The organism is Candidatus Gorgyraea atricola (assembly GCA_030765235.1).
In the GTDB taxonomy this organism is placed as follows: Bacteria; Omnitrophota; Gorgyraeia; order Gorgyraeales; family Gorgyraeaceae; genus Gorgyraea; species Gorgyraea atricola.
Genome location: JAVCCW010000029.1, coordinates 229,894 through 287,564 on the forward strand (window position 1 = coordinate 229,894; position 57,671 = coordinate 287,564).

A 57,671-nucleotide genomic window follows, 5' to 3' on the forward strand; every position below is an offset into this window, starting at 1 on the left:
TATAGATGACAATAAAAGAATAGAATATCCACCTGGGATGGTTTTGAACGGAGCTGTTTACGCAAAAGACATGGGTTTTATAGAATCAGATGGTATAACTTATTTACTTGGTCCGGAATTCATGCCTATGCGGCAGGAATTTGTTAATATAGATAAAAAGAGCACAAAAGAAAACATCGAAAATATCCTTATTTCTTTTGGAGGCACTGATTTTAAAAATATGACATCTAAAGTAAAAGATTTTACATCAAAGATATTTCCTGATGCAACTATAAATACAATAGAAGGAGATAAGAAAATCGACTATGTTTTAAGACTGATGCAGGAGGCTGATATTGCTATTTCTGCGGGAGGTCAGACCCTTTATGAACTTGCAAGAGTAGGGACTCCTGCTCTTGGTGTGTGTGTTGCAGATAATCAGCTTAATAATTTAAAAGGGTGGGAAAAGATAGGTTTTTTAAAATTTTGCGGCTGGTATAACTTCGAGAATCTGTTTAAAAATATAGAAGATGCTTTATTGCATGTCACGAGTAAAGTAGTAAGGAAAGAAATGAAAAAATCAGGGCAGTCCCTTATTGACGGCAGAGGCGCAAAAAGGGTTGCTGAAAAAATAATAGGAGCATTAAATTGAAGACTATTAGAATAGGAAATAGAACCATAGGAGAAGGCCATCCTTGTTTTATTATTGCTGAGGCAGGAAGCAATCATGATAGAGAACTGGAGCAGGCATTTAAGCTCATAGATATCGCAAAGGATGCCGGAGCTGATGCCGTTAAATTCCAGACTTACAGCGCCGAGACTCTTTATTCCAAGAAGACCCCAAAGCCGGAATATTTAAGGAATAAAAATCTAAGCAGCAGAGATGAAACCTTATGGGATGTGATAAAAAAAATAGAAATGCCCAGGGAATGGCATATCAAACTTAAACAGTATTGTTTAAAAAGAGACATTATTTTTATGTCAACGCCTTTTGACTTGAAAGCCGTGGATGAGCTTGAGGCCGTGGATATTTTAGCGTATAAAATAGCTTCTTTTGAGATAACCCACTTGCCTTTGCTCGAGAAAGTTGGAAAAACAGGAAAACCGGTCATCTTGTCAACGGGGATGGCCGATATATCTGATATTAAAGATGCTTTAGATATTATTTATAAGACCGGGAATAAACAAGTAGCATTATTACATTGTGCAATAAATTATCCTCCAAGATATGAAGATCTGCACCTGAGGGCCATGGATACTATGAAAGAGATTTTTAAAGTGCCTGTAGGATTCTCAGATCATACTTTAGGTATAACTTCTGACATAGCCGCTGTTGCCAGAGGCGCGTGTATCATAGAGAAGCATTTTACCCTGGACAGAAAACTTCAAGGGCCTGACCATCCGTTTGCTTTGGAACCGCAGGAACTGAAAGATATGGTAGGGGCTATAAGGGATACTGAAAAATTTCTCGGTTCTCCTGAAAAGAAAAAGACTGAATCAGAAGAGGAATTATATCGGATAGGGAGGCGAAGCCTTGTGGCGGCCTGTAATATCCCTAAAGGTGTAAAAATAACCCGTGAGATGCTTGAAGTTAAAAGGCCTGGTTACGGCATAGCGGTAAAATCAATGAATGAATTGATAGGACGGGTTGCCGCGAAAAACATAGAAGAAGACGATATTCTGCAATGGGAGATGTTTTCTTAAATGACGGATTTAGTGCTTAGAAAAATAGAACAGTCTGACAGGGAAGATCTTTTTTCGTGGAGAAATGATAAAACCACAAGAGGGATGAGTTTTAATAAAAATTACATAAGCATCGAAAAACACAATATATGGTTCGAAAGGGTAATTGCAGATTCTAACAGGGTATTTTATATAGGAGAGATCAAGCCGCATCGAAAAATAGGTGTCATTCGTTTTGATAAGACCAAAGAGGGTTGTTATGAGATAAGTATAAATCTGGCATTGCAGTACCGCGGACAAGGATTAGGGAAGGTGTTTATAAGAGAAGCATGCATCAAGCTCATAAACGAAAAGACCGTGAAAGAGATCGCTGCTTCAGTAAAGACAGAAAATACTTCTTCTGTGAAATCTTTTAATAATGCAGGTTTTACTAAGATAGAAGAAAAAAATGGTGTGACAAAGATGCATTTTTCAGGAGAAACAGCATGATAGGAGTAATAGACTACGGCATGGGGAATATTCAGTCGGTTATAAATGCCTTTGCTGAAAAGGCAATCGGAAAGATTAGTTATGGCTTGACTATCGCAGAAAGAAAAAGTCGTATTTTTAGACGTTCTTTGTTCGCTGTCAAGGATATCAAAAGAGGAGAAACTTTTTGTTATGATAATATAAGATCTATCAGGCCTGGCCTCGGCCTTAAACCGAAATATTTAGAATATTTTTTAGACAAATGTGCAAAAAGAGATATAAAAAGAGGGACACCTTTAAACTGGAATCTTCTGAGGAGAAAATGAAATATAAACAATTAAAAACAATTGCATTCTTTTTGAAAAATTATAAAAGCTATATTTTTGGCATTTTAATATGCTCCGCATTATACGCTATTTTTGAAGGTTTAAATATAGCAGTTTTATTTCCTATTATAAATTCTGTAATAAAAGACGGTATGGCCACAGGAGAAGGGTCTAAGATCATACAGTTTCTTAATTTACTAATATCTGTCGTACCTGCCAAAGATACATTTATATCAGCTTGTATTATTGTGGTAGCCATCGTAATTTTAAAAAATATATTCAGGTATTTATATATGGGGTTAAACGCCTTTGCAAGTTATAAAATTTGGGATGATGTTCAAAAGAGATTATTTTATAATTATATAAACGCTGATTACAGGTATTTTTTAGGGCATAAGCAGGGCGAGATTGTGTATAGGGTTTTTAGCGCTCCTTCGGAATTGGGCAGCGTTTTAAAGCTTATACCACAGTTAGCCACTGAGATATTAAAGATTTTTTTCATAATTATGATATTATTTTCTATGTCATTTCCAGTAAGCTGCGCTGTAGTTATTATCGGAGGAATTTTTTACTTTTTTACTAGGAATATTTCCAGAAAGATTTCATATTCTATAGGCATAGGACGCGTAAAGGCAACAGAAGAACAGAGTATTTTGTTAAACGAGATGATAAACGGCATAAAGCAGATAAAGCTATTTTTAGGCGAAAGAAGATGGATATCCGGATTTCATGGGGCGATGAATAAGTATTTTAAATTAGCGAAAAAGGATACTCTATGGATTAACATGCCTGTAAGCGCGTTAGAGATATTCGCAATCAGCGCATTAGGCATATCTTTAATAATCGTAAAGGAATTTTCTCCTCAGAGTTTGGTTTCGAATTTGCCTCTTCTTGGCGTTTTTGCCTATGCATTCCAAAGAGTTATGCCATCCTTGAGTCTTATAACAAGTATGAAAATGCAGATCATGGGCAGTCTCGCTGTATTTGAAACACTTTATTCAGTAAGCAACGAGAAGATGACATATTTAGAAGATGGCACAAGATGCATGAGTTCATTTAATGAGAAAATAGAATTTCGTAGTGTTTCTTTTTCATATCCGGACCGGTCAGAAGTATTAAAAGATATTTCTGTGTCTTTTGACAAGAATAGATGCATAGCCATAGTCGGCCAGTCTGGTTCCGGCAAAACGACCATAGTGAATTTACTTGCGAGGCTGTTTGACCCTACAAAAGGGGCTATTTTAGTCGATGGTGTTGACCTCAGAGAATATAAAAAGACTACCTGGCTAAGCAGGATTGGTTTTGTAAGCCAGGATACATTTATATTTCATGCGTCCGTTAAAGAAAATATAATATTTGGATTTGAAGGAGCAAAAGAAGAAGATGTTATAAAGTCTGCAATGATATCAAATGCGCATGATTTTATTATGAAGCTTCCTGATGGATATGATACAGTTGTCGGAGAGAAAGGCATGAAGTTATCAGGAGGAGAACAGCAGCGCCTTTCTATAGCAAGGGCTATATTGCGGAATCCTCAGATCTTGATATTTGATGAAGCCACCAGCGCTCTGGACAATATGTCACAATCGTTGATACAGGGTTCTATAAATAAGATAGTGAAGGATCATACGGTTATTTTAATAGCTCATAGGTTAAGTACCATTGTTAATGCCGATAAAATAGTTGTTTTGGATAATGGGATAGTCAAGGAAGAAGGAAATCATTCTGAATTGATAAACAAAAGAGGGTATTATTCAAAATTATATAAAAGAGAAGACGATTGTATTCCTGCAACATAACTCAGAAGGGGTACTTATTATGAAAAATCTGAAAGAAAGATTAAGGAACGGCGAAATGGTTATCGGGACATGGAACGGCATACCGTCGGCTTCGGTCGTAAATGCAATAGCTTCAAGCGGAGTAGATTTTATAGTCATTGATTCTGAACATGGCCCGGTCAGCGTAGAAAAGGCCGAAGACCTTGTAAGGGCATGTGAAGCATGCGGAGTGGATTCGATTATTCGGGTTTCCTCGAATAGCGCCGATCTTATTTTAAGAGCGCTTGATATAGGGACTAAAGGAGTTCAGGTCCCCCATGTTTCTACTAAAGAAGAAGCAGAGCATGTTGTCAGATGTTCGAAATATTATCCCGAAGGAGAAAGAGGGTATTCCCCTTTTACAAAAGCAGGTAATTATGGGATCAAATCTTCGGGTCATGCAAAAAGATCTAACGAAAACACCACGGTAGTTCTTAATATAGAAGGTTCCGAAGGATTGAAAAACATTAAGGATATAGCTAGTGTTCGTGGAATAGATGTAATATTTATAGGACCATACGATCTTTCGCAGTCGTTAGGAAAACCTGGAGAGGTAAATGATCCAGAAGTTATTAAGGGTATCCGTGAAAGCGTTAAAATAACTAAAAATAAAGGCGTTGCCTGCGGTTCATTTGCTTGTGACATGAAATACATGGAATTGCTGATCGATTGCGGAGTGCAATATGTGACATATATGGTAGATTCTGCTTTGATTGCTGCTACTTATAAAGATATAGTAAACGTATTCAATGCAAAAAAAGAAATAGAGGGGTAAATGAGCGATATTAAAACTCATGCTTTTGAGATATTGGATTGTACCATAAGAGACGGTGGCTATTTAAACAACTGGGATTTTGACAGAAAAGTGGTTAAAGAGCTTTGCCGCAATCTTTCCAGGACAGGTGTGGATATTATTGAAATCGGATTCAGAAATAAGCCAAAGGCCGGTACGGGATTATGGTATTCTGTCCCTGAGGATGTTATCAATGATTTGTTCAAGGATGTTTCAGGAATAAAAGTATCATTGATGGTTGATTGCGACAAATGCGACTTATCTCTTATTCCGCAGTCAAAGCATAGTTTTGTAAATATGTACAGGGTGGCATGTCATAAGGATAAGATATTAGAGGCAATCGATATTTGCCGGAAGATCAAAAAAAGAGGATATGAAGTTTCTATTCAGCTAATGGGGATTGTGGGTTATACGGAGGAAGATTTTTCTTTTATAAAGAAGCCTATTTCAGAATCATCAATTGACTATCTTTATTTTGCCGATAGCTATGGTTCGCTTTTTCCGCGTGATATAGAAAGATATATAGAAAAGTTGAAACCTCTGAATAAAAAAATAGGTTTTCATGCGCACAATAGTCTCCAGCTTGCTTTTGCCAATACACTGGAGGCGCTTAATTGCGGAGTGGATATAGTAGATGGTACTGTATGCGGTATGGGAAGGGGATCAGGTAACCTCCCTATGGAAGTGTTGATAATATACCTTGAGAAAACATTAAGCCGTAAAAAGTACAATTCAATGCCTGTATTGGATCTTATAGACCGTTATTTTATTGATCTAAAAAACAAGTTGAAATGGGGTTACAGCCTTCCTTACATGTTATCCGGTATATTCGAGGTCCATCCGAGCTATGCCAAGCAATTGATAGATTATCATGAATACAATGTAGACGATATGGTAAAAGTCTTTGAGGTCGTAAAAGGACTTGCGCCAGTGGGATTTAAAAAAGACATAATGGATAAAATTATATCAAGCGGTTTTGTAAGCTCTTTTGGTAAATCGGAAAATCCAGACCATGATACAGAAGATAATCTACGAATACAGCCACCTCTTTATAGAAACAGGCATGAGGGAAAGGATTTTTTGATACTTGCTAATGGTCCCAGCCTTAAAGAGCATAAAAAAGAAATAGATGAATTTATAGAAAAATATAATCCTGTAGTTATGGGTGCTAATTATTTAGGTGGATTGTTTAAGCCGCATTATCATGCATTTAGCAATAAGAAACGATTTATCAATTATGTTGAACATGTTGATGTGGATTCAAAGCTTCTGATATCCGGCAGTTTCGAGGATGATTTTATAAAAGACTATACGAATATGGAATATGAAAGTATCGCGCATTTTAGTGGCACCTCGGATAATTTCAGGATAGAAGATGGCGTAATCAATTCAAATTGCAGGACCGTGTCGATATTGTTGACGGCAGTCGCTATTGTTATGGGCGCAAAAAGAATATTCATAGCAGGAATGGATGGATATAAGAGTAAAGAACATTTTCTTTCAAAAAATGTACATTTTTATAAAGAATCCGAGGAAGCTGATAATTTTAAACTATTGATCGAAAAGCACAATTGGAATGAAAAACTACTTAGCCAGATCAATTCGTTTTTAATTGAAAACAACAAAGAAGGGCTTCATATTATAACCCCTTCAAGTCATAGTTATTTTTACAGCAGTATATATAATTGGATAAAACAATATGACAAGGTTTGAAATAGCACAAGAGCTGTTAAACAAAAAGAAATTCTTTAAGCTTGTTTGCGGCGCAGGTAACGAAGACGCAAAGGAAGTCAGGAAGATTGTTTTTGTCTATGCGCTTGCAGGCGCCAAATGCATGGATGTCTCTGCCAATGTGGATGTTGTTAAACATGCAGCCATAGGTATTCAGGATGCATTTGATTATGCAGGCAAGATAGGAAGGCAGTTATTGATACGTCCTTTTATCAATGTGAGCATAGGAATGAGGGGAGACCCGCATATTAGGAAAGCGATGATTACAGATAAGTGCGTTAAATGCAGAGTATGTATTGCAGAGTGCCCTACAAATGCCATAGATGATGACTTTAAGATCATAGAGGCCAGGTGCATAGGATGCGGAAGTTGCGAGTCAGCGTGTAGCTATAACGCTATAAAATTCTACCATAAGAATAAGGACTTAAAAGCTATTCTGGAGGAATGCAGGGAATGCGGGGTTGAGCAGATGGAGTTGCACGCTGCAGTGCCTGATACAAGGTCTATATTCGACGAATGGAAAATGATAAACAATATAATAAAAGATAATTATGTAAGCATGTGCTTGGACCGCCTGCATTTATCCGATTCTGCGTTGAAACGCAGGATAAAAAATGCAAAGTCTATATCAGGCAACAGGCTTATAGTGCAGGCAGACGGCGTGCCCATGAGTGGAAGCAAGGATGATTTCAATACCACTCTGCAGGCGGTTGCCATTGCGGATATAATCATGAAACAAAGGTTAGATGTAAAGGTTTTACTGTCAGGCGGTACAAATAGTTTGACTACAAAATTAGCGGATATGAGCGGCGTTGCATATAATGGTGTCTCTGTCGGAACGTTTGCCAGAAATGTTATAAAGGAATTGATCGGGGAAGAAGATTTTATGAAAAAGGACGATAAAGTGAGAGAGGCGGTTAATACCGCGCATACATTAGTAAGGAGTAATATCGGAGAGGTAGTCTGGTAATGGTGAATATTGCGTTTGGCAATAAGGTAATCAATGATATTGAGTTATTTGTATTCGATAAGGATGGCACACTCATTGATTTATATAATTACTGGTATTACATGATTGAGATGCGGGCAAAAGATTTGTGTTCTTTTTACAAGTTGGATGAGGAGCCGCATAAGAATAGTCTGATGTCTGAGATGGGGATTAATTTGGAAAAGAGAAGGCTGAAACCAGAAGGTCCTGTGGGCATTTTACCCAGGGCGATTGTGCAAAAGGCTGCAGAGGATTATCTCGTTAAGCTTGACTACCAGGATGTCTCCAGGGTTTGCTTTGATATATTTAAGAAAGTCGATGATAAGTCTTTATTCTTATTGGACAAACTTATAGTCCCTATCAAAGGTGCTATGGAACTTTTAAAGAATATAAAAGAGAAAAAGACTATGGTCGCCATAGCGACAACTGATAAAACAGAGAGAGCTGAACTTGCTGTAAAATTTTTAAATATAGGAAACTTAGTGGATATTGTCGTGGGCGAAGATAAGGTGAAAAATTCAAAACCAGCACCAGATATGTTGATGTATATACTGAAGAAACTTGATGTATCTCCGCGCAATTCTATCATGGTAGGAGATGCGAACACTGATGTCCTGATGGGCAAAAACGCAAACCTAAAGGCCTCAATAGGCGTCTGCACTGGGCTGACAAATAAGGATAAATTGCTAGAAATAACCCCTTATGTAGTTGATGATGTATCGAAGATAAAAATATATGACAGCTAATAAAGAGATAATACTTGTTAATTTACCTCCGGCTAGGAATTATAAGTATGAGAATTCCGGTTCTCTGTATCCTGCTACCGGGATAATGGTAATAGGTGCGATATTAAAGAAAAGAAAGTTTTCAGTAAAGATCGTTGACGGCGCCTTGATTCAGGAATATGAAAAAAGGGTTTTGGAGAGCATATCCGAGAGGACTATGTTCGTGGGGTTTTCAGCCATGACTTCCCAGATAGTCATGGGATATGAGCTGGCAAAGAAGATAAAAGAGAAATGGCCTCGTTTATATATAGTATTTGGCGGTGTGCACTCAACCCTGTATCCTGAACAAACGGTCTCTAATCCGTATATTGATATTGCCGTGATCAACGAAGGGTCTAGAACTGTTTTAGAGATCATAGAGCATATTGAAGGACATGTCCAATTGGAGGCAATAAAAGGCATATCGTTTTGTGATTCAGAGGGCAATGTTAAGATTAATATACCCAGGGATTTGGATGATATATCAGAGATTCCCCATTTTGATTTTGAACTCTTGGATTTGCCGAGATATCTTAATGCCAGAAGCGTATATGAAAGAGAATTAAACCTTGATGGCAGTAAGAATATACGACTAATGCCTATTCTTACTGGCTTAGGCTGTTGTTTTAGGTGCGCCTTTTGCATAAACGTGATTTTAAAAAGGCATTACAGAGCGCGTTCTGCCGCATCCATTGTCGAAGAGATCAAAAGATTGCAGTCCAGATATGGCGCAAATGCCTTTTTATTCCTGGACGAAGATTTTTGTATTAACAAAAAAAGACTGGCAGACTTCATTAAACTGGCAAAGGACGAGAATATCAAGTTTTTGGCAAGGATATGGGCCAGGGTCTCTTATTTCAGGCAGGATTCTTTCAAGAATATTTTGCCGGATATGGAAAAGATCGGTATAAAATCTATTGCAATGGGGGCAGAAAGCGGATCACAGAAGATGCTGGATTATTTACATAAGGATATAAAATGCGAAGACATAAAGAACGCTGCTGTGGAGCTTTCCAAATTCAATATAACCCCGAGATTTTCCTTTATGACAGGGATGGACGGAGAAAATAAAGATGATACCATCTCCACGTACAGGCTTTGCGGAGAACTATTAAAGATCAATCCCATCACTGACATTGCAGGCCCTTTCACTTTCCGTTATTATCCAGGTTCTCCCATATTTAACCAGGGTATGAAGAGGTTTAATATAAGCTTAAGTAAATCTATAGAAGACTGGAAGGATTCCTTGAATGATGACGGATCTTTGATTGTTGACACCACCCGGCTTATCTGGCCCGGGTTTTCCAAATACAGCGAATCAATGAATAGTTATATCAATATTTATTTGCATAAGTTGAATAGGCTGTCATTGCGTAATAGATTTTTGGTCAAGATTATCAGAAAACTAGTCTTGTGGCGATTGATGCACGGAGAACACTGTTATGCTATAGATTATTACACCCTTCGTTTATTGGCAAAACTTGAAACTTTTTTACTAAAACTGTATCGTAGTATTTATAAATGAGAACAATAGGAATTATACCTTCGCGATTGCAGTCATCACGTCTTCCTGACAAAGCCCTTATTGACATAGAAGGCTTGCCTATGATAGTCCATGTGTTTAAGAGGGCGCAGTTGGCTTCTTCCTTAAACGAGGTATTTGTGGCTACTGATAACAAGGAGATTCATGATATTGTGCTTAAATACGGTGGCAAGGCAATAATGACTTCATCCAAGCACGAGACCGGAACGGATCGTATAGCTGAGGCAGTTAGTGATATGGACGTAGATATAGTGGTCAATATCCAGGGAGATGAAGCGCTTTTAAATCCCGAGCATGTGGATAGCGCCGTAAGGCCTCTTAGAGAAGATAAGGATGTGCAGATTTCTGTACTTGTCGCGCCTTATTCAATAAAGAATTCAAAATCAGACATAAAGGCTATCCTTGATCTGAATTGCAATATTTTATACTGCTCAAGAGCGGACTTACCGAGTGACGCGCGCACAGAAATAAAAACAATGTGGAAGATGTGTTTTATAGTGCCTTTTCGCAAGAATTTTCTGCTAAAGATTGCTTCCTGGGACCAGACACCTTTGGAAAAGATTGAGTTTAATGAATACCTTAGGATATTAGAACATGGGTATAACATAAAGGCAGTGCCTGTTGAAAATGCGCATATAAGCGTTGATACTCCGCAGGACCTTATAAAGGTCAGGAAATTAATGAAATCTGACAAGATAAAAGAAAAGTACTTCTAATTAATGAAAAGACTTTTATTGTTAAAAAATCCGGATGATGTATCAAGCAAACTTAATATAAATATGTTTGATTATGTTTTGATAGATCTGGATAATTTTAATTTAAAAAATATTTTAGACAAAGATGATATTGAAAAAGAATATAAGAATTTTATAGCGTCTATGAGCAGTAATATCTCATCAGATTATTGGTGGGCAAGTAATTTATCCGAGAAAAATTCTTTTACTTCTAAATTATTTGTCAGGTTATATAAATTAGCGTGCCTCGATGCAAAAATAAAAAAATATAGAAATAAAGATATTGCGGTCGTGTGTTCAGATTTAGCATTGTCTAAGCAGATAATTTTTAACTACAAGAAGAATTTTGTAGTATCAAATCTCTGCTTTAGTCCTCTGGAAGCTAATATTAAAGCCTTGTTGTGTAAATTAATTGGAATTTTAGCTCAAATTAAAAAGGCTTGTTACGAATATAAGAATTTATTATTTACAAGGTGTATTTTATTTACAAGAAGAACAGCTATTCTCAAGAAAGATGATTATGTAGTCCTCAGAACATGGTGCGATAACCGGAGTTACAAGTCGGGTTCGTACTTCGACCCTTATTTTAAAAATCTCCTATCTTTTTTTTCGGGCCAAAAAAGAAACATATTGATATTTGCCGGTATATTGTCTGATTATAGGGATATGATAAAAAAATTCAAAGAAGACACAGAGAATATCATTATCCCGTTTAATTTTTACCTCAAAGGCCTTGATATATTTAAATGTGTTTTTAACGTGTATTTTAAGAGACCTTCAATAAAGGGTAATATTTTTTTCTGTGATTGCAATGTAAAATTTCTTGTTTTCGAGGAGTTGTTACAGGATATGAACGGGACACGTTTTTTCGATGCTCTTTTACAGTATTATTCGTGCACTAGCTTGACGCGATCTATAAGAATAGAAAGATTTATATATACATTTGAAAATTATGCATGGGAAAAAATGAGCATTTTAGGATTACGCTATGGTGATCCAAATATCAAAGTATTAGGATTTCAGCATGCTTTTGTTTCAAAAAACAGTTTTAAATATTTTCCGGGTTTCATTGAAAGAGATAGAATGCCCCTTCCTAACAAGATTATTACAATGGGAAGGCGGACTTTAGACATAATGAACCGATTAGGTTGTTATCCCGATAATATTTTTTCGGTAGGATGTGCGTTACGTCAAAATTACTTGTCTCCATCAAAGCTTTTGCCTCGCAGGACAACCAGAGATATTTTTGTAGCTTTGACTATTACGGTAGAAGATGCCGTTAAAGTATTGCGCTTTCTTTTTGATTCCGGGTTAGGAAAATATCCGGAAAAATTATACATTAGATTTCATCCTGCGACATGCGTAAATGAAGTTATGAAAGATTTGGGATTTAAGATGCCGTCCAATTTTATTATTTCAAACAATCTTTCCGTAACTGAGGAAATAGAACGGTGTGGAGTTATTCTATATACTTGGACTACTGTATGTCTTGAGGCTTTAAAGATGGGGTGTCCTGCAATATATTTGGACGTTAATTATCCTTTGGAGGTAGATCCTCTTTTTGAATGCAACAGCAAGATCAAGGATTCTTGCAGCAATCCGGCTGAACTTAGAACAAGGATAAATAAAATCTTGAATATAGACGATAATTTGTTTTACGAGGAGCTTAGAAAAACACAGGATTATCTGAAAGATTATTTTGTACCTGTAAGCGAGGATAATATGAAGATTTTTTCCGAGGTTTTATAAAAATGACACCAAAAATAACGATATTAATGGCTGTTTATAACGGTGAGGTTTATTTAAGGCAGTGCATAGACAGTGTCTTAAGCCAGACCTGTAAGGATTTTGAATTTCTTATAGTGGATGACGGTTCTACGGATAGCACTCGGGATATAATAAGGTCTTACAGTGACGACAGGATACGTTTGATAGAGAATGAAAGAAATCTAAGCCAGGTAACATCTCTTAATATAGGATTGGATCACGCGTCAGGCGAATATATTGCCCGTATAGACGCTGACGATATAATGCTCCCTGATAGGATAGAGAAGCAATATGATTTTTTGAGCAAAAGGCCTGAAGTTGTGCTTTCGGGGAGCTGGGCAGAGGCAATGGACAGCGAAGGGAAGCATATTGGCATTACAAAATTGCCTGTAAGGAATGAAGAAATAATAGCTACTATTCTGTTTGGAGAATTTATTCTTGTGCATAGCTCTATAATGTTCAGAAAAAAACCTGTTATGGATATAGGCAAATATAATGAAGCTTTTTCTTTTACAGAGGATTATAAGCTGGCTATAGATTTACTGCTGAAGAGACATAAAATCGTTAGCATACCAGATGTGCTTATAAAATACAGGTTGCATGATGATCGTATTAGTGTAAGGGACGCAAAGCCGCAAATACAAAGATATATTATTGCCTTGAAACAATTCATAAGACATCTTGTCCCTGATTTTTCAGAGTTGGATAGCGAGCTATTGTTCAATTTTTTGTTTAACGCAGGCTCAATGAATAAAAGCTATTGGGAGAATGGAGTAACAAAATGTGATATAAGCAGGATTATTATGCTATCGGATTTATTACTAAAAAACACCTCGAATTATTTTAGTCTAAATAAGAATAAAAATTACTTCATGAAAAGACTTTTTTTTAATAAGGTTTTGAATTTTGCATATCAGAACCGTGATATAAAAAGTAAATTAGCTAAACTTTTATACGCAGAATGCCTTAAAAATTGTTTTTTTATTTTAAATAAACCAAAGTTATATCTATACCCTTTCGCGACTTTTTTTTCTCACATTAAAACAAAATTATGAGAGCAATGTTTATTCTCGCAACCTATGAAATAGGAGGAGTATCTACAGTAGCAAGAAACATACTAGGAATACTGGAAAAGAACGGAATTGAAACAGTATTCCTCGTAGAGAAATTATCAGATAAAAGATGCCTTCTCAGTGACCGTGTAAAGGTGATAGATCTGGACATTATCCCGCAGAAAGGGTTTTTTGCTAAAATTTTTAATATTATGCGGCATCTTCGCCTAATGCGCAAGTATATAACTACTGAAAAACCAGATGTAATTTTAAGTTTCACATCCCTGGTGAATTGTTATGCGGTGCTATCCCTGTTATTTATTCACGGCAGGAAACCCAAACTCATAATAACTGAACATAGTGAGCAATTGTTTATGTTGAAATGGGCATACAGGATGATGGTATTTTTGTTATATCCAAGAGCTGATTATATTGTAACTGTTTGCAAGAGTATATCAGAACAGATAAAGAGATTATTTCCTGTGAATCACGAGAAAGTCAAAGTTATATATAATCCTGTAGATATTGCCAAAATAAAACAACTGAGCGCAAAAGGCAGTATATCCGGCGGCCTCAGTAAAACCTTACCTTGCGTAGGGACAGTTTCAAGATTGTCTCCTGAGAAAGGGGTTCATTTTCTTATGCAGGGCTTTAAGACACTTTTAGAAAGGGTAGACGCAAGGTTGATTATAGTTGGCGACGGTGTAGAGAGATCGAACTTGGAGAGAATGGCTGAGGATTTAGATGTGAGAAAAAAGGTGATTTTCACTGGTTGGGTAGATAATCCATTTAAGTATTTGTTAAGAATGGATATATTTGTTCTTCCTTCTCTTTGGGAGGGGTTTCCAAATGCAGCATTGGAGGCAATGGCTTGTGGTGTTCCTGTTGTTGCCTCAGATTCGACAGGTGGCATAAGAGAAGCAATCGAAGATAATATCAATGGTTTATTAATAAAGCCCGGGGTACCTTCAGCCATCTCAGGGGCTGTTTATGATTTATTATCGAACAAAGAAAAAAGAGAAAATCTTGTCCAAGAAGCATATGGAAGTATAAAACAATTTGACGTTGATAGAATAGAGAAACAATACATGGATTTAATATTTAATTGATAGCCCTATGAAAAATATTCTATTTCTACATCATGGTCTTGGACTTGGTGGCGCTGAAAGAATGAGATTTATTCTGCTGCGTAATATCGATAAGAAGAGATATAATATAAAAGTTTGCTGCATAGGAGAAAAAGGAGCATTGGGCAGGGAAATAGAAAAACTCGGCTATCAAGTGGATGAATTAAAACAAGATCCGAATTCTATCAGCTTGCTCATAACATATAAGTTAGTTAAGTATATCAGAAGAGAGAGGCCTGATATACTGCACACCTCTTTGTTCAACTCTAATTTTCATGGCAGGATCGCCGGATTATTTTGCCGTATACCGCACATAATAACCGAAGAACACGGGGAGCACAGGCAATACAAAGGACTGAAATTTCTTCCTTATGTGCTTGCGGATTTTTTCCTTTCAAGGCTGAATGATTTTATCGTTTGTTGTTCGGAAAAACTGAAAGAGGATATTATAAAAAAGGAAAAACTGCCTCGCAGTAAGACCGTAAGCCTAGAAAACTGCCTGGATGTGGATATATACAGGATAAAGACGCATAAAAAAGAAATCATGGAAAGGTATAATATATCAGATGAGTTATTGTTTATTATGGTGGCGAATTTAAAGGCGGATAAAGGCCATGACTATTTAATAGAGATCTTTAGGGAGATTAAAGATGCAGGGTATCGTTTTAAATGTTTTTTTGCAGGCGATGGCCCCTTAAGGGAAGCGTTGTGTAAAAGATGTGTTGATCTTGGCTTATCAGATGAGATTATATTTCTCGGCAATGTCGACAACATAACAGATTATCTAAACGCATCGGATGTTTTCGTATTGCCTTCCCTTTCAGAAGGTCTTTCGATTGCGTTGATGGAGGCAATGTTAATGGGTCTTGCTTCTATTGTAACAGATGTCGGTTCAAACCCTGACTTGATAAAGACAAGTTTTAATGGAGTAGTAGTTTTGCCCGGAGACAATGAAGGATTGAAAAGCGCTATAATTTTTTATTTAAAAAATAAGGACTTGATCGAGGAATTCGGAAAGAGGTCCAAGGCTATTATAGAATCAAAATATTCCTCTGTGGATAAGTATGCCGATAAATATTATGAGCTCTGGGATAAATGTGTTAATAATAAGGGATAAAACCTTATGAGAGACATGCTTTTTTCTATTATACACGATTTAGGCGCGTCAAGGATCCTAAGAAGATTCAGGGTGAGGAATAGAGAGATTAGCGTATTGATGTTTCATAGAATCAGCGACGAATATGACCCATTATGGCCTTCAGTACCAATAAAAACTTTTAGGTTTTTAATGAAAGAATTATCCTCAAAGGCTCATGTGGTGCCATTAGAAAATTTCAGAGAAATTGATTACTATCCTGATAGGCCTTTAGTTGCGTTGAGTTTCGATGACGGCTATAGAGATTTTTGGGAAAACGCCCTTCCGGCATTAACTGATTTTAGATTGCCGGCACATCATAATATTTGCCCCGATCTTATCGATAGAGGGACCCCTCCATGGACTCAGATATTAAATAGTTTTCTGCAATCCAGCGGGGGCAAATCGATCGAATTACCCAATGGCAAGACGTACAAAACAAGAAATAAGTTTAAAGAGTTAGATTTTATAAATATATGCAACGAATTGAACACTATAGACGATGAGTCAAGGAATGACTGGATAAACTCATTACTAAATAAAATCCCAGAATCTAAAATTACGAAGTTAATGGATTGGTCTCAGATCAGGGAATGCGCCAGACTGGGTATTCACATTGGTTCTCATGGGATGGGGCACCTCAATATGTCTAGAATCAAAAACAAAGATATTTTATTAGCAGCAACAAGAGACAGCAAAAGAAAGATTTATAAAGAGGTAGGCATTGACCCTGTAATTTTTGCGTTTCCCGGAGGCTTATATGATTCGTTAAGCATGGAAGCCGTTAAAAAAAGTGGCTATAAGATTGCTTTATTATGCGATGACAAGGTTGCGATATTAGCGGATAGTAAAAATAAAGAAGATTTTTATGTATTTCCACGGATAAATATTTGCAGGGTCAACTGGAAAGAGGAGAATCTGCGTCTGTTGGGTTTCCATCAGAAGATAAAAAGCTGGGTCAAAAAGACCCATTATGTATTACAACAGTCTTAAAAAGAGCGATTATTTTTCACCAGAAATTAAAAAACCTGTCGCGAAAAAGCTACATTTTGATAATTTGCCATACTCAAACCTTTTTGCCCAAAAATTGGTAAATATTCTTAATATTCTCGTAACAGGATAAGCAAAGACATTTACATTATAATTGACAGATACCAGGCTCTTAAAACCGGCATTAACATATAACCTCTTGGCACTTTTGAGATCCCATAGTCTTCTTGGTGGTTGATGCAGAGATTTTCCAAAAATTCTTCTTGCTAAATACCTGAATAACATAAGGGATTGTACGGATATATAGTCTAATGATTGAAAATTCGGAAAGGAAAAGATTAGGCGGCCGCCGATAGGTAGTTTATTGTATAGCCTTTGAATTAATTCTTCTGGGTTATCAAAATATTCAATAAATCCTAATCCTATCATGATGTCCAGATTATCGGGTAATCGCATCTTTCTTATATCACCAAAAATAAGGCTTACCTCATCTTTATTAATATAATTTGGATAAATTCTTTTAATCTCATCCAACATTTTTCTTGAGGCATCCAGGCCTATGTATTGACCTCCGGCATCTATCACAAGAGGCATAAGGATCCCGGTTCCACAGCCTAGGTCAAGAACCTTTTTATTCTGAAAGGAGCATGCTAGAGTTATCGTTTTTTGGAGCCTGACAATAAACGAATAAGCGAGTGGATTTTTGGAGTTATACAGAGAGTTCCATCGCCCAGCTTTAGCCGAATCTTCAAAATAGGTCAATATTGCATTGTAGTCCATAAATTATAAGTTCATTTATTGACTTTATTTGTAACTTTTGATACCATAAAGTATTAGAGTAACACCTAATAGATATCTAACATTATACCAAATTAAGAACGGTTTACAATACAATTACTCCAATATTATTTTGTTATATACGTGCTATATAGAAGCCGTAGTTGAGTAGGAAATCATGATGGACTTTAAGATAAACGCGATAATAATAGAAAAGAGAAGTTTTATTATTTTGACAATTGTAGGATCCCTGTTTTTAAATTTTATACCTCTGCCTGCATTAAGTCCTATTTTAATAGTATTATTTGGCTTATTGCTGGGAATTTTTATTATAGCTATATTTGCACATGAGGATTTCAATTTTTTATTCAATCTTTTTGCGATAGGGTTTATTCTGAGGTTATTTTTGTCATTTTTATTCTACATGATGTCCTTTGTCTTTAAGGGAGATTATAGCCCGGGTTTTCTTTTTGCCAATGACGGATGGTCTTACAGTCGTCAGGGATGGCAGATCTGCAGATTTGCGGAAAGAGGGATCAGGGTAACGATGGATCAGTTTATGACCGATCCCAACATGAAAATAGGGCATGGTACCAGCGGAAATATAGTGCCCTATGATTATTTTACGAGCCATGTTTATTTATTTACAGGCCATAGTCCGCTCTCCATGTTTTTTATAAGCAGTCTGGCGGGTTCGATAGTCGCTTTATTTGTTTATCTCCTGGCAAGGCATCTGTTCGGCAAAAATGTCGCCAGGATAAGCTCTATCTTCGCGTTTTTCTGGCCTTCATTTATAATGTGGTCTACTCAAAATCTCAAGGAGCCTGTAATAGCCATGTTCCTCTGCATTTTTCTATGGGCAATTTTTTATATGCGCAGGTATTACTGCCCGGGTTTTTTGTTACTCGCTGTTTTATCTGTATGGATTTTGTTTAAAATAGGGTTACCCTATCTTGTCGTAGCCCTTGGTATGGTTTTTTTAACATTTTTATTTTTGGCGATATGGCATCTAATTAAAAATAAGTTTATTACCACATTAATAATAGGCTTATCTATCTTTGCTGTTTTCTTTGTTCTTAGAAATGATATTCTCTCATGGGTGTCTAAAATAAACTTTTACAGCATAGGAGGCTATGACTCAATATTTGATTTCTTTAATTATCACAGGAGCGTTAGGGCGTACGGCAACCTGCAATTTTTTAGAAATGCTGATATTTCGAGTTTTGGAAGGATGTTAGTTTTTTCCCCTTTAGGATTACTCTATGTCTTTTTTTCTCCTTTTCCGTGGCAGCTGGGCAATATTATGCAGGTAATGGCAGTGCCTGAAACAATAATATTTTATATAATGGTCCCGTTTACGTTAAAAGGCATAGTCTTTGCTTATAAAAAAAGATTCACGCAAAGCGCGGTATTGTTGTTTATTATAATAGGGATGGTTTCTGTTTTAGCTTTGACAGAGGGTAACAGCGGTACCTTACTCAGGCATCGTTCCATAGTTTTTTACCTACTTTTTATATTTACCGGCATAGGCCTTTCTTTAAAAAAATGGAAAATAAGACTTTATACATAAGTTATATGGGGTTAACAGAACCTCTTTTGCATTCGCAAGTGCTGAATTATCTTAAGATTTTAAGACAAAGCGGCATATCTGTTTGTATTCTTTCATATGAAAAGAGGCGTCTTTTCAAGAAGCATAATGTTGAAATAATCAAAGAAGACCTGAATAAGGCAGGGATCAAGTGGATATCTTTAGGTTATCATAAACGATTTCAGTTTTTAGCAAAACCGTATGACATAATAAGAGGCATGTTCGTGGCTCTTTATATCAGCATTGCAGGGCGTGTGGATGTCATACATGCAAGGGGTACATTTTGCGCTTTAATAGGTATTTTGCCATGCCTTATTTTGAAAAAGAAAATGGTATTTGATATGCGTGGCCTTATGGCGGAAGAATACGTAGACGCGGGATTGTGGAAGAAAAATTCGATGGCTTACAAAATCGTGGATAGATTAGAGCAGTATTTTATCAGAAGGGCTGATGAGGTCATCGTACTGACAGGCAATGCCAGGGAGTTGATATTGAGTAAAGGCAGGACAAAGAATATCACTCTTATACCGGCGTGTACAGACTTAAACAGGTTCAGATTAAAGGATGTCGACAATGGATTTAAATCAGGATATTCGCTGGATAAAAAATTTATATTAATATACACAGGTTCTCTTGGCACGTGGTATATGCTGTCCGAGATGCTGGATTTTTATAAAGAGCTGTTACGTGTTGACAATAGCTCGGCATTTTTCATCTTATCTCAGACGAGTAAGGCATGGATAGAGCAGTATATCCCGGATAACATAAAGAAAAACGTGATCGTGGACTCTTCAAGCCCGGAAAATGTGGTGGATTTTTTGAATCTCGCTGATGTCGGAATCTTTTTTATAAAGAGCTGTTTTTCAAAGAGAGCTTCCTGTCCTACGAAATTCGGGGAATATCTGGCCTGCGGCCTGCCTGTCGTTATCAATAAAGGGATAGGGGATACTGAGGAAATCGTAAGAAAGAACAGAGTAGGTGTCGTGGTGGAGGATTTCAGTGCGCAGGAATACAGGAAAAAGATAGAAGAGTTGAAAGAGCTGCTAAAAGAAGGGGATGCCTTAAGAAGACGATGCCGTGACGTTGCTGAGAGACATTTTTCCCTTGCGCAGGGCGGAAAAAAATATGTAGAGGTCTACAAGAGGTTGAAGGCTAAGGCTTAAAAAAAGAAACCACAGAGGACACAGAGAAATAATATAATTTTACTCTGTGTTCTCCAAAAAATCTTTGAAACATAGCTATTGACTTATTTTAAAGCTATGGATAAAAAGGCAGGGCTTATGGTTAACTTTAATGTTTTAAGGCTAAAAGAAGGCATAAAAAGACTAATCTTATGAGAGCACAGAGTATTTTATTATAAAAAATCTCTGTGTTCTCTGTGGTATCTTTTAAACTTGAAAAAGGGAGACTATGATGAGGTTAAATGCGTTACTTACCGGAGCAAATGGGATGCTGGCAGATGCGCTCTGGCCTCTTTTAGAGAAGAATGGATATATGGTGCATCCATGTGACCTTGCAGGCAATGACAAGATCTTTAAGGCGGATATCAGGAATTTAAACGAGGTTATGGGTTTTGCCAAGGCAAGGAGGCCTGATATTGTTTTTCATCTGGCAGCTGAGACTGATGTGGATAAGTGCCAGTTAAATAGACAGCATGCATTTGAAACAAACGCAAAGGGCACTGAAAATATGGCAGCTATTTGCAGGGAACTTGATATCCCACTCGTCTATGTAAGCACAGGAGCGGTATTTGACGGGGAAAAGACGACAGGATACACAGAGGAAGATACTACTAATCCTGCCAATATATACGGAGAAAGCAAATTAAGAGGAGAAGATGTCGTGCGTTCAATGCTGACCAAATACTACATTATCAGGGCCAGCTGGATGGTAGGGGGGCAGAATAAGGATAAAAAATTCGTTTGGAAGATAACCCAGCTTTTAAGGACAAAGAAGGAAATACCCGTTGTTACGGATAAATACGGAAGCCCTACTTTCACTGGAGATTTTGCAGGAGGAATTGTAGATATTGTATCCAGAGGAGAATATGGTTTATATCATTGCGTCAGTAAGGGCATATGCTCGAGATTCGATATGGCTGAAAAGATAGCGGAGTACTTGGATAAAAAAGATGTGATTTTGAGGCCTATAACCTCGGATGCATTTCCTTTGCCAGCGCCGAGAGGAAAATCAGAGGCATTGCTTAACGCTAAGCTATCAGCGATGAATATGGACAGGTCACGGCCATGGCAGGAGGCCTTGAAGGAATATATAGACGAAATCAAATGAAGATATTATTTATTGAACCATATCCAACTGAAGGTCCCAGCAGCCGCTACAGGGTGGAGCAATACCTGCCTTATTTTAAGAAAGAAGGCATTGAGTGCATTCTCAGGCCGTTTGTTTCCACTGAGTTCTACAGGATACTTTATAAAAAAGGATTTTATTTGAGAAAGACATTGTTTTTCATGCAGGGTACGCTTAAAAGATTTTTTGATATACTTACCGCAGTAAAATGCGACATTATTTTTATACACCTCGAGGCGTTTCCGTTCGGCCCTCCTGTATTTGAATGGATCCTGTCAAAGATGGGGAAACGGGTCATATATGATCTTGATGATGCGATCTATATGGGTATCCCCAGCTCAGCTAATAGATTTTTAAGGCGCTTAAAATGTCCGTCAAAGATCAGTACGATATTAAGGATGAGCAGTTTCGTAATAACATGCAATGACTATCTCGCGGATTACGCTAAGAAATATAATAAAAATGTAATAACTATTCACACATCCGTAGATACTGAAGAGTTTAAGCCTGGCGCTAAAGAAAAGGGGCGAGATATGACGATCGGGTGGATAGGCAGTCATAGTACTGCGCGTTATCTTGAAGGACTGAAGAGGATTTTTTTAAATCTTGGCAGCAAATATAAATTTAATCTGAAGATCATAGGCGCGGGAGATCACGATGTAAAAATAGACGGAGTAAACGTAATGAATATAGAATGGAATTTAAAAGACGACATAAAACAATTCCAGTCCCTGGATATAGGCGTATATCCTTTACCTGAAGATGAATGGATACAGGGTAAAACAGGTTTTAAGGCGATCCAGTACATGAGCGTGGGCGTTCCCTGTGTTGCGTCTGATGTAGGCGCAAACAGAAGTATAGTAAAGGATGGAATAAATGGTTATCTGGCAAAGACAGAGGATGAATGGATAGAAAAATTATCAATGTTGGTCGATAGCCCGGAATTGAGGCAGAGAATAGGATCAGCTGGCAGAATAACAGCAGAAAAAGAGTTTTCAGTAAAGGCAAACGCGCCCAGATATCTTGAAATAATAAAGAGGATAAGTCCATGAGTGCACCGAAGCTCAGCGTTATTATGAGCGCATATAACAGCGAAAGATATCTTGATGAGAGCATAAAGTCTATTCTTGGGCAGAGTTTTAAAGATTTCGAGTTTCTGATCATAGATGATGGCTCTATAGACAGGACTTCTGAAATATTGAACGATTATCAGAAAACAGACAACAGAATACGCGTTATAAAAAACAAAGTAAATATCGGCCTTTCGAAATCCCTTAATATTGGCATAAGAGAGGCTCAGGGGGAATATATTGCGCGTCAGGATGCAGACGATACATCTATGCCTGATAGATTGAGCAAGCAGATAGAGTTCATGCAAGACAGTGAGGAGATAGCTATTTCCGGAACATTTTATAGGATGATCGACGAAAGAGACAGGCTTTTGTATAGATTTATAATGCCTGCGGAAGACAGTGAGATAAAAAAGTGGCTGAGAGAAGTTAATTGTTTTTGCCATGGTTCTGTAATGTTCAGGAAGAAGGACATTAAAGAGGTTGGTTTATATCCCGAGCAGTATGAATGTTCGCAGGATTATGCATTATGGCTGACGATGAGCAAGAATTATAAATTAGCAAATATCCCTGAATTTTTATATACGTTGAGATTGCACGGAAGCGCAAGGAGCGTAAAAGATAAGGCAAAACAATGGGATTGCCTGTTTAGAATAAAAAGAAGTAAGGGCATTGTCGCAGACACTTGTTCATTCTCAGATAGATTTATTGCAGACGAATTTTTTAGATATAGCAATTTTTTTAACAGGATGGGAATGAAAAAGCTGGCAGTCGGTCATTTTATAAAAGGGGTATTTTACAGGACTTTTGTTTCGCCAATGGGCGTTAGAAAGAATAAAACTTTAGGCATTTGCATGCTTACAGGGGTTTTTTATCCTGAGATAAGCGGCGGTGGGCTACAGAGCCGTACTTTGGTAAATGCTTTAAAATATGATAGCAACTTAAGATTTTTTGTTTTGACTACCACAAGGGATCCTTTATTGCAGGATAAAAATTCTGATCTATACATAAAAAGGATATATGTAGGAGACATGAGTTTTACAGCCAAATTTATAGCGATCCTACAATTCGTTCGCGCATTTTTGAGCATAAGAAATAAAATAGATATTGTCCATCTGCACGGCTTTTCCAATAAGACATTGCTTATGATATTATTGGCAAAGATATTCAGAAAAAAGATCGTGCAAAAGATCACTTCTTTAGGGGATGACGACCCTGTTTCAATAGGTAATAGAAGGTTTGGCAGGTTAAAAAGATTCTTTTTTTCTGCGGCAGATTTTTATATTAGCGTGAATCCGGCAATGTCTCAGGGGCTTTTAGATGCGGATATCTCACAGGATAGGATGGCGACTATTCCCAACGGAGTTGATATTGAAAGATTTTGCCCTTCTAAAAGTCATGACGAGAAGAATGCATTAAGAAAGAGTTTAAAATTGCCGAAAGAGGCGTTTATTATATTATTTGTCGGATTTTTTTCTAAAGATAAAGGCGTGGATGTTCTTTTCGAGGCATATAAGGATATAATCGCTGATTTTAAGGATAAAGATATAAGGTTATTATTTATTGGATCGACTGATACCAGCTATTTTGAGATAAAACAGGAAATAATAGAACGCATAAAGAAAGAGATAAGAGTTGGCAAGATGGAGGAAAAGGTCTTATTTGTAGAGAAGACACTGGATATAGAAAAATATTACAAGGCCTCTGATGTATTCGTATTGCCTTCCTTCAGAGAAGGATTGCCAAATTCCCTTATGGAGGCAATGGCTTCTGGATTGCCATGTGTTTCATCTCGTTTAAGAGTAATAGAGGATTATCTGATTACACACGACTCAGACGGCCTGCTTTTTGAGCCAGGGGATGTTAATGGATTGTATTTAGCATTAACTCGGCTGTTAGGGGAACCAGGTCTAGCCAAAGAAATGGGCATTAAAGCCAGAAAAAGGACCATAGATTATTTTTCTATAGAACGATTGGCTAAAAAATATAGAGATGCTTATCTGTTCCTGGTGCAGGAATGAGAGTTCTGAACCCAAAAATTGAATCTATATCGCGCCATACTTTTATTAACAATCTAGATAAAGGGTCTGTTGTCGTGGATCTGGGCGCAAGCAGGGGAAATTTTTCAAAAGAGATAGCAGAAAAATACTGTTATTCAATGCTTGTTTTGGTTGAAGGAAATCCGGAATTAAGCGTAGGACTAAAAGCCTTTTTCAAAGACAATGATGCGATAAAGGTGGTGAACGCAGTTATTGGAGGTGAAACAAGGGATAGTATCAAATTCTATTTAAGCGAATCACCAAGCTCAAGTTCATTATTCAGGCCATTTAGCGAATTAAACAAGGTTAAGAGCGAAATAAATGCAAAGATGCTTACACTGAATGACATATTTTCTATATGTGGTATTAGAAAAATAGATCTATTGAAGATGGATATAGAGGGCGCGGAATGGGATGTGCTCGAGAGATTTTCAGAAGAAGATTTTAATAAGATAGAACAGATATCAGTAGAGTTTCATGATTTTATAGAACCTGGATTGAAGGCAAGAACCAAACATTGTATTAAAAAAAATAAAAAACTAGGTTATTGTTTTGTTAATATGGGGGTTAACTACAGAGATGGAATAACATATAAGGACTGTCTGTTCTATAAGAAGAAACACAGAAACACAGTTTTTATATATAGATTAAAATGCATGGCAGGAGGTTTGGTGCGGATTTTTTTAAAAATACCAAAAAAGATATTAGGTGTAATGAACTTCAAAAGACATAAAGGATAACATCAAAAATGAGATTTATAACTACTGTATACGGGGTTTATTATCTTCCGTTTGTTTGTGTTCTTCTTCAGAGCATAGAACAATATCATCCTTTTGAAAAAGTATCTATATTTTATGACGATCTGCCGGACCATGAGGCCTTGATTTTAAGGGACAGGTTTCCGGTCTATGAGTTTATTCAAAACCCGAAGACCATAGAGGAGGATCATATCCTTCAGAAGATACCTCTGCGGCTTCGCCATTGGTTTAAGGCGTGCGAGTTGTATCCTGAGGAATCTCTTTTTTTTCTTGATTGCGATGCAGCGCTTTGTAAGAACATGGCTAATTTCATAAATGACAGCTATGATGTCATGTATACATGGAAACCGGAACAAACTCCGCTTAACGCAGGAATGGTAGCCATTAATAATAATAAATCAGGCCGCGTTTTTATGAAGAATTGGCTGGCCCTTACGGAAGAGATTGTCCACGATGAAGAAAAACTTCGATTTGCACATAAGATGAACGGCGGCGGGAGTCAGCATACTATGGCAATATTGCTTGATTCATCAGATTACGACGCTTCTTTTGAGAGGACTATAGACGGAGAAACAGTCAGATTTAAGGGGATGGCTTGTAAATATCTGAACGAAACTAATAGCTGCCCTATTACCGCAGATACGCATGTGATCCATTATAAAACAGGATGGCATCCTATTATCTTAGAAGGGAAGCCGTTTACAAAGAACAGGCCGAAAGATCTGGGTAAAGAGATGTGGGACTATTGGCATAAGTTATACCGGGAATTTTCTTTGACCTCAATAGAATCATTTATTGCCGCGTCTCTTAAAAGGCACGGAGGTAGATTCGAAAACGGTTTATATGACGCAGTATATGGGGTATTAGAGGATTTTCAGGCAGACATGCTTATATATGCCGGAGAAATTAAAAAAGAGCATAAGGAATATTTGGCGCAATGCCTTGAAAGTAAAACAAGAAAAGTGGAGTTCACCAAAAGCAATGCCGGCAGTATCAGAGGTATTTTGAAAAGATATAAGCCAAAAAGGGCTATTATATTTTTTGGAGGCGTAAAAAAAGAAAAGGCAGTAAGGTTGTTCAAGGATATCATAGTTGATTTTCAGGAGATCATAGCAGGTTTCTTTTGCGCGTCTGATGCTGAAAGATTAGAAAATAATTTTGACAGAACTTTCTTTGTAAAAGGCTCCGGAAATCTGGCTGTTGTCTTGCCTGCATATAAGGAACGAAGACCGGGCAGGATAAAGAGTTTTTTTAATAACCTTAAAATAATAAGGAAACGTTAAAATGTGCGGCATCTTTGGTTTTACAGGCCCTTCTTCAGTCCGCGATCTGGCTAAATATGCCTTGACGCAAAGGCATAGAGGGCCGGACGCGTTCGGAGAATATCTTAATGAGAGGCTCGGAGTCTATCTGGCGCATAATAGATTGGCCATCATAGATCTTTCTGAAAAAGGAAAACAGCCTATGTCAAACGAAAACGGTTCTATATGGCTGACTTTTAACGGCGAGATCTATAACTTTGAGGAACTTAGAAAGGATCTGATCGGCTATGGGCATAGGTTCAAGTCCAGGACTGATTCTGAAGTCATACTTCACGCATACGAGCAGTGGGGAACAGAATGCCTGAAGCGCCTGAATGGCATGTTTGCTTTCGCTATCTGGGATGAAAACAGACAGAATTTTTTCATTGCCCGAGATAGGCTTGGAATAAAGCCTCTTTATTACCTGCATCAGGCTGGCAATTTTGTTTTTGCTTCCGAACCCAAGGCCATAATAGAGCTCCCTTTTTATAAAAAAGACATATCTTACCCGGCGCTTTTTTCCTATCTTATATACCGTTATATACCGGGCGAATGCTCAATATGGAAAAATATCTTAAGACTGGAACCAGGGCATTATCTGATATATGATAAGGCTGGTAATCTGCTGACCAAGAGACGTTATTGGCAAATACCGTTGGAACAGAAACGCTGGAAGGAAGATGATGCTGTAGAATGCCTGGACTCCCTTATAAAATCTTCTGTATCTTATAATTTGATAAGTGATGTGCCTATAGGGATATTGCTGAGCGGCGGGATTGATTCTACGGCAATAACCTCATATGCCTCCTCCTTAGCACCGCATATAAATACATTCAGCATTGGTTTTCATGATTTTCAAAGATCCGAATTGAAAGACGCGGCTGTCGTAGCCAGGCATTTTAAAACAACCCATAGCGAAGACAGGGTAAGCCCTGGGAACATACAGCGATTAAAGGATATTTTTAATTACTTTGATGAGCCGCTTGGGGACAGTTCCATCATCCCTACTTTCCTCGTCAGTAAGATCGCTAAAAAACATACAACAGTAGTCTTGTCCGGCGATGGCGGAGATGAGCTTTTCGGCGGCTATAAATGGTATGAGAGGCATAGAAGATTAATGCAATGGAAGCCGCTTGCCTGTCTTTTCCATCCCGTGTTGAAACTATTAAAGGGAAGGGGCAGTATACTAGGCCATACAAGAGATGCATTTGGGCTATATCGCCAGATGACATCGCCCAGGTTTACTGTCAGGGAATTAAAAAGGCTCTTTCCTGCAGTAAAAAACGAAGACTTCCCTGAATCAGAAAATTATATTTACCGCAGACACTACAAAAAGGACCTTCCTGTGTATAAACGCTGGCAATATATAGACGCTATGACCTTTTTGGCAGACGATATACTGACAAAGGTCGACCGGGCTTCTATGGCCAATTCTCTGGAAGTAAGGCCGCCCCTTCTGGATTATCGTATTGTTGAGTTTGCGTTTTCGTTGCAGGATGACCTATGCATAAGAGACAAGGCAAGCAAATACATACTGAAAAAACTCATAAAGGACAAAGTCCCAAAAGATATTTTAAATAAACCAAAGCAGGGATTTAGCTGTCCGATACATCAATACTGGTCGGTAGACGATATGCTGGAAGGTATAAATAAAGGACGTTTATTGAGCTCTGGAACTATTGATAAGGCAGCGTGGGCAAAAATCCAGTCAGGGGATGTTAGGCATGATCACCTTGACGCAAAGATCTGGCAGATCGCTGTATTGGAAGAGTGGTTTTCCAGGTGGTATTGCCAGGATAAAAAATAATGACACTATTAAAGAAAAGTTTCCAGGGGGCTGCATATCAATACGTGGGTTTGGCATCTACTGCCATTTTGGGTTTTTTTACCTCCGTATACCTGATTAGAAAACTGACCATAGAAGAATATGGTATCTATAATTTTCTATGGTCGGTTGTAATCGTCGCGAACCTTATTACCGCGTTCGGCATGCCTCAGGCAATCCAGAGATATCTCCCGGAATACAGACAAAAAAATGATATCTATACGCAGAAAAACATAATCATAAAGTCTATGCTGCTCAGGTTCCTGGCTGATGTTTTGTTCGCGCTTATTTTTCTGGTGAGCATAGATAAGCTGCTGCTTGTATTTAATATCCCGCAGGGCTGGAAACTTTGCGTCTTTGCCTCGCTCCTTATCACGTTTTTCAATGTTGAATCAAAGCTGCTCGGAGACGGCGCCTTGTCTGCTATGCTGGAAAACAGATATTTAAATATAATCAACATAATCTGCAAGGCGCTTCAATTGGGTTTATTTATTTTATCCATAGCCTTAGGGTATGGCCTGTATGGCATAATATTGGCATGGCTGGTTATAGAGGTGGCGTTATTCCTGTCGTATTTTTATAAGGTTTATAGGAATATTTTATGTCGTCCTGTCCTGGTATCCAAGGATAATAAGAATCTTCCATTAAAGAGATTTATGAGCTTCGGCGGCTATGTATACCTGGCAAATATAGCCTTTTTTTTTACAGACCGCTCAGCTGATATATTTCTATTGTCTTATTTTATCGGACCTGAAGCAGTAGGGTTGTATTCATTTGCATTCGGTATACCTCTTACTATCATGCGACTGTCTCCGGCAAGCGCGCTGAGGTCTTTATTGACCCCTGTCGTAGTGAGCCGATATACTGCCACGAAAAGCAGCAAGGACCTAGTGTATTTCTTTTCGTTCATCAGCCGTTTGACTTTTTTTATAATGGTGCCTTTGTTTATATCTTTTATGATACTTTCGGACGGAATAATAAAATATGTATTTAATGTAAGTTACCTGGGAAATAAAGATCTGTTTATACTATCTTTATTCTTTGTGACAATACTTCAATTTCTGTATTCCTACAGCTCGATCATATATACGCTTGAGAAAAAACGGCTGTTTTTAATATCAATTCTTTTTGGGGCTTTAAATTTAATAGGCGATATAATCCTTATTCCCATATATGGGGCAAAGGGAGCGGTATTGGCTACCGGGGTCTCTGGCGTACTCTTAATAGTAGTGTTCCACATGGTCATAAAAAGAAGCCTGAGTATCAGTTACCCCTGGCGTTCGTTTGCTAGTTTCAGTTTGAATACCCTGGCGATGTGCGTTGTACTGTTCGCGTTAAAAGGGCTGCCCAACGGCGTTTTTTCTCTTGTTTGTGTTTTTTTAACTGGATTAGCAGTATACATCACAGCCTCTTATTTTAATAAAGGATTTGAGAAAAAAGACAGGGAATTGATAAATAAGGGCATAGGGAGAGAGATATGGGTATTCTAAATAAGGTACTGTCAAGTAGGACTATTTCAAGGAAAATGGTTTTATTTTTATTAAGGACGCATCATAAGATATACGCGATGCTGGGAAGATGCGCTGCTTTTAGCGAGGGAGGACTACATCCAAAACATAGATTAATGGATTACCATAAATTTTTTGTAGACAATATTAAAGAAGGCGACAGAGTTTTAGACGTGGGCTGTGGGAATGGTGCATTGAGTTTTGATCTAGCCGGGAAGGCAGCATTTGTGACAGCCATAGATATAAACAGGGAAAATATAGAACATTGCCTGAAAAAATATAAAAAGGAGAACATAAAATATATTCTGGATGACATCTGGAATTTGCCTCAAGGTTCTAGATTTGACGCGGCTATACTTTCTAGCGTGCTGGAGCATATCGAGGATAGGATAGGGTTTTTGCAAAAGTTAAGCAAGGTCACCGAAAAGATCATAGTGCGCGTTCCCATGATAGACCGCGACTGGGTGTCTTTATATAAAAAGGAATTAGGCCTGCCGTATCTATTGGACCCTACTCATAAGATAGAGTATACGCTGGATGTATTTAACGACGAATTAAAGCGCGGCTGTTTTAAATTAGAAAAATATTCCATCAGATTTGGGGAGATTTGGGCGGTATGTTCAAGAAATTTTTAAGAAATTTATTATTTTCCGGGAAGAACAGGTTAAAAAGCGGAGAAAAAGAAAGGCTTATGGCAATTACGGAAGACCGCATTACGAAGCTTGCTGTGGAGGTTACCAATATCTGCAACGCGAACTGCATTTTTTGCGGTTATCGTCACCAGAAAAGAAAAAAATATATTTTATCAAACGAACAATTCAGGTATTTTTTGGATAAATATGTGGAATACGGGGGAGGAGAATTAAAATTTACCCCTATCGTGGGAGACCCTTTAGTTGATAAAAATTTAATAGATAAGATCAAGATGGCCAGGAGAGAAAGATGCATAGGGCATATGTATCTATTTACAAATCTGATAGGACTGAATAATTTTAATATCACTGATTTTCTGCTTTCAGGGATTAACAGGGTTTATGTCTCTACATGCATTGGTAATAAAAAAATGTATAAACGCGTATTCGGAGTAGACTGTTATGATGTCGTGATCAGTAATATAGAAAAACTGCTCAAAGAGAACAATAAGCTTGGAAAACCGGTAAAGATCGTTATCACATCAAGGGGGGAGAGGCCTTACAGGGGTATTTATGGAAGCAGCGATTATAAGCGTATAGTTGGTTTATATGGCGCCAATATTGAGATACTGGAGGAATATGGCAATTGGACAGGTGATGTCACTGAAAATGAACTTCCCAGGGGGCATTCCTTCAGAAAGATAAAAAACAGGATAGAGCCGTGCTCCCAACTATACAACGGATTTATTATATTGGCTAACGGGGATGCTGGCATCTGCTGGTGCACTGATCTGGAGGCCAACCTGATCATAGGCAATGTATATAAGGAGTCTCTGGATGATATATGGAGAGGCGAAAAATTGAAATCTATGAGGGAAAATTGGTTAAAAGGGGATATGCCTCCTATATGCAGGAATTGCCACATATATACCCCTGTGTCGGTTTTTTTATCTTGTAACAGGAAAAAGATAAATAATACTAAGGAGAGTTTTCAGTATGCAGGGAAATAAGAAAGAAACCATATATTGCAAAAGATGTATTCTTCCTGACAGATATCCAGAGGTTAATATTAATGACCAAGGGATATGTAATTTTTGCCTGGCACATTCTGACCACGCAGTCTTAGGAGAGGGTGCATTGGCGGGATTGGTAAATTCTCTTAAGAAAGGCAATAAATATGACTGTGTAGTGCCAATAAGCGGGGGTAAGGATAGCTCGTTTATATTGTATTACGCGGTTAAAAAATTGAATCTTAAAGCTGTCGCGGTTAATTATGATTCAGGGGTGCAGTCCGATTTAGCCATAGAGAATATGAAAAACACCTGCAGGATACTCAATGTCCCCCTGGTCTTTAAAAAGGCGGATAGGAGACTACAGATGAAAAGGCTGGAGACCATGCTGAAACTATCAGAGCGGCTTGGTTCTTTTGTCCTTGGATGCGGAGGATGTGTTCCAGTATTGCAGGCAGCGACTATAGGCTTTGCAAATGATAATGATATACCTATTATTTTAGACGGGGGATCATCTTTGGAGCATGTCCCTGTATTGAGAAATAAAATAAAAAAATCAAAGTTAAAATCAATCGTAAAGAGATTAAAAGACAGGATAGAATCTATAGTGAGATATAAGCTGTATGATTTGGATTTTGTTAAGTATATATATTTATTTAAATATAAAAAATATAATAAACAGCTTAATGAGCATATGGGTGTTTCCAAGACCGTAAGGCCGCCCCTTGGATATACAGATCCGATTGTCTCCAGGAACACCACTATTATACGTTTTTCGAATTATATAATGCTGCCTGAGATGGAGATCGTCAGGATTATAAAAGAAGAATTGAATTGGAAAAATCCGACAGGGACAGATAAAAGATTTGATTGTCTGCTACATTGCTTGTCTGACTTTGATCATTTGATGAAATACGGTATAACAAGCAATGGCATGGTTTATTCTAATATTATACGACAGGGGCTGATGAGCAGGGAAGATGCCCTTTATAAAGAAAGTTACGCAAAGGATAATGTTTTTAGAGACTGCGCCTTATTAGCTAAAAAACTTAAATTGGATAATTACGAAATGCCGTCTTTATGAAAAGAAACGTTAACGTATATACATCAAGAGAAGATAAACCTGAGTATCTTTTGAAGATATTTCCTGATTTATTTTTATCATCAGATAGTTTATTGGATGTGGGTTGTGATAAAAAGCAGTTAAAGAAAATTTTGTTACCGAAGACATCTTATGCCGGCATAGATATAACAGGGATGCCGGATATCATATTTGATCTGGATAGTGGGAAAAGCCTGCCTTTTGAAGACAAAAAATTTGATCTAGTTTTTTGTTCAGAAGTGCTGGAGCATCTTGAAAATATACATTTTATTTTTGATGAATTATGCAGAGTTTCAAATAAATATGTACTTATAAGCCTGCCTAATGCTATGACAGGGATTTCCGCTTATTTACGCGGCAACATTTATTCTGATACTTTAGAGAAAAATAAGATGTTCGGCAAATACATTAAATTTTACGGCTTGCCTCTGGATAAGCCCCTTGACAGACATAGGTGGTTTTTCAATACAGAGGAGGCGCTAGAATTCGTAAGATACAGAGCGGAGAAGAACGACTGTAAAATAGAACAAATACTTTATTCAGCGGATCTGAGCGATATACAGCCTAGTATTTCTCAAAAGATATTAACTTGGTTCAATAGGAAGAAGTTGCTTAATTCTTTTAATCATATGACTTGGTTTTTGATTAAAAAGGGTTAAAAAATATTAATCATGAAAAAGACTATTTTTCAAATAATATATGATTTTATATGCATGCCGTTTCGTTTAGTCCTTTTGCCGGACAGTATCTGCGAAAGGCTTGGCTTGACATCATTGCGGCAGGAACGCGTATTTAATGTATTGCCGCATGTCAAAGGCAGGCTGATTGATATAGGATGCGGAGATAATATGCTGGTAAATATCTATTCTAATGGCTTAGGCGTTGATAACCGAGATTTAGGAAAAGGAGCTGTTATAATAAAGAATGTTGCCAATTTACCCTTCGAAGATCATACCTTTGATACAGTGACTTTTGTGGCTTCTTTGAATCATATAGTTTCCAGAAAAGAGGCCTTGAGTGAGGCAAGGCGTTTATTGAAGCCGGACGGAAGACTTATTGTAACAATGATAGGGCCTATAATAGGAGCAATAGCGCATTTATTATGGTGGTATAGTGAAGATAAGCATCGAGGGGGCATGAAGAATGGAGAGGTAGGAGGCATGACTACCAAAGAGATACTGCGTTTATGTCTTGGGGCCGGATTCCAATTAAAAGAACATCAGAGGATCGTATACAAGATGAACAACATATATATCTTCGAATTGAAAAACGCGTAGGATCTCGCTGAAACGGAAAGTTCAATGTCGCGTGTATCGGAAAAGACAATCAGGGATTTTGGAGATCAATGGAAACAACATGAAGAGAATAGTGGCTATTACGCATCCAGGGAGCTTTTTAAAGACATCATATCCCCTTTATTGAGGATTGAGGATTTAAAAGGGGCTAGGGTAGCTGAGATAGGCAGCGGCACAGGGCGTATCGTCAATATCCTGCTGGAATCGGGTGTCAGTCATGTGTTTGCGATAGAGCCGTCCGAGTCATTTAATATATTAAGACAGAACGTCTCGGATCCGGATAAGGTGACTTGTCTTAAAATAAAAGGCAAAGACCTGCAGGCTTATGGAGATTTGGATTTTGTTTTCTGTATAGGCAGCATACATCACATGCCGGATCCGAAACCTGTTGTTGATGCTGCTTATAATGCCTTGCGCAAAGGAGGCCGTATGATTATGTGGTTATACGGATATGAAGGCATAGAGATATACGTAAATGTCATAAAAACCATGCGTTTCATCACGACCCGTATTCCTGACACAGCCCTCAGGATCATTGTAAGGATGATAGACATACCTTTAATAGTATATATGCATCTATGCGCCAGGTTTAAACTGCCATTTGCCGAGTATTCCAAGGTATTAATGAAGCTGGAGCCGCGACATCGCAGGCTTACTATTTTTGATCAACTGAACCCTGATTATGCTAAATATTACAGATATGAAGAGGCGCTGAATCTTTTATCAGGCAAGTTTCGGGATATAAAAATCAAGAACCGCAGGAATTACAGCTGGACGGTGATCGGGACAAAATGAATATAACGCTGCTTTTTACGTATAATATTTCTCTGGAGGAATGGAGTTATAAGGGCCTGATTGACAGGGAGCTTTTAATCTATCATCGTTTTATAGATAAGGGTCATAAGGTGAATTTTATCACTTACGGCGGGACAGATGACTTGAGACATCAAGAAAAGACAAAAGATATAAGGATATTTCCTGTCTATGAAAGGGCAAAAAGGTCCAGATGCGAAGCGGTTAATATATTGAAATCCCTTTTTATCCCCTTTAAATTCAGGGATGTTTTTAAAAATACAGATATTATAAAAATAAACCAGATGCAGGGGGCATGGGTAGGCCTTATCGCAAAATATATTTACCATAAAAAATTAGTGGTACGCTGCGGTTTTGAGTGGTACAGGAATGCTTATATACGCAGGAAAAAAACCTTTGCCGTATTCAAAAATGGTCTTGTGTATATATTGGAATGGTTGGTCTATAAGTTATGCGACGAGATTATCATATCTAATGAAACAGACGCAGAATTTATTAAAAGTAACTTTAATATAAGAAAGTCAAAGGTGCACTTGATAAGGAATTACGTGGATACAGCTATCTTTAAACCGCTGAATAGCGTTAAGAAAGAAGGCAATAGATTGCTGTATATAGGGAGATTTGAGCCGAGAAAAAATATATTAAACATATTAAAGGCTGTTAAGGATACGCTGTATGCCTTGGATATAATAGGCTATGGCGAAGAAAAGGATTTATTGAATAATTTTGTCAGAGATAATAGTCTAAACGTGGTATTTTTGGATATTCTCCCGAATAATAAACTCCCCACGTTGCTTAATAAATATAACGCATTGATATTAGCGTCGCTCTACGAGAACAGCCCAAAGGTGATCCTGGAGGCTATGTCTTGCGGTGTACCTGTCATAGGGGCAGATGTGTCCGGGATACGTGAATTAATAAGGCATAGGGAAAACGGATTCTTATGTGACACTGATCCATCTTCTATCAGGGCAGCTGTCGATTCTGTCATGCGAGATCCTGTGTTGCGGAATAATATGGCGGAATCAGCAAGAAGATATATAATGGAGAATTGCGATATAGAGATTATATTGGAAAAGGAGCAGGGCATATATAATAGCCTGACTAATTAAGATGAAGAAATTCCTACTTGATTTATTGGTTTGCCCGCATTGTAAAGGAGAGCTGCGGCTCGAGGGGGCCGAGTATGCGGGCAAGGAAATAGAATCCGGCAGATTGGCATGTTCTTGCGGAGAGGTGTTCTCTATAAAAAACAGCATACCAAGGTTTATCAGGCCGGAAAATTATGCGGATAGCTTTAGTTTTCAGTGGAGGTATTTTTCAAAGACGCAATTGGATTCTTTTAATAAGACGCATATTTCAGAAAATAGATTCAGAGAAATAACAGATCTGTCTCATAAGAGGTTAGACAACAAGGTTGTTCTGGATGCGGGTTGCGGTATGGGCCGTTTCCTGGAGATAGCAGCTAAATCTAATGCTCAGGTAGTAGGAATTGATATGAGCCTGGCAGTGGATGCTGCAAAGGCTAATTTAAAGGACTTCCCAAATGTCCACATTGTGCAGGCAAGTATATTTAATATGCCTTTTAAACGGCATAGTTTTGATTTTATCTACAGTATAGGCGTTCTGCATAATACCCCGGATCCGAAAAAGGCCTTTAAGTCATTAACGCCTTTTTTGTCCAAGAATGCAGGCATAGCTGTATGGTTAGGCCCTAAGACTAAATTCCCGTGGTTTTTTACAGCGACGCGTGCGGTAAGGTCTTTTACTCCGAACATGAAGCCTGTATTTTTACTTAAGCTGGTCAGGTCCTTAGTGCCGTTGTGCCTGCCTTTAGTCAGGATCCCGTTTATCGGACCTTTACTTAAAGGTAAGATTATCCCAGTATGCGATTATAAGAATCAGCTCCCTTTGAATAATGCCCAGCTTCTGGAATGGAGCGTCCTTGATACATTTAATATTTTGTCTCCTAAATATCTGCACCCGTGTAAACCCCAGGAGGTTAAATCCTGGTTTCTTGAATCCGGGCTTCGTGATATACAGATAACTTCTCCGTCTGTTACGGGCCGGGCTCATTCATAAAGAGTGTAAAAAATGCCGCACATCAAAATTAAAAAAATAGATGTCTTTATATTAATCTTTATCGCCTTGGTGTCGCTTATGCTCAGGATCCCCACGAAAGATACCATACTTGGGGCCTATGATCAGGTTTATATTTTTGACGAAGGCGCGAGATTTTTTAAGACCTCATTTTTTGAGACCAGGGAATGGTATAATAATAAATTTGTGCATTTATTTGTTTTGTCCAACCAGGGAATAAGCGATACGCTCCTGGAGTCTTTGAATTTATTTTTTTTAAAACTCTTTAACCTGAGGATCGTATGGTGGAGTTATTTCCTTTTTCATTATTTATTCGATGTTGTCAATGCGCTCTTGATCTATGTCCTTTTAAGATTTTTTGTTGATAGGCGCTTGTCTGTGATAGGATCTTTTTTATATGTTTCCATGCCTATATTTTTCTATCATTCATCTATATTCCCTCTTTGGCTGGTGTATTCTGTTTTTTTTGAAATATTGCTTTTTATAGCTTTTTATATTTTTTATCTGACAAAAAATAAAGCGTATTTATATGTCTCTTCCGCGATTTTATGTTTTATATTGTTAGGGGATACAAACTTTTTCGTAATTACGGCTCTATCCATGATGCTTATCGCTTTGCTGAAAAATAGAGGCATGATCAGCAAGAAAGATGTGCTGATATTTTTTATTTTCCCTGGAATAATAATGCTGGCGAATGGGTTTATAGCTATTTTCGCGTTTAGTAAAGGATATTTTCTGGGGTTGTTTGGATACGCCTTTGGGCATTATAGGCAGCTTGGCAATGTCAGGCATTTTGACCCTGGAGGCTACATTAAAACCCTAATTGGTTCCGAAGGTCTATTCGCATTTTTTAATCTATTTACGCTTTTTTGCTGGATAAAGAATAAATTTTTCGCAATAAATAAAAGGGATTTGAGCCTATTTGAGAATTTGTTTGGTATCTGGAACCTATTATTGTTGGTCCTGGTATTCTTGTCGCAGAGAATAAACGTGCCTTTGGGCCTATATTATCTTCCCGCGATAATATTCAGCGTCTGCTATTTAAGGAACTTACATAAAAAAAGGTATGTTTATATAATGCTGATTTTTATAATCACCCAGTTTGCGTTATCGATTAACGCGAAATATTCATTTATAGACTTACCACCGGTAGCAGAACTGCGCTATATGAACAAGGATTTTGGACAGAAGGCAGCGGGTTTTTGGATAAGGGAAAATACAGCGGAAGATGATTCCGTGCTTGTGGTCACTCCTGATATCAAGGGGGATTTTTTTAAATACTCTCATCCAAACTATTTAGAATCAACAGAGTTGTACTTCAAGAAAATTTACGCGTATTGCAACGGCAGGGCACCTAAGAGACTTTTTTCAGTCCATCATATATTTGGAGAAGGAGAAATATATTATGATCTAGGCGATCCTCCAGAATATATCGTAGATTTCAGCGGATCGGAGAATAATTTTTTAAAGCTAAAGGGGTATATTAATTTTCCAACAGAAAGATATGAGAAAAAGGCCGTAATACTAAACGACAGGGAAGATGTCATGATCAGCGTGTATCAGAAAGGCTTGATGTTTCAGCAAATCCAGATTTTGAAAAAATCAGAACTGAATGAAATATATGACAGAAAATACGCTTATTTCAATGATATGGTTTTTTCTCCTTACCAGGGTTTATGGGTTTATATACCGTGATAGGACTATAGAATATGTGCGGGATCTGTGGAATAGCTAATATATCGGATATCTCAAGAAAGATAGAAGCGTCTCATATCAGGCTGATGTGCGATACATTGATCCACAGGGGTCCGGATGAAGATGGCGCGTATATTGACAACCATGTCGGTTTGGGCATAAGGCGCCTGCGGGTTATAGATTTAAAAACCGGCAGCCAGCCGATATTTAATGAGAATAAGAGCATATGTGTAGTTAATAACGGAGAGATATATAATTTTAAAGAACTAAGGGAAAGGCTGCGCGCCAAAGGTCATGTCTTTTCTACAAATTCCGATGCAGAGGTCATAGTCCATTTATACGAGGAGGATGAAAATAGATTCATCGAGAATCTTGACGGCATGTTTGCCTTTGCCTTGTGGGATAAAAGGAACAGGAAGCTGGTAGTTGCGAGGGATAGGCTTGGGGTCAAGCCTTTGTATTATACGGTATCGGATTCAAGACTTTTATTCGCGTCTGAGGTAAAGGCAATCATCGGCATAGAGGAAATAAGTCGGGATATCAATATGCAGGCCTTGGATTATTATCTTTCGCTGAATTATATTCCTTCGCCATTGACCATGTTCAAAGACATCTATAAACTGCCTCCGGCCAGCTTTCTTACACTGCATAAAGGCAGGGTCAACATCTCTAAATACTGGGATATAACATATAAAAAGGATTCCGGCAATGGCGTAAAGAAAGAGGGGTATTATTGCGAGGCGATATTGGGACTACTGGAAGAGGCTGTTAAGAAGAGGCTGGTGAGCGATGTCCCTCTCGGATTCTTTTTAAGTGGCGGGATAGATTCAAGCGCTATTGTGGCGTTGGCGAGCCGTTTTAATAAACCGATCAAGACTTTCTCCATAGCTTTTAAGGAAGGGTCTTTTGATGAATCGCGTTACGCGAGATCAGTGTCTGAAAGGTTTGGTACAGAACATCATGATTTTACAGTTTTGCCTAAAATAGAAGATATATTAGAAAAGGTCGTGTGGCATATGGATGAGCCTTGCGCGGATTCTTCGGCGATCCCAGTATATTATTTGTCGAAAATGGCGCGCGAACAGGTTACAGTAGCCTTGTCAGGAGACGGAGGGGATGAATTATTCGGAGGATATCATTCTTACAATGCTTATAAAGCTGCAAGGATCTATAGAAAGACACCAGGTTTTCTTAAGTATGCCATTAAAAATGCCATAAAAAGAATACCTGTCTCATATTCGAAAGTGAGCATGGATTATATGGCTAAAAGGTTTGTAGATGGAGTCGATCTGGATCCGTTAAGAGCGCATCTTTGGTGGACAGGTTCATTCAGTGAAACAGAAAAAGACTGTTTATACTCTAGGAACATAACTGGCCGCTTAAAAGGCTCAGGTAATTTTCAAATATTCAGAGATCATTATGAAAGAGAAGGCGCGAATGATGAATTAACCAGGCTTCTTTACCTTGATTTAAAGACATATTTGAGTGATGATATCCTGGTAAAAGTAGACAGGATGAGCATGGCCAATTCTTTAGAAGTAAGGTCTCCTTTTCTGGATTTTAAATTAGCGGAGTTCGTATCTAATATCCCTGTCCAATTTAAAATACGCGGGTTTGAAAAAAAATATATATTAAAAAAAGCCGTTTCTAAGATCCTTCCTGGGTCAGTTGTCAATCGTGGCAAAAAAGGCTTTAGTATCCCGGCTGGCCTCTGGATCAGAACGCACCTGAAAGAAATGACCATGGATTTATTGAATACCGGAAAGATAAAAGAACAGGGATTTTTTAATCCGGCATTTGTATCAAAATTATTAGATAGGCATATCAGAGGAGAAGAGGATAATGGTCATCGCATCTGGGGATTGTTAGTTTTTTCTATATGGCATGAAACATTTATCAAAAGAAAGGTAAAGGTATAAAAATATGGATATGAAAAAACCTTATCTAAGCGTTATAGTGCCTCTTTTTAATGAAGAGCACCATATAGCATTGCTTTACAATAAGTTAAAGGAAGTCATTTCTAGATCAGGGATAATTTATGAATTAATATTTATAGATGATGGCAGCATAGACAAGACTTTTGATTTGGTCATGGAGTTACATAAAAAGGATAAGGATGTAAGGGTCATAAGGTTCTCTAAAAATTTCGGCCAGACGCTGGCATTGTCAGCCGGGTTTGATTCCGCGAACGGAGAAGTTATAATAGCTATGGATGGGGATATGCAGCACGACCCGGAGGATATACCTTTATTTTTAAGCAAAATAGAAGAAGGATACGATGTAGTCAGCGGATGGAGAGAAAACAGGGTAGATGCCTTTTGGTCAAGAAGGCTTCCGTCTATGGTAGCGAATAAAATAATCTCCTGGATCTCCGGGGTAAAATTGCATGATTTTGGGACAACATTCAAGGCTTATAAAAGCCATACTATAAAGAACTTGGATCTTTTCAGTGAATTACATAGGTTTATACCTGCTTTAGTCAGCGTACAGGGGATCTCTATGACAGAGGTGCCTATTAAAAACACAGCCAGGAAACACGGGAAATCTAAATATAACCTTTTTCGTGTTTTCAAGGTCCTGCTTGATTTTGTGGTTGTTAAATATCTGATCAGTTTTATTAATTCCCCTTTAAAGATATTCGGTTCTTTGGGCTTGTTCATGTCTATGGCAGGCATATTCATAGACATTATTTTAATCGGCCTGTTTCTCTTAGGAAAGATCGCCAATGTCAGGGATCACGGTGGGCTGCTGTTATTGTCGGTTCTATTGGTGGTAGTCGGAGTGCAATTTATAACAGTGGCTGTCATAGCGGAGATAAGCGCCAAGATCTACCATGAGGTAAAAGGCCGGAAGGGATATGCGATAAAATTTAGAACAGATTAATCTATTAGTGTTTTAGTAGTATAAGATTTATATATGAAAAATATTGCATTTATTATATAATTATAGCTTAAAATAGATATAGTCTTTCAGAGAGAGGACGTTTTATAGATGCTTAAAAATGAGAACATAATCTGCATATCCAGCATTGACTGGGATTTTATATGGCAGGGTCATCAAGAGATAATGTCTACCCTGGCAGAAAAGGGGAATCGTGTGCTCTTTATAGAAAATACAGGAGTGCGTACGCCAGGCATAAAAGATCTCTCCCGTATAAAGAGCAGGATCAGGAACTGGCTCAGGGGCGTAAAGGGTATACGCAAAGAAAGGGAAAATTTATACATATTCTCTCCTTTGGTCCTGCCGTTTCCTTATTCAAGGGTTGCGAGATGGATCAACAGGTATTTGATATTGGCTGTGCTGGAGAAATGGATGAAAGCGGTAGATTTCAGCGATCCTATTGTCTGGACATTTTTGCCTGCGCCTCTAAGCATGGATATAGCCGATAGTTTGATGAAGAAACTTATAGTCTATTATTGCATAGACAATTTTTCCGGCAGTTCTCTATCGGCAAAGAAGATAGGAAAGTCAGAAGAAAGCCTGCTTAAGAGGTCTGACCTGGTTTTTGTGACATCAGAAGAGCTTTACAATAAATGCGCCAGGCATAACAGCAATGTCTATAAATTTCCTTTTGCCGTAAGTTTTGAAAAATTCGAAAAAGCAAGGCTGGGAAACACTGAGATCCCCGAGGAGTTAAAAAATATCAAACAGCCGATAGTCGGCTATGTGGGAGGAGTGCATAAATGGGTAGATCAGGGATTGATCAATGAATTAGCAAAGAAACATACTGACTATTCTTTTGTTTTTGTCGGTCCGATCCAAACCAAAGTATCCGAGCTCCTGAAACTTAAAAACGTTCATTTTTTAGGCAAAAAAGAACATGAAAGACTGCCTTTATTCATAAAATATTTCAATGTATGCATCATTCCTTATCTTATTACGGATTACACCAGAAATGTTTATCCTACAAAGTTAAATGAGTATCTTGCTCTGGGCAAAGCGGTCATATCGACACCTTTGCCGGAAATAGAATTATTTAATAAGGAATATGAGGATATTGTATGTATAGCCGAAGATGCCAATGCCTTTAGTGGGCACATAGAAAGGACTGTTAGGGAAAATGAACCTTCTTTGGTAAGCAGGAGAATAGAAACAGCGCGGGATAATAGCTGGGAGAGCCGAATAGAGAAAATGAGCTCTACAATAGAAAAAGAGCTCGAAAGAAAAAAAATAGACAGGGAAAAAAGATGGAAGGAAAATCTCCTTATTTTTTATAAGACAGCAAGAAAAAAGGCCGTCCGTTTCGGAATAATATGCCTTTCAGTATATCTTTTACTGTTCAAAACGCCTTTTATATGGTTTGCAGCCGAGCCTTTGAAGATCTCAGATGCCCCGCGTAAGGCAGACACTATTCTCGTATTTGGAGGAGGCGTGGGCGAGACAGGTGGGCCAGGCAGGAGTACCATAGAGAGGGCAAGATACGCCGCAGAACTCTATCTAAAAGGTTATTCCGGCAAAATAATATTCTCATCAGGATATACATATATTTACAACGATGCCGAAAACATGAGACTTATGGCTGTTTCTATGGGGGTAGACGAAAGAGATATTATTTTAGAACAAAAAGCAAATAGCACTTATGAAAATGTAATATTTTCAAAGGAGATTTTAGATAAAAATAATTGGCATTCAGTATTATTGGTTTCTTCGCCGTATAACATGCGCCGCGCTGATTTAGTATTCGATAAGCATGCTGGGGGCGTAAATATGTTTTGTGTGCCGGTTGAAAAAAGCCAGTTTTATGACAGGACTTTTGGTATAAAGGTAGGGCAGATAAGAGCGATCGTGCATGAGTATATCGGCATTATATATTATTTATTAAGAGGATATGCGTAAATTGAGATATGAAAAGCATTAAAGTTAGGAATATTCTGTTTATAATATTTATTCTTGCGCTAGCTCTGAGATTATTCGCCGTTGCTACGTATCAAGAGTCAGGTAAACCGCTTTATGCAGATGCCAGGGTTTATGATAATTTGGCGGTAAACATAATGTCCGGTCATGGCTTTACGCAAGTCGTTGATGGGCCAAGAGTTCCTACGTCCAATAGGATGCCTATGTACCCGTTATTTTTAGCAGGTGTTTATTCTGTCTGTGGACATAGTTATTTGGCTGTAAGAATAATACAGGCTATTTTAGGCGCCTTGTTTTGTGTCGTGATATTTTTTATTACCAATATTATCTATAATGATATAAAATCCGGCATCTTGGCTGCTTTGATGGCGGTTTTTTATAAGCCTTTTGTTTCAGGTTTTCTCTATTATGGCGGCCCTGCTTCAATTCTTTCGGAATATTTTTATATTTTTATACTTGGCGTTAGTATTTTATTTTTACTTTATTTTCTCAAGACAGAAAAGAAAGTTTTTGCGGTATTATCAGGTATTTTTGTAGGACTAACAATATTAACCAGGCCGGAATTCGCGTTATACCCGGTTGTTTTGTTTCTGTATTTAGTTTTTTCATGCAGGTTTAATATGAAAGTTTTTTTTAGAAAGTTTTTTATGATGTATGTTTTTATAGCATTGGTTTTGGCTCCATGGGTGACTAGGAATTATCTTGTTCAGGGTAAATTTATTCCACTAACTACCGTAAGTGGTTTTGCATTTTGGATGGGGAATAATTCTGTTGCGAGTGGCGGATGGGCCTATCCTCAACACTATTCTAAAGTCATGGATGAAATAAAGAATATCTCCGAGTACGAGAAGAACAGGATATATTTTAAGCAAGGGATCGAGGAGTTAAAAAGAGATAAGAAGAGAATACCAGGCTTATTCTTTAAAAAAGCAATAGTGCACTGGGCGCCTTTTGAAAAAGGATTAAAGGTGTTCAATCCTTTTTACGCATTCGTGCTTTTCTTCGGAGTTATCGGAATTTTATTTTTTAGAAAACATGGTATCATGGAAGATATCGTGTTGATGATTTTTGCGGTCACGACACTGACAGCAATTATTATATGGGGAGATCCGAGGTACAGGTATCCTTATGAATCTTATTTGATTATTTTTGCTGCCGTTGCAATAACTAAAATCTATAGCATGATAAAAAGAAAGGTCTTGGCTTATGGAAAAGGATAAAAATAAAACCTGCGCTATCTCGTTGGTAATGCCTGCTAAAAACGAAGAAGAAGGAATAGCTGAACTTGTGGATTCATCAAGAAATTTTGTGGATGAGATCATAGTTGTAGATGGGCATTCAAGCGACAAAACAGCAGAGCGCGCTTCTTCTAAAGGAGCAAAGGTCGTTTTTGATAATAAAAAAGGTAAGGGGGATGCATATAAGGTAGGCATACAAGAGGCAAGCGGGAATATAATTGTCTTTATGGATGCAGATGGGTCGCATGATCCGGCGCAAATCCCTGCATTAATAGAGCCTTTATTGAAGGATGAGGCAGATTTTGTAATAGGGTCAAGACATAAGGGCGGAAGCGACGAATGGAAGGGGGACCTTGACACGTATTTACGTAGTGTAGGCGGTGGATTTTTAACATTAGTGATTAATTATATATGGAAAACAAATCTTACAGAATGCCTTAATGGGTTCAGGGCTATAAAAAGAGATGTTGGGTTGAAGCTTGACTTAAAGGCTGATGATTTTGATATTGAGCAGCACATGATAGTCCAATGCCTTAAGAAAAAATTTAGAGTAACAGAGGTAAATTCTCACGAATATGAAAGAAAATGGGGTGTCTCCAAATTGCCTACTTGCAGAAAAGCGCATTTATTTTTCTGGAGGTTGTTTTTGGATATTTTTAATTTATGACAGGTTAGGTGAAAATTGAAAATATTGCTTTGTACCGCAACAAGAGAAAGTAATCCTGCTTCAATAAAGGCTATTGATGAGGTGTTTACTGTTTCAGAGTCGCTAGGGATAGCTTATATAGCCGCAGTTTTAATACAAAATGGTTATGATGTCGAGGTATTGGATTGTCTTGCGGAAGGATATGATAGCGGCGCATTTCAAGCATTCTTGCTGCAAAAGAAATATGATGTTATAGGTATAAGCACATATACACCCGACTGGTATATAACAAAGAAAAATCTTTCAATGATTAAGAGGCTGCAACCTGACTCAATTACAGTTATAGGCGGCCCGCATGTAAACTCTATGGTAAGTGGAGGCTTGGGTAAATATTTATTTAGCGATAGCGATTTTTTCGATTTCGCTGTTTATGGCGAAGGCGAGCAGACGTTCTTAGATATAGTTAGAGCAGTAGCAGATAAGAAAGACATAAATAACATTGATGGAGTTCTCTGGAAAAATAGTAACGGGCAAGGCCATATAAATTTGCCGCGGAAGCTGATAAAGGATATAGACACAATACCTTTTCCTGCTTTAGAATGCCTTCCCCTGTCTAAATATAAAAGGACACCTTCAAGCTATAAAAGACCACCGGTGAGATCTATATTGACAACAAGAGGATGTCCATATTCATGCATCTTTTGCGATCGGGGCGCTTTCGGCTCTTTCGTAAGGCAAAGGTCTATAGAAAACGTAATGCGTGAAGTTGATAGATTGGTAAAAGAATTTAAAACAAAAGAATTAAGGATTTGGGATGATGTTTTTACCATGAACGAAAAAGTTACAACAGGAATCTGCGATGAATTAAAAAGGTATGATTTGGTCTGGAGTTGTAATGGCAGAGTTAATATGATTACCCCTAACATGCTCAAACATATGAAATCTGCAGGTTGCTGGTCAGTAGATTTTGGCATAGAGAGTGGCAGTAATAAAATACTAAAATTAATCAATAAAAAATTTACTATTCAAAAGGCATCCGAAGCTATAAAAATGGTAAAGAAAGCGGGAATGGAGGTAAGGGCATTTTTTATTTTAGGGCTTCCCGAAGAAACAATAGAAACTGTCCAGGATACCATTGATTTTGCACTTTCAAGTGATATTGATTACGCGACATTCTATCTGCCCCAGGCTTATCCCGGTACAAGGCTATATGAAATAGCCAAAAAAGAAAATGCGTTAGAAACAGATTATTCAAAATATCTTATTACAGGAAAAGAAGCTTCTTATGTAAATAAAAACATCGGTCTAAAAAATATACAGCTTTTTCAAAGAAAGGCCTACGCGTCCTTTTACAAGCGCCCTTCTTATATAGCAAAAAGAATATTGAAGATCAGGAGCTTTGAGGACATCAAGAGATATTTGAGCGCCATATCAATTTTTAAGATCTAATTTAAGGTGATTTTTGGACATGTTATCGGTTATTGTTCCTGTATATAATGATGAGAAATATTTAGCGAAATGCTTGGAGTCTGTATTTAATTCTGATTACCCGGATTTTGAAGTAATAGTTGTAAACGATAATAGCACAGACGGTTCATTGGATATCGCAAAAAGATTCTCATGTCGGATAATAGATTTAAAAACAAATGAAGGAGTAGCTACAGCGAGAAATAAAGGCGCGGAATCCGCAAAAGGAGATATTCTTGTTTTCTTTGATTCGGATGTAGTGCTTGAGAGAGACACTCTGTCAAAGTTCGCAAAAGCCCATAAAAATCCAGATATCAAGATATATCAATGTCAAATATACCATGAGTCATTGACTCCTGGGTTTACTCCCGCAGTCCATGCAGTGCTTCATAATTATCTATTGAGTTTAATGGGGTCGGAGACTTCATATGTGCAAACGTTTGCTTTCTCAATCAGTAAAGCAGTCTTTTTTGAAATAGGAGGATTTAATACTAGTTTTAAGTCGGCAGGAGGGGAAGAATTTGAGATAGGGCAGGTTATTCAACAGCACAATTACAAGATGTTGTTGGATCAGTCATTTCATGTACATCATAATTTTGTGAGTTTTCCGAAAAGGTTTAAAAAATTACTTAAAAGAAGCTATGTCTATGTAAGAATCGTCCTTCAGAGAAATTTTAAACTTGATAAGGGTTATGGTACTCTAAAGGAAGGCATTAATTCCATGCTTTCTGTGATCGGAATCTTGTCACTTAGTATTTCGTTATTTATGCGTTATGCGCTTTTATTATTTTTTGCTACTATATTAATTCAAACCCTTCTTGACCATGGCTTGTATGCTTATAGCGCTAGAAAAAAAGGGATATTTTTTTCAGCCCGTTCGATACCTATAATTTACCTTTGGTATTTAGCGATGGGCATGGGTGCTATAAGAGCTGTCCTATCTCACTATCTAACGAAGATATATTCTTGCCTAAAGATGTTCAATTTTTTATTTTCTAAAACTCCACCGTATGTAATATTTTTAGTAACGTCTAAATGTAATGCTCGATGCAAACATTGCTTTAATTGGAAAAAAGTGCAAAATCAGGAATTACCAAAAGAACTTACCTTAGATGAAATTAAAAAGATATCCGCAGGTTTTGGCATAATAAAATACATGACTTATGGCGGAGGGGAGCCTAGTTTACGAGAAGACATTGTGAGTGTTACGCAGGTATTTTATGGTAATAATAATTTAGAGAGGTTAAATTTTATTACCAATGGTTTTGCTACAGAGAAGCTTGTTAATGAGATAGAGGGGATTTTAAGGATTTGCCCGGGATTGCACCTTACAGTCAGTTTTTCAATAGACGGTATCGAAGGGCAGCACGATGAAATAAGAGGGGTGCCAGGGGGATTTAAAAGATTGTTAAAATCTGTAAATGAAATAAAAAATTTACAAAAATATTATCCTAAGCTGAAGATATTAGCAACAACTGTTTATTCCGGACTCAACTCAGATAATATATTCAATATTATAGATTATGTGACAAAGACATTGAAATTAGAAATGGTTCTGGGTTATATTCGCGGCGAGATATTTGATAAGGATGCCAAGAAAGTAGATATAGAAACTTACGTTAAGGCAAGCACGATGCTTATGAGGCTGAATACTAAGAATTCAAGAAATATTGATATAATTAGAGCGATAGACAATGTTTGCTTTAGATTAGTAGCAAAGACAAAGAAAAAAAAAGAGAGACTATTACAGTGTGTAGTTGGAAAAAAACTTATAGAGATAGATAGTGACGGTACGATAATTCCTTGCGAGATGTTAGATGTTAATTTTGGCAATATGCGAGATTATGATTACGATATCAAAAGAGTTTTAAAGACAAAGAAAGCCCTGGATTTCTTTAAATTCTTGAAAAGAAAAGATTGTTATTGTACATGGGAATGCGCTATGAAAAATAATATAATTTACTCTATATCGGAATATCCTGGTTTGTTTTTCGAATGCCTTAGGCAATTATTGATAAAGGATAAATAGTTTTTTTCTCAAGTTACAATGTCGAAAAGAACTGGAACATTATTTAATATGGGATTTACCAAGGGACGCCATACATTAGGGTTTATATTTTTGTTAGCCTTTATCATAAGGCTGTTATTTGTATTGCAGAGTAGCGACATTCCTACGGCAGATGCTTATATTTATGATGGATTAGGATTATCGCTGAGTCAGGGTAATGGTTATGTAAATATGTATGGCAGTCCTCATTCCTTTTATCCTCCGTTTTATCCGTTTTTTTTATCACTGATCTATGCTATTTTTGGGCATAGTTATCTCGCGGTAAGGATTATCCAGTCTATTTTAGGCGCGTTGACGTGCGTATTTATATATTCTATAGGGAATAGGCTGAAAGGCAGCGCTGTCGGCGTATTATCTGCTTCAGTAGCGGCGTTATACTTTGTATTTATAAAGAGCGCAGAGCTTTTGCTCACAGAATCATTTTTTACTTTTCTTTTATGCGCGATAGTTTTTTATATTCTTAAAATCAGGGAGAAAGAAGCTGTGCTCAAAAACTATGCCATTTTAGGATTATTAATAGGCGTGTCGCTTCTTACCAAGTCAGCGATGATGTTTTTTCCATTATTTTTGCTACCAGTGTTTATCGATATAAAAAAAGACAGGACAAAAAAATATTTATTGATGTTGCTATTTTTTGTCCTGACGGTTTCTCCATGGCTTATAAGGAATTATAATGTTTTTCATGGATTTATCGGGGTTTCCACGCAGAGCGGTATAGGTTTTTATTCTTCTTATCGGCCCCCTGAAGGCATATTCGGGAGGCTTGCCACTTCTGATGATCCCGTAATCAGAGAAGCAGGAAATATTGCTTCGCCTGTTTTGCGCAGTAATTTTTTAATAAAAAAGACATTCGAGTTTATATCGGAGAATCCCGTAGAAGTTTTAAGGTTGGAACTCAAGAAGATCTTATCTTTCTGGGCTCCGTTTGACTGGGAGATAGTAGGCGGGAGATGGTTTAATTTTGTATATGCAGCGATACTGCCATTTTTCGCGGTCGGAGCCTTACTTTCCCTTAAGGAATTTAAGAAGATTTACCCGGTTTTACTGCCAATAATTTATTTTCAAATAGTGGCTTTAGTCTTTTATGGCTCGCCGCGCTTTAGATTACCTGTGGAGCCATATATATTTATTCTGGCAACAGTAGGGTTTTTAGTATGCTGGAGGAGGTGGCGGGTATGATCGATGAGTTTTATAGAGAGATTATTAAAAGACTCGATATCCATTTTTTTGTTGAGACAGGCACAGATATGGGGGAGACGGTAGCTGAAGTGGCTAGGTGGTTTTCGGAGATGGATTCCAGATTTGGAAAAATATCTGATTATGCAGTGACTGGTGCAAGATACTATAGCTTAAATAGCAAACTCATTAAGTATCCTATTTTTGAAGATGTTAGTGAATCTCAATTTAATTTATTTTCTGTAGATATTGATCGTCATTCATTTGAGAGCGCCAGAGAACTTTTTAAAACAAATAAAAATATTAAACTGTTTCATGGGGATTCTGCAAAATTTTTACAAAAGTGTATTGATGAAGGCATATTTAAAAGTTCGAAAACAATATTTTTTCTCGATGCACATTGGGGGAAGTATTGGCCGTTAAGAGATGAGCTAAAGCAAGCATTAAAACTTGAGAAATCCGTCATTATAATAGACGATTTTTTTGTTCCTAGACGATCAAGTAAGCATCGGCCGCATGGAGATTTTGGATTTGATTTTTATTATGGGAGGATTTTGTGCTGGGGATATATTTACGATTTATTTTATAACGTAGATGTCAGAGTGTATTATCCTACCCATTCAAATAAATACGGCAGGGGTTTTGTTGTGTTGTTCAAAGGGTATAGTAGTGAAGAGCTTAGTTTTTTGAAAAGCATGCCGTTAGAGTATTTTGATAAAGACAACCCATTACATAGAAAACCAGTTTCTCTATCTTTGTTGGCATATTTTGATTTTTATTATTTTGTACGTCGCATAGTCCCTTTATCATTACTGAGAAGAGCTATAAGGATGTTTCAAAAGATAGTCCATTGAGTATATTATGAAGCCCTTGCTTTCGGAACAAGAGAAAAACAGGACCATTTATTGGGACAAGTTTGACCCTTTTGTAGAATTACGGATGGGATGGCGGGCTTCTATGATGCGCCATCTTTTTCATATTCTTCCGGGGCAGAGCATTCTTGAGATAGGAGGGGGTAACGGAAAATTTACACAGGTTTTAGCCCAGGCAACGCGAGGAGAATGCAAGATAACATCTATAGTTTTTTCACGCGAATATTTGGATAATAAAAAGAATCTTGCCTGCTCCAATGTAGATACATTATACATGGATATGTTTCCGGGATCATTAGTAGATAGAAAGTTTGATTGTGTAGTGGCGCAAGATATGTTAGAAAAAAACACTGCAACTGATTTTCTCTATATCGTTAAATCTTTGATAAAACCCGGCGGGAGCCTTCTTTTGTTCGAGCCTAATTCCTGGAATCCTTATTATAGAATCCGCAGAACGATCAGAAAAATATTACCGGTAGACTGGAAACGTCCGTCAGAAGGCGTTTTACTTAATAGGCTGCAGGTGTTTTCTGTTTTGTCAGAAATAGGATATGCTAAAATCAATGTCCTTCCTTACGATTTTCTTTATTCACCGATTCCCAAATTTTTAGTATGGCCGGCCAAGAACATGAGTATCATTATGGAAAATTGCCCTTATTTAAGAAATCTTGCCGGTTCATTGTATATTTGGGCGCAGAATCCTGCTTTTGAGAACCACAAAGAATTAACCGTGGATCTATGTGAACATCCCATGTTCTTTAAAAAGGTATCTTTTATAATACCATGTCATAATGAAGAGATGAATATAAAGTCGTTGGTAAAGAATTTAAAGGATTTTTATGACAGGTATATTTTTGAAATTATTATAGTAGATGATAATTCGAAAGACAGAACTGCTGAAATAACCGAGGCATTAGTGAAAGAAGATAGCCGTATAAGGCTTATAAAGCGTGTGCCTCCGAACGGAGTCGGCAGGGCTTTGCGAGATGGTCTGAAAAAGGCGAAGGGCGAATACATTTTAATAATGGACAGTGATTTTCAACATATTATCCCTGAAATGAGAGATCTTTTCGATGTCGTAGCCAAAGGCGCTGACGTAGCAGTAGGCTCCAGGTTTTCTCGTGATTCTGTTTTGGTAAAATATGATTTCACAAAAATTATAGCCAATCGTTTTTTTCATATATTAGCCAATTTATTTCTTGGCAGGCATTTTCGGGATATTTCCAATAATTTGAAGATTTTTCGCCGCGAAGTAATTGAGAAAATTACAATTGAATCGGATGATTTTGCTGCAAATGCCGAGACAGGCCTAAAACCTTTATTGCTCGGTTATAATGTTAAGGAGGTACCTATTTCCTGGATAAACAGAAGCGTAGACATGGGCGTTTCTTCTTTCAAGGTCTTTAAGACGGGACCAAATTATTTTAAGATTTTATTAAAACTGGTATGGCGACGGATAATAGGTAAGTTATGAAAATAAAATCTGCAGCGCCTATTTTTATTATAATCCTGGCGTCTTTATTTATAAATTTATGGGGAATAGCTCATGACATGCCTCATAGTTACGAACATGATGAAATAAATTTTGTCGTAACTGCTCTTAGTCTTGGCAAAGGAGAGCTGAACACCGGTTTTATACACGGGGGTTTTTTATATCATTTTTTATTTTTTGAATATATTATTTTTTATTTTATTAAGTTATTTTCAGGAAGCATAAAAACTACCAGTGACTTTTTGTTATATTATATAAATAATCCGGAAGCGTTCTTTTTGATAGGAAGAATCAGCATTGCTCTGTTAGCTACATTTTCTGTATTTTTAACATATCTGATAGCTAAAGGTTTAGCAAATAGATTCTCCGGTTTTTTAGCTGCGTTATTTCTGGCTTTTTCCCTGCTATATGTCATTATGGCGCATTTAATAAAAGCAGATATCATCTACGTTCTTTTTTTACTGCTTTCTTTTCTCTGTACAATGCGTGGCAATAGAAATAAGAAATTTTTTTATTTGGCCGCTTTCCTGATAGGGCTTGCCATTTCTGTCAAGTATTTGGCAGTATTCGGTATATTTTTTGTTTTATCAGGATTTTTTCTTGAGAAAAAATCGATAAAGGAAATAGTGAAAGACTGTTTATTTATGTGTATTTTTGTAATAGCAGGATTTTTTCTCGGCCAACCTTTTATTATATTTTATATAGGAACTTTTTTAAAAGCCATTTTCGGGTTAAGCCCTGTTTTTACAGTTCCTATTGGAGATCGCGGCGATCCTACATGGCATTTGTATTTAGTATGTTTAAAAAGATCAATAGGTATATGTTTATTTATAGCGTTTTTCTTATCTTTTTTGTTAATTTTTAAAAAGGATAGGCGAAAAGCAAGTATACTTATTTTGCCTTATATCCTGGCTTACTTTTTATTTATTTTTTTAGCAGCCAATGCGCGGCCAAGTTACTTAATGGGCGTTTTACCTTTCGTATGTATTTATACAGCTATCTTTATAGCTGACATAGTTTCTTATATAAATACTAGATTGCAAAATACATTTATTTATTCAATAGTAGGTTTTTTATTAGTAGCGCCTTCTTTGATTGATGTTCTTCGGTATGATTATTTACTTACAAAGCCGGACGCCAGGGCTATTTCAAAGTCATGGATAGAAGATAATATCCCAGAGGACTCCAACATATTAATAGAAGGCGCTTTTCCATGGGAAATAGTTCATAACCCCCCTTTGGTTGAAAATATAGAATGTCTTACAGAAGAGCTGAAAAAGATTCGAGATAATGGAGGCAATGGTGTTTTATGGAAGGCAAGGATTTCCCAGTTAAAGTATAAAAAAGTTCCAAAGTTTTTTTTGGAAAAAGAAAAGTATTTTAATAGAGATACTCTTTCACAGCACAACACTGATTACGTAGTAGTAAGCAGTTATTATGATCACGGCTTTTGGGCGAAAAAAGAAGACAGGGCATTGTTTTATGAAGAGCTGTCGAAGAAATATTCATTGATAAAGAGATTTACCGCAATGCCTTATATTGTTTGGTTCCCTTCCTTTGACACCTTAAAAGAAAATCCGGAAAACTTGAAATATGTAAATTTATTGGATCGCGGCCAGGAGCTAATCGCAGGGCCGAACATATTTATTTATAAGAAAGTGAAATGAATTGGAGGATAGGATGAAACTGTCAGTGGTGATACCTGTTTTTAATGAAGAGAAGACCATAAAAGAGATCATCAATAAGGTGCAGGCTGTAGACATTGATAAAGAAATAATCATAGTCGATGACGGCTCAACAGATGGGACAAGAGAAGTATTGCAGGAGTTAAAAAACGATAATATCAAGGTTTTTTTTCATGAGAAGAATTCAGGCAAAGGCCAGGCCTTAAAAACAGGATTTAAACAGGCCGTTGGGGATGTAGTAATTGTTCAGGATGCGGATTTGGAATATGATCCTGATGAATACAGGGCATTACTGGACCCCATTATAAAGCATAATGCTGATGTAGTATATGGCTCAAGGCTTTCAGGAGGCAGGACAGTGAGGGCTTACATGTTCTGGCATAAAGTAGGCAATGCTGTATTGACATTTTTTACTAATTTTCTTTATAATACGACTATTACTGACATGGAGACAGGATATAAAGTCTTTAAAAAAGAGGTTACGGATAATCTTGATATAAAATCCAAGGATTTTACAGTCGAGGCAGAGATAACAGCAAAGGTCTTTAAAAAAAGATATACGGTTTACGAAGTGCCAATCTCTTATTACGGCAGGAGCTATTCGGAAGGTAAAAAAATAAGATGGTACCATGCCATAAGCGCAATATGGGCTCTTATAAAATATAAGTTTATAGACTGATCATGACAGGAAAGAAGATGTCTATCAAAAATGTAACCAGGGACTATGGGTTTTTCGAAGGTTTCTTAGCGAAGAAGAGGGCAGAGATAGCGGATAGATTGATACCTCCTGCATCCAAAAGGGGTAAAATATTGGATATAGGCTGTGGCAATTACCCTTATTTTCTTAATAGCATAGATTTTGCTGAGAAATATGGAGTAGATCAAAATTTATCAAATAGCCGCAATGATATTCCTCAGAATATAAAACTGCAAAAGTTCAATATAGAGAAGGAAAACAGGATCGATTTTCCGGATGAATATTTTGACGTGGTGACTATGTTGGCCGTGCTGGAGCATATAGATCCTGGGGTGCTGCCTGAAAGAATCAGGGAAATATGCCGGATTTTAAAACCAAAAGGAATCTTTATCATTACGACTCCCGCGTCATGGACAGTTCCGATATTAAGTGTCATGGCTAAACTTAAATTAATAAGCCCTGTAGAGATAAGAGAGCATAAAGTATTATACTCCAGAAGCAGAATATCAGAGGCGCTTACAGGGAACAAGTTTCATAGTGAAAAAATAATGTCAGGTTATTTTGAATTATTTATGAATATTTGGTTAAGAGCGGAAAAATGAAGTATATGTGAGTATGAAGATTTTGGGGATAAGCACGAGGTTTGATATTGGTGGACTTGCGAGGAATACTGTGTTGCTGTTACAGAGCGCAAATCATACTACTTCGGGGAGGCATTATGGATTTAAAGGGATGGGATAAGATGGAAATTAAAAAAACCGAGGAGTTGCCAAGTAATGCATGGACATTGGGTTATTACCACTCATCTCATGAAAATTGGGACGGAAAAACTTGGGTAAGAAATTTACATGAATTAAAAATACGGGATTTGGCTTTATTTGTGTTAGGAGACGTAAGATGTAAAAAAATATTAGACATAGGATGCGGGCCTGGGATTTATATGCTTACAATTGCGAAAATGGGCGGGAAAGTTTCTGGCCAGGATATTTCTTCAGATTATGTCAACAAGTCTTCGATACTTTTGAAAGAAAATGGATTTGATGCAGATGTAAAGGCAGGAGATGCAGTTAAATTATTATTTGAAGATAATTATTTTGATGGGGTTTTTTCAGCAGATTTTTTTGAGCACATTAATTATGAACAGAAAAACCAAGTTATATCAGAAGTTTATAGGGTATTAAAACCAGGAGGGACATTTACTATAAAGACTCCTAATCTGGATTATTTAAGACTTTCTGTATTCTTAAAAAGATGCATGGCGGTTTTTAGATTAAGATCTCCGTTCAGAATATATATTCCGCATACCCATAATAATCCTAATAATGAACATCATGGATTAACTACTTATGCAGAGCTTTCAAATATTTTGTTTGATCACATGTTTCATAGCCCGAAAGTGGTTAATATACCCCTAAAAAGGAAAGGACTGTCTAAGTGGGTTACTAATTTTTTATTTGGAAAAAAGAGATTTAATGAACAAATAATTGTTACTACGCGCAAGCCATTATTTTATGGGTTTTATAGCGGGTAATAAAATATACACAGAGTGAGATATTATGTGCGGGATATGCGGGAAGGTTAGTTTAAATACGAATGCTAATATCAGTGAAGGCCTGATACGTAAGATGTGCAGTGTGCTTGCGCATCGCGGTCCTGATAATGAAGGAGTCTATTTAGGGACCCCGAACCACTCACTTCGTTCGGGTACGGGGCAGGCAAGGGTTGGGTTGGGGCATAGGAGGCTTAGCGTTATTGATGTTTCTTCTAGAGGGCATCAGCCTATGGGGAATGAGGACGGGTCTATATGGCTGGTGATGAATGGGGAGATATATAATTTTTCTGAACTTAGAAAAGATTTAGAGAAAAAAGGCCATATTTTTAAATCACATACAGATGCGGAAACAATAATTCATTTATATGAAGAAAAGGGCATAGATTGCCTTAATGATCTAAGGGGAGGGTTTGCGTTTACTATATGGGATGAGAAGAAACAACGGCTTTTTGTTGCTCGCGATAGAATAGGTAAAAAGTCAGTTTATTATACTTACAGGAATCAGACGCTGATATTTGCGTCTGAGATCAAGGCTATTCTTAAGGATCCTGAGACCTCGGTCGAGGTGAACAGAGGCGTTGTTACTGATTATCTGAGTTACGGGTATGTGCCTACTCCCGAAAGTATGTTCAAGGGCATTATGAAATTGCCCCCGGCGCATTTTATGATCTATGAAAAGGGCAATATAAAGATAGAAAAATACTGGGAGCTGGATTTTTCTAAAAAGAACAGACTTTCTGAGCCTGAATGCTGCAAAAGGATCATGGATCTGCTTGAAGAAGCGACTCGCATAAGGATGATCAGCGATGTGCCGCTGGGCGCTTTTTTAAGCGGCGGCATTGATTCAAGCGCTGTGGTTTACATGATGAGTAAATTAAGCTCAAAGCCCATAAAGACGTTTTCTATAGGTTTTGAGGATAGAGAATACAGTGAATTAAAGTTTGCCAGGCAGATAGCTGATAGGTTTGGGACAGAGCATAAGGAATATATGGTCAAACCTAACGCTATAGAGGTATTACCAAAACTTGTATGGCATTATAATGAACCATACGCGGATTCTTCTGCTCTTCCGAGCTATTATGTGGCTAAAATGACTCGACAGGAAGTTGCTGTGGCGCTTAATGGAGACGGGGGAGATGAGTGTTTTGGCGGGTATGAGAGGTTCATGGCGGCAAGGTTCGCTGAATATTTAAAGATAGTTCCTGCG

At 37.4% G+C, this 57,671-nt stretch carries 51 protein-coding genes (2 of these 51 only partly in view); 50 read left to right on the top strand and 1 reads right to left on the bottom strand.

Going from position 1 to position 57,671, the window contains the following annotated elements:
- The 16 genes in view from P9L93_06710 to P9L93_06785 are tightly spaced (at most 19 nt apart) and all read left to right on the top strand, a layout consistent with a single transcriptional unit that may run on beyond the window.
- Positions 1-631 carry the 3' portion of a glycosyltransferase gene (locus P9L93_06710; protein MDP8230773.1) on the top strand. It extends 290 nt beyond the left edge of the window, so only the last 631 of its 921 coding nucleotides appear in the window; the start codon falls outside the window, past its left edge; the stop codon is at positions 629-631.
- Entirely contained in the window at positions 628-1,683 is a 1,056-nt protein-coding gene (gene neuB / locus P9L93_06715) for an N-acetylneuraminate synthase (GenBank protein MDP8230774.1), read from the top strand. Before P9L93_06710 ends, neuB begins: the two co-directional genes overlap by 4 nt.
- Entirely contained in the window at positions 1,684-2,151 is a 468-nt protein-coding gene (locus tag P9L93_06720) for a GNAT family N-acetyltransferase (protein ID MDP8230775.1), read from the top strand. It abuts the gene before it with no gap.
- Positions 2,148-2,456 carry an SAF domain-containing protein gene (locus tag P9L93_06725; protein ID MDP8230776.1) on the top strand — a complete coding sequence of 103 codons (309 nt, stop codon included), beginning with the start codon at positions 2,148-2,150 and terminating at the stop codon, positions 2,454-2,456. Before P9L93_06720 ends, P9L93_06725 begins: the two co-directional genes overlap by 4 nt.
- On the top strand, positions 2,453-4,255 hold the full coding sequence (locus P9L93_06730; GenBank protein ID MDP8230777.1) for an ABC transporter ATP-binding protein: 1,803 nt from the start codon (positions 2,453-2,455) through the stop codon (positions 4,253-4,255). The genes P9L93_06725 and P9L93_06730 overlap by 4 nt, the downstream gene beginning before the upstream one ends.
- A 19-nt stretch (positions 4,256-4,274) precedes the next feature.
- Positions 4,275-5,048: an aldolase/citrate lyase family protein gene (locus tag P9L93_06735; GenBank protein ID MDP8230778.1), complete on the top strand. Its 774-nt coding sequence runs from the start codon at positions 4,275-4,277 to the stop codon at positions 5,046-5,048.
- Entirely contained in the window at positions 5,049-6,779 is a 1,731-nt protein-coding gene (locus P9L93_06740) for a hypothetical protein (protein ID MDP8230779.1), read from the top strand.
- Complete coding sequence (locus tag P9L93_06745) at positions 6,766-7,767, top strand: LdpA C-terminal domain-containing domain (protein ID MDP8230780.1); 1,002 nt, start codon at positions 6,766-6,768, stop codon at positions 7,765-7,767. Before P9L93_06740 ends, P9L93_06745 begins: the two co-directional genes overlap by 14 nt.
- The gene (locus P9L93_06750; protein MDP8230781.1) at positions 7,767-8,531 is read left to right on the top strand and encodes an HAD family hydrolase; all 765 of its coding nucleotides are present in this window, start codon (positions 7,767-7,769) and stop codon (positions 8,529-8,531) included. The genes P9L93_06745 and P9L93_06750 overlap by 1 nt, the downstream gene beginning before the upstream one ends.
- Complete coding sequence (locus P9L93_06755; GenBank protein MDP8230782.1) at positions 8,521-10,074, top strand: radical SAM protein; 1,554 nt, start codon at positions 8,521-8,523, stop codon at positions 10,072-10,074. The genes P9L93_06750 and P9L93_06755 overlap by 11 nt, the downstream gene beginning before the upstream one ends.
- Positions 10,071-10,808 (top strand): 3-deoxy-manno-octulosonate cytidylyltransferase, encoded by a 738-nt coding sequence (locus P9L93_06760; GenBank protein ID MDP8230783.1) that lies wholly within the window; start codon positions 10,071-10,073, stop codon positions 10,806-10,808. Before P9L93_06755 ends, P9L93_06760 begins: the two co-directional genes overlap by 4 nt.
- A gap of 3 nt (positions 10,809-10,811) precedes the next feature.
- On the top strand, positions 10,812-12,575 hold the full coding sequence (locus P9L93_06765; protein MDP8230784.1) for a hypothetical protein: 1,764 nt from the start codon (positions 10,812-10,814) through the stop codon (positions 12,573-12,575).
- A 2-nt stretch (positions 12,576-12,577) separates the two neighbouring features.
- A complete protein-coding gene (locus P9L93_06770) occupies positions 12,578-13,648 on the top strand; it encodes a glycosyltransferase (protein ID MDP8230785.1) in 1,071 nt (356 codons plus the stop codon).
- Positions 13,649-13,653: 5 nt separating this feature from the next.
- Entirely contained in the window at positions 13,654-14,754 is a 1,101-nt protein-coding gene (locus P9L93_06775) for a glycosyltransferase (GenBank protein MDP8230786.1), read from the top strand.
- Positions 14,755-14,761: 7 nt separating this feature from the next.
- Positions 14,762-15,889: a glycosyltransferase gene (locus tag P9L93_06780; GenBank protein MDP8230787.1), complete on the top strand. Its 1,128-nt coding sequence runs from the start codon at positions 14,762-14,764 to the stop codon at positions 15,887-15,889.
- Between the two features lie 6 nt (positions 15,890-15,895).
- Positions 15,896-16,900: a polysaccharide deacetylase family protein gene (locus P9L93_06785; GenBank protein MDP8230788.1), complete on the top strand. Its 1,005-nt coding sequence runs from the start codon at positions 15,896-15,898 to the stop codon at positions 16,898-16,900.
- 9 nt (positions 16,901-16,909) lie between these two features.
- Here the strand turns inward: P9L93_06785 and P9L93_06790 are convergent, their stop codons facing one another.
- Positions 16,910-17,677: a class I SAM-dependent methyltransferase gene (locus P9L93_06790; protein ID MDP8230789.1), complete on the bottom strand. Its 768-nt coding sequence runs from the start codon at positions 17,675-17,677 to the stop codon at positions 16,910-16,912.
- 175 nt (positions 17,678-17,852) lie between these two features.
- On the opposite strand from P9L93_06790, the gene P9L93_06795 reads away from it, so the two are divergent.
- The 34 genes from P9L93_06795 to asnB (P9L93_06960) all read left to right on the top strand — a co-directional run.
- Entirely contained in the window at positions 17,853-19,244 is a 1,392-nt protein-coding gene (locus P9L93_06795) for a glycosyltransferase family 39 protein (GenBank protein ID MDP8230790.1), read from the top strand.
- Between the two features lie 5 nt (positions 19,245-19,249).
- Positions 19,250-20,425, top strand: a complete 1,176-nt coding sequence (locus P9L93_06800; GenBank protein ID MDP8230791.1) for a glycosyltransferase family 4 protein — start codon at positions 19,250-19,252, stop codon at positions 20,423-20,425.
- Between the two features lie 78 nt (positions 20,426-20,503).
- On the top strand, positions 20,504-20,599 hold the full coding sequence (locus P9L93_06805; GenBank protein ID MDP8230792.1) for a hypothetical protein: 96 nt from the start codon (positions 20,504-20,506) through the stop codon (positions 20,597-20,599).
- A 73-nt stretch (positions 20,600-20,672) separates the two neighbouring features.
- Positions 20,673-21,551, top strand: a complete 879-nt coding sequence (gene rfbD / locus P9L93_06810) for a dTDP-4-dehydrorhamnose reductase (GenBank protein ID MDP8230793.1) — start codon at positions 20,673-20,675, stop codon at positions 21,549-21,551.
- Positions 21,548-22,621: a glycosyltransferase family 4 protein gene (locus tag P9L93_06815; GenBank protein MDP8230794.1), complete on the top strand. Its 1,074-nt coding sequence runs from the start codon at positions 21,548-21,550 to the stop codon at positions 22,619-22,621. Before rfbD ends, P9L93_06815 begins: the two co-directional genes overlap by 4 nt.
- Positions 22,618-24,660, top strand: a complete 2,043-nt coding sequence (locus tag P9L93_06820; protein MDP8230795.1) for a glycosyltransferase — start codon at positions 22,618-22,620, stop codon at positions 24,658-24,660. The genes P9L93_06815 and P9L93_06820 overlap by 4 nt, the downstream gene beginning before the upstream one ends.
- Complete coding sequence (locus tag P9L93_06825; GenBank protein ID MDP8230796.1) at positions 24,657-25,418, top strand: FkbM family methyltransferase; 762 nt, start codon at positions 24,657-24,659, stop codon at positions 25,416-25,418. Before P9L93_06820 ends, P9L93_06825 begins: the two co-directional genes overlap by 4 nt.
- A gap of 8 nt (positions 25,419-25,426) precedes the next feature.
- A complete protein-coding gene (locus P9L93_06830; GenBank protein MDP8230797.1) occupies positions 25,427-26,719 on the top strand; it encodes a hypothetical protein in 1,293 nt (430 codons plus the stop codon).
- Position 26,720: 1 nt separating this feature from the next.
- Complete coding sequence (gene asnB, locus P9L93_06835) at positions 26,721-28,544, top strand: asparagine synthase (glutamine-hydrolyzing) (protein MDP8230798.1); 1,824 nt, start codon at positions 26,721-26,723, stop codon at positions 28,542-28,544.
- Positions 28,544-30,052, top strand: coding sequence for an oligosaccharide flippase family protein (locus P9L93_06840; GenBank protein ID MDP8230799.1), 1,509 nt, complete (start codon positions 28,544-28,546; stop codon positions 30,050-30,052). The genes asnB (P9L93_06835) and P9L93_06840 overlap by 1 nt, the downstream gene beginning before the upstream one ends.
- On the top strand, positions 30,040-30,705 hold the full coding sequence (locus tag P9L93_06845; protein ID MDP8230800.1) for a class I SAM-dependent methyltransferase: 666 nt from the start codon (positions 30,040-30,042) through the stop codon (positions 30,703-30,705). The genes P9L93_06840 and P9L93_06845 overlap by 13 nt, the downstream gene beginning before the upstream one ends.
- Entirely contained in the window at positions 30,687-31,712 is a 1,026-nt protein-coding gene (locus P9L93_06850) for an SPASM domain-containing protein (protein ID MDP8230801.1), read from the top strand. The genes P9L93_06845 and P9L93_06850 overlap by 19 nt, the downstream gene beginning before the upstream one ends.
- Positions 31,699-32,796: an ATP-binding protein gene (locus P9L93_06855; protein ID MDP8230802.1), complete on the top strand. Its 1,098-nt coding sequence runs from the start codon at positions 31,699-31,701 to the stop codon at positions 32,794-32,796. The genes P9L93_06850 and P9L93_06855 overlap by 14 nt, the downstream gene beginning before the upstream one ends.
- Positions 32,793-33,473: a methyltransferase domain-containing protein gene (locus P9L93_06860; protein ID MDP8230803.1), complete on the top strand. Its 681-nt coding sequence runs from the start codon at positions 32,793-32,795 to the stop codon at positions 33,471-33,473. Before P9L93_06855 ends, P9L93_06860 begins: the two co-directional genes overlap by 4 nt.
- Before the next feature lie 12 nt (positions 33,474-33,485).
- Positions 33,486-34,091 (top strand): class I SAM-dependent methyltransferase, encoded by a 606-nt coding sequence (locus tag P9L93_06865; protein ID MDP8230804.1) that lies wholly within the window; start codon positions 33,486-33,488, stop codon positions 34,089-34,091.
- 24 nt (positions 34,092-34,115) lie between these two features.
- Positions 34,116-34,904, top strand: a complete 789-nt coding sequence (locus tag P9L93_06870) for a class I SAM-dependent methyltransferase (protein MDP8230805.1) — start codon at positions 34,116-34,118, stop codon at positions 34,902-34,904.
- Positions 34,901-36,034, top strand: a complete 1,134-nt coding sequence (locus P9L93_06875; GenBank protein ID MDP8230806.1) for a glycosyltransferase family 4 protein — start codon at positions 34,901-34,903, stop codon at positions 36,032-36,034. Before P9L93_06870 ends, P9L93_06875 begins: the two co-directional genes overlap by 4 nt.
- Before the next feature lies 1 nt (position 36,035).
- Positions 36,036-37,004, top strand: coding sequence for a methyltransferase domain-containing protein (locus P9L93_06880; GenBank protein MDP8230807.1), 969 nt, complete (start codon positions 36,036-36,038; stop codon positions 37,002-37,004).
- Positions 37,005-37,016: 12 nt separating this feature from the next.
- Entirely contained in the window at positions 37,017-38,717 is a 1,701-nt protein-coding gene (locus tag P9L93_06885; GenBank protein MDP8230808.1) for a hypothetical protein, read from the top strand.
- Positions 38,718-38,731: 14 nt separating this feature from the next.
- A complete protein-coding gene (asnB, locus tag P9L93_06890; GenBank protein ID MDP8230809.1) occupies positions 38,732-40,636 on the top strand; it encodes an asparagine synthase (glutamine-hydrolyzing) in 1,905 nt (634 codons plus the stop codon).
- A 4-nt stretch (positions 40,637-40,640) separates the two neighbouring features.
- Positions 40,641-41,600, top strand: a complete 960-nt coding sequence (locus P9L93_06895) for a glycosyltransferase family 2 protein (GenBank protein MDP8230810.1) — start codon at positions 40,641-40,643, stop codon at positions 41,598-41,600.
- A gap of 108 nt (positions 41,601-41,708) precedes the next feature.
- A complete protein-coding gene (locus P9L93_06900) occupies positions 41,709-43,553 on the top strand; it encodes an ElyC/SanA/YdcF family protein (GenBank protein ID MDP8230811.1) in 1,845 nt (614 codons plus the stop codon).
- A gap of 8 nt (positions 43,554-43,561) precedes the next feature.
- Positions 43,562-44,791: a glycosyltransferase family 39 protein gene (locus P9L93_06905; protein MDP8230812.1), complete on the top strand. Its 1,230-nt coding sequence runs from the start codon at positions 43,562-43,564 to the stop codon at positions 44,789-44,791.
- The gene (locus tag P9L93_06910) at positions 44,778-45,476 is read left to right on the top strand and encodes a glycosyltransferase family 2 protein (protein MDP8230813.1); all 699 of its coding nucleotides are present in this window, start codon (positions 44,778-44,780) and stop codon (positions 45,474-45,476) included. The genes P9L93_06905 and P9L93_06910 overlap by 14 nt, the downstream gene beginning before the upstream one ends.
- Positions 45,477-45,491: 15 nt before the next feature.
- Positions 45,492-46,904, top strand: a complete 1,413-nt coding sequence (locus P9L93_06915) for a radical SAM protein (GenBank protein MDP8230814.1) — start codon at positions 45,492-45,494, stop codon at positions 46,902-46,904.
- A gap of 19 nt (positions 46,905-46,923) precedes the next feature.
- Positions 46,924-48,951, top strand: a complete 2,028-nt coding sequence (locus P9L93_06920) for a glycosyltransferase (protein MDP8230815.1) — start codon at positions 46,924-46,926, stop codon at positions 48,949-48,951.
- Between the two features lie 18 nt (positions 48,952-48,969).
- Entirely contained in the window at positions 48,970-50,169 is a 1,200-nt protein-coding gene (locus tag P9L93_06925; protein ID MDP8230816.1) for a glycosyltransferase family 39 protein, read from the top strand.
- On the top strand, positions 50,166-51,020 hold the full coding sequence (locus P9L93_06930) for a hypothetical protein (protein ID MDP8230817.1): 855 nt from the start codon (positions 50,166-50,168) through the stop codon (positions 51,018-51,020). Before P9L93_06925 ends, P9L93_06930 begins: the two co-directional genes overlap by 4 nt.
- Before the next feature lie 103 nt (positions 51,021-51,123).
- Positions 51,124-52,512: a bifunctional class I SAM-dependent methyltransferase/glycosyltransferase family 2 protein gene (locus tag P9L93_06935; protein MDP8230818.1), complete on the top strand. Its 1,389-nt coding sequence runs from the start codon at positions 51,124-51,126 to the stop codon at positions 52,510-52,512.
- The gene (locus P9L93_06940; GenBank protein ID MDP8230819.1) at positions 52,509-54,197 is read left to right on the top strand and encodes a glycosyltransferase family 39 protein; all 1,689 of its coding nucleotides are present in this window, start codon (positions 52,509-52,511) and stop codon (positions 54,195-54,197) included. The genes P9L93_06935 and P9L93_06940 overlap by 4 nt, the downstream gene beginning before the upstream one ends.
- A gap of 13 nt (positions 54,198-54,210) precedes the next feature.
- On the top strand, positions 54,211-54,894 hold the full coding sequence (locus tag P9L93_06945) for a glycosyltransferase family 2 protein (protein ID MDP8230820.1): 684 nt from the start codon (positions 54,211-54,213) through the stop codon (positions 54,892-54,894).
- A 17-nt stretch (positions 54,895-54,911) separates the two neighbouring features.
- The gene (locus tag P9L93_06950) at positions 54,912-55,514 is read left to right on the top strand and encodes a class I SAM-dependent methyltransferase (GenBank protein ID MDP8230821.1); all 603 of its coding nucleotides are present in this window, start codon (positions 54,912-54,914) and stop codon (positions 55,512-55,514) included.
- A 116-nt stretch (positions 55,515-55,630) separates the two neighbouring features.
- Positions 55,631-56,443, top strand: coding sequence for a methyltransferase domain-containing protein (locus tag P9L93_06955; GenBank protein MDP8230822.1), 813 nt, complete (start codon positions 55,631-55,633; stop codon positions 56,441-56,443).
- A gap of 25 nt (positions 56,444-56,468) precedes the next feature.
- Positions 56,469-57,671, top strand: the 5' portion of a protein-coding gene (gene asnB, locus P9L93_06960) for an asparagine synthase (glutamine-hydrolyzing) (GenBank protein ID MDP8230823.1). 723 nt of this gene lie beyond the right edge of the window; the window shows 1,203 of its 1,926 coding nt (coding positions 1-1,203); its start codon is at positions 56,469-56,471; its stop codon lies off the right edge, out of view.

Excerpts from the sequence above, each read along its gene's own strand:
- P9L93_06720 (MDP8230775.1), top strand. The coding sequence starts at position 1,684 with ATGACGGATTTAGTGCTTAGAAAAATAGAACAGTCTGACAGGGAAGAT.
- P9L93_06725 (MDP8230776.1), top strand. The coding sequence starts at position 2,148 with ATGATAGGAGTAATAGACTACGGCATGGGGAATATTCAGTCGGTTATA.
- P9L93_06730 (MDP8230777.1), top strand. The coding sequence starts at position 2,453 with ATGAAATATAAACAATTAAAAACAATTGCATTCTTTTTGAAAAATTAT.
- P9L93_06735 (MDP8230778.1), top strand. The coding sequence starts at position 4,275 with ATGAAAAATCTGAAAGAAAGATTAAGGAACGGCGAAATGGTTATCGGG.
- P9L93_06740 (MDP8230779.1), top strand. The coding sequence starts at position 5,049 with ATGAGCGATATTAAAACTCATGCTTTTGAGATATTGGATTGTACCATA.
- P9L93_06745 (MDP8230780.1), top strand. The coding sequence starts at position 6,766 with ATGACAAGGTTTGAAATAGCACAAGAGCTGTTAAACAAAAAGAAATTC.
- P9L93_06750 (MDP8230781.1), top strand. The coding sequence starts at position 7,767 with ATGGTGAATATTGCGTTTGGCAATAAGGTAATCAATGATATTGAGTTA.
- P9L93_06755 (MDP8230782.1), top strand. The coding sequence starts at position 8,521 with ATGACAGCTAATAAAGAGATAATACTTGTTAATTTACCTCCGGCTAGG.
- P9L93_06760 (MDP8230783.1), top strand. The coding sequence starts at position 10,071 with ATGAGAACAATAGGAATTATACCTTCGCGATTGCAGTCATCACGTCTT.
- P9L93_06765 (MDP8230784.1), top strand. The coding sequence starts at position 10,812 with ATGAAAAGACTTTTATTGTTAAAAAATCCGGATGATGTATCAAGCAAA.
- P9L93_06770 (MDP8230785.1), top strand. The coding sequence starts at position 12,578 with ATGACACCAAAAATAACGATATTAATGGCTGTTTATAACGGTGAGGTT.
- P9L93_06775 (MDP8230786.1), top strand. The coding sequence starts at position 13,654 with ATGTTTATTCTCGCAACCTATGAAATAGGAGGAGTATCTACAGTAGCA.
- P9L93_06780 (MDP8230787.1), top strand. The coding sequence starts at position 14,762 with ATGAAAAATATTCTATTTCTACATCATGGTCTTGGACTTGGTGGCGCT.
- P9L93_06785 (MDP8230788.1), top strand. The coding sequence starts at position 15,896 with ATGAGAGACATGCTTTTTTCTATTATACACGATTTAGGCGCGTCAAGG.
- P9L93_06790 (MDP8230789.1), bottom strand. The coding sequence starts at position 17,677 with ATGGACTACAATGCAATATTGACCTATTTTGAAGATTCGGCTAAAGCT.
- P9L93_06795 (MDP8230790.1), top strand. The coding sequence starts at position 17,853 with ATGATGGACTTTAAGATAAACGCGATAATAATAGAAAAGAGAAGTTTT.
- P9L93_06800 (MDP8230791.1), top strand. The coding sequence starts at position 19,250 with ATGGGGTTAACAGAACCTCTTTTGCATTCGCAAGTGCTGAATTATCTT.
- rfbD (MDP8230793.1), top strand. The coding sequence starts at position 20,673 with ATGATGAGGTTAAATGCGTTACTTACCGGAGCAAATGGGATGCTGGCA.
- P9L93_06815 (MDP8230794.1), top strand. The coding sequence starts at position 21,548 with ATGAAGATATTATTTATTGAACCATATCCAACTGAAGGTCCCAGCAGC.
- P9L93_06820 (MDP8230795.1), top strand. The coding sequence starts at position 22,618 with ATGAGTGCACCGAAGCTCAGCGTTATTATGAGCGCATATAACAGCGAA.
- P9L93_06825 (MDP8230796.1), top strand. The coding sequence starts at position 24,657 with ATGAGAGTTCTGAACCCAAAAATTGAATCTATATCGCGCCATACTTTT.
- P9L93_06830 (MDP8230797.1), top strand. The coding sequence starts at position 25,427 with ATGAGATTTATAACTACTGTATACGGGGTTTATTATCTTCCGTTTGTT.
- asnB (MDP8230798.1), top strand. The coding sequence starts at position 26,721 with ATGTGCGGCATCTTTGGTTTTACAGGCCCTTCTTCAGTCCGCGATCTG.
- P9L93_06840 (MDP8230799.1), top strand. The coding sequence starts at position 28,544 with ATGACACTATTAAAGAAAAGTTTCCAGGGGGCTGCATATCAATACGTG.
- P9L93_06845 (MDP8230800.1), top strand. The coding sequence starts at position 30,040 with ATGGGTATTCTAAATAAGGTACTGTCAAGTAGGACTATTTCAAGGAAA.
- P9L93_06850 (MDP8230801.1), top strand. The coding sequence starts at position 30,687 with ATGTTCAAGAAATTTTTAAGAAATTTATTATTTTCCGGGAAGAACAGG.
- P9L93_06855 (MDP8230802.1), top strand. The coding sequence starts at position 31,699 with ATGCAGGGAAATAAGAAAGAAACCATATATTGCAAAAGATGTATTCTT.
- P9L93_06860 (MDP8230803.1), top strand. The coding sequence starts at position 32,793 with ATGAAAAGAAACGTTAACGTATATACATCAAGAGAAGATAAACCTGAG.
- P9L93_06865 (MDP8230804.1), top strand. The coding sequence starts at position 33,486 with ATGAAAAAGACTATTTTTCAAATAATATATGATTTTATATGCATGCCG.
- P9L93_06870 (MDP8230805.1), top strand. The coding sequence starts at position 34,116 with ATGTCGCGTGTATCGGAAAAGACAATCAGGGATTTTGGAGATCAATGG.
- P9L93_06875 (MDP8230806.1), top strand. The coding sequence starts at position 34,901 with ATGAATATAACGCTGCTTTTTACGTATAATATTTCTCTGGAGGAATGG.
- P9L93_06880 (MDP8230807.1), top strand. The coding sequence starts at position 36,036 with ATGAAGAAATTCCTACTTGATTTATTGGTTTGCCCGCATTGTAAAGGA.
- P9L93_06885 (MDP8230808.1), top strand. The coding sequence starts at position 37,017 with ATGCCGCACATCAAAATTAAAAAAATAGATGTCTTTATATTAATCTTT.
- asnB (MDP8230809.1), top strand. The coding sequence starts at position 38,732 with ATGTGCGGGATCTGTGGAATAGCTAATATATCGGATATCTCAAGAAAG.
- P9L93_06895 (MDP8230810.1), top strand. The coding sequence starts at position 40,641 with ATGGATATGAAAAAACCTTATCTAAGCGTTATAGTGCCTCTTTTTAAT.
- P9L93_06900 (MDP8230811.1), top strand. The coding sequence starts at position 41,709 with ATGCTTAAAAATGAGAACATAATCTGCATATCCAGCATTGACTGGGAT.
- P9L93_06905 (MDP8230812.1), top strand. The coding sequence starts at position 43,562 with ATGAAAAGCATTAAAGTTAGGAATATTCTGTTTATAATATTTATTCTT.
- P9L93_06910 (MDP8230813.1), top strand. The coding sequence starts at position 44,778 with ATGGAAAAGGATAAAAATAAAACCTGCGCTATCTCGTTGGTAATGCCT.
- P9L93_06920 (MDP8230815.1), top strand. The coding sequence starts at position 46,924 with ATGTTATCGGTTATTGTTCCTGTATATAATGATGAGAAATATTTAGCG.
- P9L93_06925 (MDP8230816.1), top strand. The coding sequence starts at position 48,970 with ATGTCGAAAAGAACTGGAACATTATTTAATATGGGATTTACCAAGGGA.
- P9L93_06930 (MDP8230817.1), top strand. The coding sequence starts at position 50,166 with ATGATCGATGAGTTTTATAGAGAGATTATTAAAAGACTCGATATCCAT.
- P9L93_06935 (MDP8230818.1), top strand. The coding sequence starts at position 51,124 with ATGATGCGCCATCTTTTTCATATTCTTCCGGGGCAGAGCATTCTTGAG.
- P9L93_06940 (MDP8230819.1), top strand. The coding sequence starts at position 52,509 with ATGAAAATAAAATCTGCAGCGCCTATTTTTATTATAATCCTGGCGTCT.
- P9L93_06945 (MDP8230820.1), top strand. The coding sequence starts at position 54,211 with ATGAAACTGTCAGTGGTGATACCTGTTTTTAATGAAGAGAAGACCATA.
- P9L93_06950 (MDP8230821.1), top strand. The coding sequence starts at position 54,912 with ATGTCTATCAAAAATGTAACCAGGGACTATGGGTTTTTCGAAGGTTTC.
- P9L93_06955 (MDP8230822.1), top strand. The coding sequence starts at position 55,631 with ATGGATTTAAAGGGATGGGATAAGATGGAAATTAAAAAAACCGAGGAG.